The 55,064-nt window shown below is 61.6% G+C and carries 58 protein-coding genes and 3 pseudogenes (1 of these 61 running past the window's edge); 33 read left to right on the top strand and 28 right to left on the bottom strand.

Translation table 11 applies throughout. The features are described 5' to 3' along the window. A protein-coding gene (locus D6860_RS16105; protein ID WP_076624975.1) for a UvrD-helicase domain-containing protein crosses the window boundary here: on the bottom strand, positions 1-1,189 show its 5' portion. The gene continues 473 nt to the left of window position 1, outside the view; the window shows 1,189 of its 1,662 coding nt (coding positions 1-1,189); the start codon lies at positions 1,187-1,189; the stop codon falls past the left edge of the window. Further along, entirely contained in the window at positions 1,186-3,126 is a 1,941-nt protein-coding gene (locus D6860_RS16100; protein ID WP_076624976.1) for an ATP-dependent nuclease, read from the bottom strand. Before D6860_RS16100 ends, D6860_RS16105 begins: the two co-directional genes overlap by 4 nt. Before the next feature lie 546 nt (positions 3,127-3,672). Between D6860_RS16100 and D6860_RS16095 the strand changes: the two genes are divergently transcribed. Continuing rightward, positions 3,673-4,134 (top strand): PaaI family thioesterase, encoded by a 462-nt coding sequence (locus D6860_RS16095; protein ID WP_076624977.1) that lies wholly within the window; start codon positions 3,673-3,675, stop codon positions 4,132-4,134. Here the strand turns inward: D6860_RS16095 and D6860_RS16090 are convergent. After that, positions 4,131-4,379, bottom strand: coding sequence for a hypothetical protein (locus D6860_RS16090; protein ID WP_128549263.1), 249 nt, complete (start codon positions 4,377-4,379; stop codon positions 4,131-4,133). The two genes, D6860_RS16095 and D6860_RS16090, sit on opposite strands and share 4 nt — an antisense overlap. Positions 4,380-4,537: 158 nt before the next feature. On the opposite strand from D6860_RS16090, the gene D6860_RS16085 reads away from it, so the two are divergent. The 6 genes from D6860_RS16085 (at position 4,538) to D6860_RS16060 (ending at position 8,442) form a co-directional block, all read left to right on the top strand. After that, complete coding sequence (locus D6860_RS16085) at positions 4,538-4,915, top strand: nuclear transport factor 2 family protein (RefSeq protein ID WP_076624978.1); 378 nt, start codon at positions 4,538-4,540, stop codon at positions 4,913-4,915. After that, a complete protein-coding gene (locus tag D6860_RS16080) occupies positions 4,912-5,310 on the top strand; it encodes a cupin domain-containing protein (RefSeq protein WP_076624979.1) in 399 nt (132 codons plus the stop codon). The genes D6860_RS16085 and D6860_RS16080 overlap by 4 nt, the downstream gene beginning before the upstream one ends. Before the next feature lie 100 nt (positions 5,311-5,410). Continuing rightward, positions 5,411-5,668 (top strand): hypothetical protein, encoded by a 258-nt coding sequence (locus D6860_RS16075; RefSeq protein ID WP_128549262.1) that lies wholly within the window; start codon positions 5,411-5,413, stop codon positions 5,666-5,668. After that, entirely contained in the window at positions 5,661-6,911 is a 1,251-nt protein-coding gene (locus D6860_RS16070) for an MFS transporter (protein ID WP_076624980.1), read from the top strand. The genes D6860_RS16075 and D6860_RS16070 overlap by 8 nt, the downstream gene beginning before the upstream one ends. A 93-nt stretch (positions 6,912-7,004) precedes the next feature. Beyond that, positions 7,005-7,547: a YbhB/YbcL family Raf kinase inhibitor-like protein gene (locus tag D6860_RS16065; RefSeq protein ID WP_229743350.1), complete on the top strand. Its 543-nt coding sequence runs from the start codon at positions 7,005-7,007 to the stop codon at positions 7,545-7,547. 19 nt (positions 7,548-7,566) lie between these two features. Next, a complete protein-coding gene (locus tag D6860_RS16060; RefSeq protein WP_076624981.1) occupies positions 7,567-8,442 on the top strand; it encodes a PhzF family phenazine biosynthesis protein in 876 nt (291 codons plus the stop codon). Here D6860_RS16060 and D6860_RS16055 read toward each other — a convergent pair whose 3' ends face one another. Then, positions 8,443-8,988, bottom strand: coding sequence for an AAA family ATPase (locus D6860_RS16055; RefSeq protein ID WP_076624982.1), 546 nt, complete (start codon positions 8,986-8,988; stop codon positions 8,443-8,445). A 28-nt stretch (positions 8,989-9,016) separates the two neighbouring features. After that, positions 9,017-9,994 (bottom strand): alpha/beta hydrolase family protein, encoded by a 978-nt coding sequence (locus D6860_RS16050; protein ID WP_076624983.1) that lies wholly within the window; start codon positions 9,992-9,994, stop codon positions 9,017-9,019. Positions 9,995-10,135: 141 nt separating this feature from the next. Here D6860_RS16050 and D6860_RS16045 point away from each other — a divergent pair, with 141 nt between their 5' ends. From D6860_RS16045 to D6860_RS16035, 3 genes are read left to right on the top strand one after another with little or no spacing between them, the layout of a single operon-like run. Continuing rightward, a complete protein-coding gene (locus D6860_RS16045; RefSeq protein WP_076624984.1) occupies positions 10,136-10,654 on the top strand; it encodes a cupin domain-containing protein in 519 nt (172 codons plus the stop codon). Further along, positions 10,651-11,250: a 2-hydroxychromene-2-carboxylate isomerase gene (locus D6860_RS16040; protein WP_076624985.1), complete on the top strand. Its 600-nt coding sequence runs from the start codon at positions 10,651-10,653 to the stop codon at positions 11,248-11,250. The genes D6860_RS16045 and D6860_RS16040 overlap by 4 nt, the downstream gene beginning before the upstream one ends. Further along, positions 11,244-11,717, top strand: a complete 474-nt coding sequence (locus tag D6860_RS16035; protein WP_076624986.1) for a GNAT family N-acetyltransferase — start codon at positions 11,244-11,246, stop codon at positions 11,715-11,717. The genes D6860_RS16040 and D6860_RS16035 overlap by 7 nt, the downstream gene beginning before the upstream one ends. Here D6860_RS16035 and D6860_RS16030 read toward each other — a convergent pair. Both D6860_RS16030 and D6860_RS16025 read right to left on the bottom strand, forming a co-directional pair. Continuing rightward, positions 11,709-12,176 carry a GNAT family N-acetyltransferase gene (locus tag D6860_RS16030; protein ID WP_076624987.1) on the bottom strand — a complete coding sequence of 156 codons (468 nt, stop codon included), beginning with the start codon at positions 12,174-12,176 and terminating at the stop codon, positions 11,709-11,711. The genes D6860_RS16035 and D6860_RS16030 overlap by 9 nt on opposite strands. Beyond that, positions 12,177-13,118, bottom strand: a complete 942-nt coding sequence (locus D6860_RS16025) for a LysR substrate-binding domain-containing protein (protein WP_076624988.1) — start codon at positions 13,116-13,118, stop codon at positions 12,177-12,179. Between the two features lie 141 nt (positions 13,119-13,259). On the opposite strand from D6860_RS16025, the gene D6860_RS16020 reads away from it, so the two are divergent. Then, entirely contained in the window at positions 13,260-14,162 is a 903-nt protein-coding gene (locus D6860_RS16020; RefSeq protein WP_076624989.1) for an aminotransferase class IV, read from the top strand. Here D6860_RS16020 and D6860_RS16015 read toward each other — a convergent pair. After that, entirely contained in the window at positions 14,153-14,893 is a 741-nt protein-coding gene (locus D6860_RS16015) for a sulfite exporter TauE/SafE family protein (protein ID WP_076624990.1), read from the bottom strand. The two genes, D6860_RS16020 and D6860_RS16015, sit on opposite strands and share 10 nt — an antisense overlap. Before the next feature lie 91 nt (positions 14,894-14,984). Here D6860_RS16015 and D6860_RS16010 point away from each other — a divergent pair, with 91 nt between their 5' ends. Continuing rightward, entirely contained in the window at positions 14,985-15,749 is a 765-nt protein-coding gene (locus D6860_RS16010) for an AraC family transcriptional regulator (protein ID WP_076624991.1), read from the top strand. A gap of 2 nt (positions 15,750-15,751) precedes the next feature. Here D6860_RS16010 and D6860_RS16005 read toward each other — a convergent pair whose 3' ends face one another. Both D6860_RS16005 and D6860_RS16000 read right to left on the bottom strand, forming a co-directional pair. Beyond that, positions 15,752-16,384: a LysE family translocator gene (locus D6860_RS16005; protein ID WP_076624992.1), complete on the bottom strand. Its 633-nt coding sequence runs from the start codon at positions 16,382-16,384 to the stop codon at positions 15,752-15,754. 2 nt (positions 16,385-16,386) lie between these two features. Further along, entirely contained in the window at positions 16,387-16,932 is a 546-nt protein-coding gene (locus D6860_RS16000; protein WP_076624993.1) for an RBBP9/YdeN family alpha/beta hydrolase, read from the bottom strand. A 117-nt stretch (positions 16,933-17,049) separates the two neighbouring features. On the opposite strand from D6860_RS16000, the gene D6860_RS15995 reads away from it, so the two are divergent. The 5 genes and pseudogenes from D6860_RS15995 (at position 17,050) to D6860_RS15975 (ending at position 22,202) form a co-directional block, all read left to right on the top strand. Continuing rightward, complete coding sequence (locus D6860_RS15995) at positions 17,050-17,505, top strand: Lrp/AsnC family transcriptional regulator (protein WP_076624994.1); 456 nt, start codon at positions 17,050-17,052, stop codon at positions 17,503-17,505. A gap of 29 nt (positions 17,506-17,534) precedes the next feature. Then, complete coding sequence (locus tag D6860_RS15990) at positions 17,535-18,158, top strand: LysE family translocator (protein ID WP_076624995.1); 624 nt, start codon at positions 17,535-17,537, stop codon at positions 18,156-18,158. Positions 18,159-18,333: 175 nt separating this feature from the next. Beyond that, on the top strand, positions 18,334-19,332 hold the full coding sequence (locus tag D6860_RS15985) for a LysR family transcriptional regulator (protein WP_076624996.1): 999 nt from the start codon (positions 18,334-18,336) through the stop codon (positions 19,330-19,332). Continuing rightward, a pseudogene (locus tag D6860_RS26035) lies at positions 19,325-20,586 on the top strand (tetratricopeptide repeat protein); the annotation flags it as partial. The gene D6860_RS15985 and the pseudogene D6860_RS26035, both read left to right, overlap by 8 nt. A 560-nt stretch (positions 20,587-21,146) precedes the next feature. After that, positions 21,147-22,202, top strand: a complete 1,056-nt coding sequence (locus tag D6860_RS15975) for a site-specific integrase (protein ID WP_076624998.1) — start codon at positions 21,147-21,149, stop codon at positions 22,200-22,202. A gap of 73 nt (positions 22,203-22,275) precedes the next feature. Here D6860_RS15975 and D6860_RS15970 read toward each other — a convergent pair whose 3' ends face one another. Continuing rightward, a complete protein-coding gene (locus D6860_RS15970) occupies positions 22,276-22,581 on the bottom strand; it encodes a hypothetical protein (protein WP_229743348.1) in 306 nt (101 codons plus the stop codon). Positions 22,582-22,862: 281 nt separating this feature from the next. Then, on the bottom strand, positions 22,863-23,867 hold the full coding sequence (locus tag D6860_RS15965; protein WP_076624999.1) for a sensor histidine kinase: 1,005 nt from the start codon (positions 23,865-23,867) through the stop codon (positions 22,863-22,865). A 457-nt stretch (positions 23,868-24,324) separates the two neighbouring features. On the opposite strand from D6860_RS15965, the gene D6860_RS15960 reads away from it, so the two are divergent. From D6860_RS15960 to D6860_RS26030, 8 genes are read left to right on the top strand one after another with little or no spacing between them, the layout of a single operon-like run. After that, on the top strand, positions 24,325-25,773 hold the full coding sequence (locus tag D6860_RS15960; RefSeq protein WP_076625000.1) for a glycosyltransferase family 2 protein: 1,449 nt from the start codon (positions 24,325-24,327) through the stop codon (positions 25,771-25,773). Positions 25,774-25,782: 9 nt separating this feature from the next. After that, the gene (locus tag D6860_RS15955) at positions 25,783-26,697 is read left to right on the top strand and encodes a glycosyltransferase family 2 protein (RefSeq protein WP_076625001.1); all 915 of its coding nucleotides are present in this window, start codon (positions 25,783-25,785) and stop codon (positions 26,695-26,697) included. Next, on the top strand, positions 26,694-27,755 hold the full coding sequence (locus D6860_RS15950) for a glycosyltransferase (RefSeq protein ID WP_164845648.1): 1,062 nt from the start codon (positions 26,694-26,696) through the stop codon (positions 27,753-27,755). The genes D6860_RS15955 and D6860_RS15950 overlap by 4 nt, the downstream gene beginning before the upstream one ends. Then, positions 27,752-29,812: a catalase gene (locus tag D6860_RS15945; RefSeq protein WP_076625003.1), complete on the top strand. Its 2,061-nt coding sequence runs from the start codon at positions 27,752-27,754 to the stop codon at positions 29,810-29,812. Before D6860_RS15950 ends, D6860_RS15945 begins: the two co-directional genes overlap by 4 nt. Then, on the top strand, positions 29,809-30,849 hold the full coding sequence (locus D6860_RS15940; RefSeq protein ID WP_076625004.1) for a glycosyltransferase family 2 protein: 1,041 nt from the start codon (positions 29,809-29,811) through the stop codon (positions 30,847-30,849). Before D6860_RS15945 ends, D6860_RS15940 begins: the two co-directional genes overlap by 4 nt. After that, positions 30,846-31,934 carry an acyl-CoA dehydrogenase family protein gene (locus D6860_RS15935; RefSeq protein ID WP_083697905.1) on the top strand — a complete coding sequence of 363 codons (1,089 nt, stop codon included), beginning with the start codon at positions 30,846-30,848 and terminating at the stop codon, positions 31,932-31,934. Before D6860_RS15940 ends, D6860_RS15935 begins: the two co-directional genes overlap by 4 nt. Beyond that, entirely contained in the window at positions 31,931-32,656 is a 726-nt protein-coding gene (locus D6860_RS15930) for a PIG-L deacetylase family protein (protein WP_083697906.1), read from the top strand. The genes D6860_RS15935 and D6860_RS15930 overlap by 4 nt, the downstream gene beginning before the upstream one ends. Beyond that, the gene (locus tag D6860_RS26030) at positions 32,653-33,255 is read left to right on the top strand and encodes a class I SAM-dependent DNA methyltransferase (protein ID WP_076625006.1); all 603 of its coding nucleotides are present in this window, start codon (positions 32,653-32,655) and stop codon (positions 33,253-33,255) included. The genes D6860_RS15930 and D6860_RS26030 overlap by 4 nt, the downstream gene beginning before the upstream one ends. On the opposite strand, the gene D6860_RS15920 is transcribed toward D6860_RS26030, so the two are convergent. The 4 genes from D6860_RS15920 to D6860_RS15905 all read right to left on the bottom strand — a co-directional run bounded on the left by D6860_RS15920 (position 33,219) and on the right by D6860_RS15905 (position 36,343). Continuing rightward, the gene (locus D6860_RS15920; RefSeq protein ID WP_076625007.1) at positions 33,219-33,959 is read right to left on the bottom strand and encodes a Crp/Fnr family transcriptional regulator; all 741 of its coding nucleotides are present in this window, start codon (positions 33,957-33,959) and stop codon (positions 33,219-33,221) included. The genes D6860_RS26030 and D6860_RS15920 overlap by 37 nt on opposite strands. A 143-nt stretch (positions 33,960-34,102) precedes the next feature. Then, positions 34,103-34,498 (bottom strand): J domain-containing protein, encoded by a 396-nt coding sequence (locus tag D6860_RS26025; protein ID WP_076625008.1) that lies wholly within the window; start codon positions 34,496-34,498, stop codon positions 34,103-34,105. A gap of 130 nt (positions 34,499-34,628) precedes the next feature. Beyond that, positions 34,629-36,008 carry a Do family serine endopeptidase gene (locus D6860_RS15910; protein WP_076625009.1) on the bottom strand — a complete coding sequence of 460 codons (1,380 nt, stop codon included), beginning with the start codon at positions 36,006-36,008 and terminating at the stop codon, positions 34,629-34,631. Then, positions 36,002-36,343, bottom strand: a complete 342-nt coding sequence (locus tag D6860_RS15905; protein ID WP_076625010.1) for an Hsp20/alpha crystallin family protein — start codon at positions 36,341-36,343, stop codon at positions 36,002-36,004. Before D6860_RS15905 ends, D6860_RS15910 begins: the two co-directional genes overlap by 7 nt. Positions 36,344-36,419: 76 nt before the next feature. On the opposite strand from D6860_RS15905, the gene D6860_RS15900 reads away from it, so the two are divergent. Further along, a complete protein-coding gene (locus tag D6860_RS15900) occupies positions 36,420-36,635 on the top strand; it encodes a hypothetical protein (protein ID WP_128549259.1) in 216 nt (71 codons plus the stop codon). A 153-nt stretch (positions 36,636-36,788) separates the two neighbouring features. Here D6860_RS15900 and D6860_RS15890 read toward each other — a convergent pair. Then, positions 36,789-36,929 (bottom strand): annotated as a pseudogene (locus D6860_RS15890) (IS3 family transposase); the annotation flags it as partial. Between the two features lie 180 nt (positions 36,930-37,109). On the opposite strand from D6860_RS15890, the gene D6860_RS15885 reads away from it, so the two are divergent. After that, positions 37,110-37,466, top strand: a complete 357-nt coding sequence (locus D6860_RS15885) for a hypothetical protein (RefSeq protein WP_076625011.1) — start codon at positions 37,110-37,112, stop codon at positions 37,464-37,466. Here the strand turns inward: D6860_RS15885 and D6860_RS15880 are convergent. The 5 genes and pseudogenes from D6860_RS15880 to D6860_RS15860 all read right to left on the bottom strand — a co-directional run bounded on the left by D6860_RS15880 (position 37,453) and on the right by D6860_RS15860 (position 40,879). After that, positions 37,453-38,384 (bottom strand): annotated as a pseudogene (locus tag D6860_RS15880) (IS1595 family transposase). The gene D6860_RS15885 and the pseudogene D6860_RS15880 sit on opposite strands and share 14 nt — an antisense overlap. Positions 38,385-38,940: 556 nt before the next feature. Then, on the bottom strand, positions 38,941-39,303 hold the full coding sequence (locus tag D6860_RS15875; RefSeq protein WP_076625012.1) for an SPW repeat domain-containing protein: 363 nt from the start codon (positions 39,301-39,303) through the stop codon (positions 38,941-38,943). A gap of 30 nt (positions 39,304-39,333) precedes the next feature. After that, positions 39,334-39,573, bottom strand: a complete 240-nt coding sequence (gene rpoZ / locus D6860_RS15870) for a DNA-directed RNA polymerase subunit omega (protein WP_076625013.1) — start codon at positions 39,571-39,573, stop codon at positions 39,334-39,336. Continuing rightward, positions 39,570-40,301: an NADH dehydrogenase ubiquinone Fe-S protein 4 gene (locus D6860_RS15865; RefSeq protein ID WP_128549258.1), complete on the bottom strand. Its 732-nt coding sequence runs from the start codon at positions 40,299-40,301 to the stop codon at positions 39,570-39,572. The genes rpoZ and D6860_RS15865 overlap by 4 nt, the downstream gene beginning before the upstream one ends. A gap of 80 nt (positions 40,302-40,381) precedes the next feature. Further along, a complete protein-coding gene (locus D6860_RS15860) occupies positions 40,382-40,879 on the bottom strand; it encodes an Hsp20 family protein (protein ID WP_028092955.1) in 498 nt (165 codons plus the stop codon). A 211-nt stretch (positions 40,880-41,090) separates the two neighbouring features. Between D6860_RS15860 and D6860_RS15855 the strand changes: the two genes are divergently transcribed. Beyond that, complete coding sequence (locus tag D6860_RS15855) at positions 41,091-41,315, top strand: hypothetical protein (RefSeq protein ID WP_073033773.1); 225 nt, start codon at positions 41,091-41,093, stop codon at positions 41,313-41,315. 42 nt (positions 41,316-41,357) lie between these two features. Here D6860_RS15855 and D6860_RS15850 read toward each other — a convergent pair whose 3' ends face one another. From D6860_RS15850 to ftsH, 6 genes are all read right to left on the bottom strand, one after another. Continuing rightward, positions 41,358-43,562, bottom strand: a complete 2,205-nt coding sequence (locus D6860_RS15850) for an amylo-alpha-1,6-glucosidase (protein ID WP_076625014.1) — start codon at positions 43,560-43,562, stop codon at positions 41,358-41,360. A 17-nt stretch (positions 43,563-43,579) separates the two neighbouring features. After that, positions 43,580-44,680 carry a glycosyltransferase family 4 protein gene (locus D6860_RS15845; RefSeq protein ID WP_076625015.1) on the bottom strand — a complete coding sequence of 367 codons (1,101 nt, stop codon included), beginning with the start codon at positions 44,678-44,680 and terminating at the stop codon, positions 43,580-43,582. A gap of 322 nt (positions 44,681-45,002) precedes the next feature. Next, positions 45,003-46,148, bottom strand: coding sequence for a cation:proton antiporter (locus D6860_RS15840; RefSeq protein WP_076625016.1), 1,146 nt, complete (start codon positions 46,146-46,148; stop codon positions 45,003-45,005). Further along, positions 46,148-46,729, bottom strand: a complete 582-nt coding sequence (locus tag D6860_RS15835; protein WP_179949495.1) for an NADH dehydrogenase ubiquinone Fe-S protein 4 — start codon at positions 46,727-46,729, stop codon at positions 46,148-46,150. The genes D6860_RS15840 and D6860_RS15835 overlap by 1 nt, the downstream gene beginning before the upstream one ends. A 62-nt stretch (positions 46,730-46,791) precedes the next feature. Next, positions 46,792-49,572 (bottom strand): ATP-dependent Clp protease ATP-binding subunit, encoded by a 2,781-nt coding sequence (locus D6860_RS15830; protein WP_076625018.1) that lies wholly within the window; start codon positions 49,570-49,572, stop codon positions 46,792-46,794. 52 nt (positions 49,573-49,624) lie between these two features. Continuing rightward, positions 49,625-51,457 carry an ATP-dependent zinc metalloprotease FtsH gene (ftsH, locus tag D6860_RS15825; RefSeq protein WP_076625019.1) on the bottom strand — a complete coding sequence of 611 codons (1,833 nt, stop codon included), beginning with the start codon at positions 51,455-51,457 and terminating at the stop codon, positions 49,625-49,627. A 187-nt stretch (positions 51,458-51,644) separates the two neighbouring features. On the opposite strand from ftsH, the gene D6860_RS15820 reads away from it, so the two are divergent. The 5 genes from D6860_RS15820 to D6860_RS26020 form a co-directional block, all read left to right on the top strand. After that, positions 51,645-52,580: a zinc metalloprotease HtpX gene (locus D6860_RS15820; protein ID WP_076625020.1), complete on the top strand. Its 936-nt coding sequence runs from the start codon at positions 51,645-51,647 to the stop codon at positions 52,578-52,580. Positions 52,581-52,844: 264 nt separating this feature from the next. Further along, complete coding sequence (locus D6860_RS15815; protein WP_073033766.1) at positions 52,845-53,273, top strand: Hsp20/alpha crystallin family protein; 429 nt, start codon at positions 52,845-52,847, stop codon at positions 53,271-53,273. Positions 53,274-53,288: 15 nt separating this feature from the next. After that, entirely contained in the window at positions 53,289-53,687 is a 399-nt protein-coding gene (locus D6860_RS15810; RefSeq protein WP_076625021.1) for an Hsp20/alpha crystallin family protein, read from the top strand. Between the two features lie 40 nt (positions 53,688-53,727). Then, the gene (locus D6860_RS15805; RefSeq protein WP_028092946.1) at positions 53,728-54,219 is read left to right on the top strand and encodes an Hsp20/alpha crystallin family protein; all 492 of its coding nucleotides are present in this window, start codon (positions 53,728-53,730) and stop codon (positions 54,217-54,219) included. A 266-nt stretch (positions 54,220-54,485) separates the two neighbouring features. Continuing rightward, the coding region (locus D6860_RS26020; protein ID WP_164845647.1) for a LysR family transcriptional regulator at positions 54,486-55,064 on the top strand (579 nt) is incomplete at its 3' end.

The following is a 55,064-nucleotide window of genomic DNA, read 5'->3' as shown; positions in this document are numbered from 1 at the left end:
TCGCCGCCGCTCTTGCCCGTACGTCCGCGACGAACCGGTCCCATCGAGAGCGGGCTCGATATTCCTGTTCTTCATCGAGACCTTCATTGTAGACGATGGCTTCAAGCAGCCGGCGAAAAGCTTCCGGTTGCGCGCCTCCCCAGACCACGAGAAGAAAATCGGTGAGCAGACGAACAACCGGTTCGGAGGCGAAGTCCTGCGTCTGGTCTTCGTCGCGAAACGGAACCTTCCGGTCCCGCAACGCGGCTCGCAACTCCTGACAATAGAAGTTCTGCTGCTTGCTCACCAGCACCGCGATGTCGGAAGGGTCCAGGCCGTCATTCTCGATCCATCCCTTGATCGTGTTGGCTAGATGTGAGGCCTCCTCACTGGCGTTCTTGAAGTGATGGATCTCGATCTCACCATCGTCACCCTGCAGTTCATCGTCATCAAGCGCAGCAGGCGCGTCCATGACCCGCACCATCGCGTTCTGCATTCGGCGAAGTCGCGGCGCAGAGCGGAAGTTCTGATAGAGGTTCAGCGCTTCCGCGTTGAAATCCGCGGCATAGGTCTTGAAGATTCCTTCGAGCGCCCCCGCCCAGCCCATGATCCGCTGCTTGGTGTCGCCGACGGCAACGAGCTGCGCGCCTGTGTCGAGGAAGCAGGCTTTGATCAGCGCGTACTGCTCCTTCGTGCAGTCCTGGAACTCGTCCAGAAATACGTGACTATAGGTCTGTCTTATGGCGTTCCTGGCGATGGCGCTGGTCTCGAGGATGGTAACTGCCAATGGCACCATGTCCTGAAAGGTGATGGACTGTCCCTGGACCCGTGCCGGCCCTACACTGTAGTCCGCATCAAGGGCATCGCGCCCGGTGAGCGCCAGCCGAAAGCGGTCAATGATGCGCTTGCCGAACGCGTGAAAAGTGTGGCTGTCGAGCCGCGCGGCCAGCTCGGGGCCGCAGCGCTTGCGGACGCGTGCCTTCAGATTCTGGCTCGCATCGACCTTGAACGAAATGGCGAGGATGCGCTTGGGGTAGCGGCACGTGCCGGTGCGGAGAAGAAAGTCCGCCCGCTGCGCCAGCATTTCGGTCTTGCCCGCTCCTGGCCCTGCGGTCAGCGTCAGGTTTCTCTCGGTCTCTGTTGCCGCCAGGAGGGCATTCGGCTCGAGCTTGAGGTTGTCCGACGGAACCCAGCGATCAACGCGCATCATTCCGGCAACGCCTTTAGGTCGTCGCGGACACGCGTGAGCAACCGCTCGAGGACTTCGGGCATCTCGTCCTTCAGTTCTTTGTCCGTCAGGCTGGCCATCGCCTGGATGTGCCACACGGGCTTGCTGCCCAGCTTGAACCGCCTGTGATAAGCGTCGAAGTGTTCGAGTTCGTCATCCTCATATTGATTGCCGACAACGTCGTGTTTCTTGCCCAGCACTGCCTTGAGGCCATCCTCATCAGGCGTCTCAAGCTCGTCCGCGTCGAGGTCATATGCGTCCGGGTAAGCGGTGAGCATGAGGAAATCCAGATCGAGGGGCGACGAGTAGAACACACGATGCTCCTCCAGACGGTCGATCCATCCAAGATCATCTACCATCAGGCCGTCGTCGCTATCCCATGCAGGAATGGCATTCGTATCGGCCACCGTGAATCCCGTGTTGGCGACGTCGCCATATGCCAGCAGTTGCTTGGCTGCGTACTTTACCCGCCCCCACCCACCCTGGTGCCGTGCGAGGTCCAGATCGAGCAGCGTGACATGAGGGATGCCGAGGCCGTGCAGGAGGCGCCAAAAGTGATTGACGTGGCGGCCGCCGAGCGGCACCACCGAAATTGATGCGTCGTCAGCGAGTATCCCCTCGGCCGCCAGAAGCCTCGGCAGCACGACTTCCTCACTGTCACCCTCGCCGAGAACGACGAAGCGCGAAAAATAGAGTTCGGGAAAGGCTTGGACCGCCTCGCGAACGAACTTGTGCGCCTCCGCCTCCTCGGGAAGCTCGATGTGCCTCACGACGGTAGTGCGCTTTTCATCGAGCCGCATGTATCTGACGGCTTCCGGAGGAACGCGGCGCATCAGCGACGGGGAGTGCGTAGCGAGCACCGCCTGCGCATCCTGTCCCCCGGCGAATTCTTCGAGGGCTCGGACGACTCGTCCCAGGTAATGCGGCGATAGACTGTTCTCGGGCTCTTCCAAGGCGATCAGGGTGAAGACGGCCGGCCGCAGCTTGTCGATATCAAAGGCATCCGGCAGCTTGCCACTCAGCACATCACTGCCGATCTGGTGCATACCCAGCACGATCGAGAGATAGAGAATCGACTGCTGCCCGTCGCTCAGGCGAGTGAAATCGACCAGTTGCTCGCCGTGGCCTGGGGTGAAGCCGACGCTCAGGTGCCGCAGAAGGTTTTCCAGTTCGCTCCGACCGAATGAAATCGATGGGTCGGCGAAATAACTGCCTTTATGCAGATTTCCCCACTGATCCGACAATGCGTCCGTCATGCCCTCAATGGCCGCATTGCTGGCAAGGGTCGCACTGATCTCCTCGGTCAAATTGGAGATCTTGTCGCGTTCGCCCGCCCAGTCCGCCGAACGCAGTGCGCGGCCCAGCAACGCATTTGCCGAGTAAGAGATATGGTCCGCAGGATCGCGCCGAGCTGGCAAGTAATGCACCTGAATGGCATTTCGATCGTGCTTTGCAACCCGGCCTTGCTCCAGCGGGTTCCCTTCAGCATCGACCTTCATGACATAGGTGAGGTTCTCTTCGATATCCTCATCCTGGTCGAGCGTAGCATCGAGCCGGAACCGGACCTGCGCTGGCCCATCGGCCCCCATCAGTTGCATATGCGCGAAGTTTCCGGGAACCGCAGGTGCCTTTTTTTTGCCCTTGCCTACCAGCTCGGGAAACTCGAAGTCTGCCTCAATCCAGAGCTTGCGCTCCGCCGGCGCTTCGTCAGGCTTCTCATCATGCGGGATGTGAAAGTCGGACTTTCTGATCTTGCGCTGGGCAGGATCGAGACTGAACAGTCTTGCCAGAGCTTGCAGCACCGCCGTCTTGCCGGCGCCGTTCGGGCCGAGCAGAAATGTCAGATCGTCCAAATCCAGTTCTTCGAAATCCTTACAGAACGATCTGAAGTTGCTGAGCCGCAAGCGGACAAGTTTCATGTTCCCCCTCCCGTGAGCACCCGCCGCTTTGCTACTTCGGCACCTATCCTTTGGCAAGCAAACACGCCAACAAGCGGCCGGACCGGAATTAGCGCTCTGGGCAAGTTTCTTAAACTCTATCTTGAAAGCAAACGCGTGTCTGCCGTCCCAAGCTCGCTCCCGAAACCGGGCTCTAGCTGAAGGCCCCAATCCCGCCGTAGTGGGCATGCCCGCAATGTCGGTGTTCGGGAAGCCGTCGGTGAACCTGAAAAGATCGCATTGTGGCCCAGAGGCTGATTGGCAGCTTACCACCGGACCGTCCGAACGCGGCCATTCCAGCCGTTCGCGCCAGGGACCGCGAACGACCGCTCTCCGCCCTTCGTGCCAGAGCCTCTAGCGGTGACGGCAATGGAACTCTTGGCGGCCCTGAATCGCCAATCGTAGGCAGCCCAGGGCAGCACAAAGCTCTGCTCCGGCGCCTAACATTCAGTTGAGACTGAGAATTCCTCACGCGCCGAGACCTATGCCTTATGCATACTTCCCCGGCCAAGATGTGGGGGAATAGCTATGCAGGTCGGCGATCCAATTTCTGAGGAAGTCATCATTAGAGCGCGCGAAAGCTTTGCAAGACAGGGGCTTATGGCGCATCTCGGGGCCGAAATGGCGGATGTGCGCGCGGGGCTTGTCACGCTGCGACTACCGTTCCGTCCAGAACTCACGCAACAGCATAGCTACTTCCATGCCGGCGGGACATCGGCCATCGCCGACAGCGCAGGCGGTTACGCTGGGTTCACCCTCTTCCCCGAAGGCAGTTCAGTCCTGACGGTCGAGTTCAAACTGAACCTGATCAGCCCGGCGCAAGGAGATTATCTCGAGGCTGTCGGCCGCGTGATCAAGAATGGTCGCACACTGACCATCTGTCAGCTCGATGTATGGGGCGTTGATGGAGATCGCCGCAAACATGTCGCGGCGGGGATGCAAACCTTGATCTGCTTGCATGACACGCCAGACCTGCCCACTTCGCGCTAGAACAGGTCTTCTCGGCGAATGGCCTGAACAGGATTGAAGATCGGCAGATTTTGGCGGTCCAATCCCAGATCCATCAATTCCGCGTCGCTCAAGCGGTAAAAGGCCCGAAAACGGCGCGGCAGCCGAGCCGCGCGTGATGCGAGACCATCTTTGTCGCGCTCTCGCGTTGGATTTGCCGTGCATCGCGGGTTCATGGTCACCTCCGGTGTCTTCCCCCAGAGAATGCACCCCGTGCCCAAAGCCATGAATTTCGGATCCTTCAGCGGATATTGAGAATTCCTCTCCGGGATTGTCGCCGCGAAATCCTCAGGACCTCCGGAAAATTCCTCAATTGCGAGCCGCCATGCTGCCGCGTGACAGTCAGTCCCGACCGCCAAAGCGGACGGAGAAGGATACCGGAAGAATGACAAGACTTTCCCGCACTGACCTTGAAACCCATGCCAGGCATTGGATCGCTGCCTGGAACGCACATGACGTGGAGACGGTTCTCGCGCCGTTCGCCGAAGAATCCGTCTTCATCAGCCCTCTCGCCAAGCAGGTGACGGGTGACGCCCAGATCATTGGGAAGGACGCCCTGCGGCAGTACTGGACCGACGCCCTGGCACGCGTGCCCGATCTTCACTTCGAACTGAGCGGAACCGCCGTAGACGCAGAGGCGCAATCCGTGACGGTTTTCTATGTGTCGCGAGCCGGTGGTCGGGTCAGGCATGCCTGCGAACACACGCGGTTTCGCGAGGGCGTCCAGTTTCTGGGCGAAGCCTATTACGGGTCCGAGGAATGACGGGCCCCCTGCGCGCGACCGACGCAAACCATTACCCCTGGGGTAACGGCTGCGACGGCTGGAGACTGGTCGATCGCCCCGAACTTTCGCTGCGCGAAGAGCGCCTGCCGCCCGGCGGTGCCGAAGCACCACATTATCATCGGGTCTCCCGCCAGATCTTCTATGTCCTTGCCGGGGAACTGACGATCAGGGTTCCGGGCCGTATCCTCTTGGCCAAGGCGGGAGAGGCCCTGGAAATCTCCCCGGGCCTGGGACATTTAGTGCAGAACAACGGGCCCGAAGATCTGCGCATCCTGCTCGTGTCCGCCCCTGATACGGCCGTCGACCGGTATCCGGTCGACGACCATGCGGCCGTCCCGACGGATGTAGCGCACCATCCGATGTATTGGCTCTAGTCCGCCCCTGACAAAATCTCCCGCTCGGTTGAGACCTTCTCAATCGGCGTGGAGACGGCTCCCGGCTAGCACTTGAGACAAAGAGCGGATGCCAGAAGCCATGAACATCAATGATCCCAGAAAATCCTTGAGCGCCGCCTCTGGCGGGACACCGACACCCGGCCTGTCGGGTCTTCAACGACTTGCACTTCTTTGGGTCACGGCCATCCTGCTGACATTTCTGTCCTTCCTCTCTTATCCTCACCGATCTGGCGAAACGGACTCCATTCAGGATCGTGCCGAGCAAACCGACGACCTTGGGCGGGTGTACTCCCTGAGGGACGACTGCTGCATCTGGTCCGGCCACACGCATGACTGACCCAGCCCAATTGTCCCCGTTGCGCCGCATCGTCTTCGTCTCTCTGCCATTTACCTTCGCCTACCTGCTCTCCGAACTCTTTCGAAATGTGAACGCTGTTCTGGAGCCTCGTCTCACGGCCGAGTTTCAGCTTGAGCCTGCGACCATGGGCATGATGACCTCCGCCTTCCTTGGCGCACTGGCCGGCTCGCAGCTGTTCGTCGGCCAGGCCCTGGACAGGTTCGGGCCGAAACGCGTGCTGGTGGCTACGCTCTTTCTGGCTGTCGTCGCATCCGCGCTCTTCGCCGGGGCGCAAACAGCCCACATGCTCATCCTGGCGCGTTTCATGATCGGCCTCGGACTTTCCGCTTGCTGGACCGGCGCCTACAAGGCGAACACCCTGTGGTGGCCGAGGGAGCGCCTGCCCTTGGTAAACGCCATCACGATTGCAGCGGCCGGCCTTGGTTCCCTGGCGGCCACCAGCCCGACCGAATGGCTGCTACGCCAAATCGGCTGGCGCGAAATTTTTCTGGGTCTCGCCGGCGTCACTGCCACCATTGCATTGATCATCGCCGCGGTGGTTCCGCCCCAGACGAGGGAACGAGCCGCCCCTGCGGGGCTGGAACCGGCTGTGAAGGGACTGCGTGGTGTCCTCACGCACCCCGCCTTTCTCACCATCGCACCGGCTTCGGCCCTCTGTCAGGGAGCCTGGGTCGCCTATCAGGGGCTCTGGGCCGGGGTCTGGCTGCGCGACGCGATTGATCTCCCTTCGACTGCGGCAGCGGGTATCCTGATGGCACTCTCCCTTGCCGTCATCTTGGGGCAATTCGGCTTCGGCCTGCTCGCCGATCGGATCGCCCGCACCGACCGGCACCTGTTCCACCTGACATTCGCCCTGACGCTTGGCTTTGCTCTGTGTCAGCTCGCGATTGCCGGTGCAGGCGCGTCCCTGCAGACCATCCTTTGGGCTGGCTACGGGCTGTTCACCGCGGGTCCCATCCTTGCCTACGCGCTTCTGGTCCGGCTGCTACCCGACGCAGTGTCGGGCCGCGCTATCGCCATGCTCAATCTCGGCGCTGTCCTCACCGGTTTCTTGATGCAGGGCGGCATCGGCGCAGGCATCGAGGCTTTGGTTCGGCTTGGGTGGAGCATTGCGTCCGCCCATGTGGCGTTCATCGTGCTGATCGCCGGTCTGCAAGCCATCGCTCTGGCGTGGATGGCTCTGCATCAAGGTCGCGCCCTGGGTCTGGACAAGGTTCGGTGATCATTTCTACCAAGCCCCTGAAAGCTTCTCAATCGCCGCATCTAACACATTGGAATACCGTCAAATCATGGAAGTCGAGGAGAGACATTCGTGATGATGAACCTAAGCCGTACTGCCCTGTTCTCAATGGCGCTCGCCGCCGCTCCCGTTGTCGCTCACGCGTTCGATCTGGACAGCCGCGACCTGCGGGAGGGTGAAACGATCCGCATGGAATTGGTGAATTCGACCATGGGGTGCGAGGGGCTCAACCAATCCCCTCACCTGGTCTGGAATGACCCGCCTGCGGGAACGCAGAGCTTCGCGATTACGGTCTTCGACCCGGACGCCCCGACCGGCAGCGGTTGGTGGCACTGGATCGTTCTGGATATTCCGGCGCACACACGGGCGATGCTCGCGGGCGCCTCCGGCTACCTGCCCGCCCCTCTGGTCGAGTCCCTGACGGATTTCGGGCAACCCGGCTACGGCGGCCCCTGCCCGCCTGAGGGCGCAGTCGCTCATCGCTACGAGTTCACCGTCTATGCCATCGACGTGCCGAGCCTGGGGTTAGACGCCAGCGCCATGCCCGCCCTCGCCGGCTACATGATCCACGCGCACAGCCTCGGCAGTGTGACACTGACGGCGCGCTACGGGCGCTGAAAGCAAGGACTTAGCGACCATGAAGAAACGCATGCTTCAGATCGATGCCTTTTCGGACCGCCCCTTGCTGGGCAATCCGGCGGCAGTGGTCTTCGACGCCGACGACTTGTCCACCGAGATCATGCAACGCATCGCGCGCGAGATGAACCTCTCCGAGACCGTATTCCTGCTTCGCCCGACCGGTGATGCGGACTATCGCGCCCGCATTTTTACCCCGGTGCGCGAACTGCCCTTCGCCGGTCATCCGACCATCGCCGCCGCCCATGCGTTTTGCGGCGAGCAAAGCAGGATGCCCCAAAGCCTGACGCAGGAATGCGGCATCGGACTGGTTCCAATCCGCGTCGAAGACGACCTTTACACGATGACGCAGGCGACGCCCCAATTCCGCGATGTGCCGGTCACCAAAGCTGAACTTGCCGAGGCGATCTGCCTTCCGCTCGACATGCTCGCGGACAGCCCGCATCAGATCGTCTCAACGGGGGTTCCATGGCTGCTGCTTGAGCTGCACGACCTCCAGGCACTGGCTGGCCTGCGACCCGACCTCGGCCGGATCGAGCGGATCTGCCATGGGCTCGGCGCGGCAGGGCTCACGGTCTTTGCGGACAGCGGGTCCGAGGCCGCGCCGCGCCTGCGTGTACGCACCTTCGCTCCGGGTGAGGGCGTGGCCGAGGATCCTGTTTGTGGGTCTGGCAATGGTGCCATCGCTGCGTGGATCGCCACGCATCGCGACGCGGTGCCTCGGGCTGGTTACCTGTCGGAGCAAGGGATCGAGAAAGGTCGGCGTGGACTGGTTCACGCGGGCTGGGAAGCGACAGTCGAAGGGCTGCGGATCACCATCGGCGGGGCCGCCTGTATCGTCCTGCGGGGCGAACTGGATCTGGGTGACGCGTCCTGATCAGATGGACTGCTCCAAAACCTCCAAAACAAAATCGACCCGCGCCTCAACCGTGGCCAAAGGCAGCGGCAGCAGGTCATATCCCGCCATGGCATAGGCCTGCTCCATTGCCTCTGCCGTCGCAACCGCCTCGTCGAAATCCTGCCCGCGCTGCGCATCCTGACCGAAGATCTCGGGCCAGGGCGGCGCAAGAAAGACCGTCGGGCGATACCGGTAGAGCTCGGCCGCCGCGTGAACATGTGCGGGCGCCTCTCCCACATAGAGCTGAAGATAACCGATCACATCGGGAATGCCGCGATCGAAGACCACCGGAACGTCGGTCCCCTGCGCCTCGTGCCACGAGCGCATCTCCCAGCCGAGCATGAGCTCTGCAAAAAGCTGCCGGTCCTGACCGTGCCACCCTGTCCCGCCGATCCGGGTCTGATCCTGAATGATCGCGCGACCGGCTTCGGGCATTGTTGTGAGACCATGCCGCGCCAGTGCGGACAGAAGCGTCGTCTTGCCCGATCCCGGGCCGCCGGTAATGACGAAAAGTCGGTCGTTCATGTTGATCCTAGTGGAAAGAAACCTGCATTCAGCCTGTCGGAAAGACGATCCGCCCCGGAACATCCTTGGGCAGTCGACCGAAAAGCAACCATGCGGCGGCAAGCGGCCAGAGCGTCTGTTCGAAACGGGCGTGGAAGAATGCGAAATGCCCGATCTCGGGCACCGCGATATCCGAGGGCGAGATCCGCAGATGGGTTCGATCCGCCCCGGAATAGTAGTCGAGCAATCGCTGCCCCGCAGCTTCGGTGCAGAACGGGTCATCTGTCAACCCGATGGCCAGGAGCCGCGCCCGGGTGGCGCCATGGCGCGCTGCAAGGTCTGCTGGGTCCAAAGCGGAGCAGACACTCGACTCGAACCGCGGCCCCATCCGGCTCCAGTCGCGCACCACGCCGCGCGGCACATCCTCGAGCCATCCAAGCCGTGCCCCGGGAAAATAGCCGAAGAGCCGCGTCACGGCTGGCATGAAGAGATGCCATTTCAGATACATCGCGCGCCGCTGACGGCGATCGTAATCGCGCCAGTAGGCGAATTGCGCGCCAACCGTCACGATCCGGTCCAGGCGATCCGAGCTGCGCGCCAACCCCAAAGCGAAGCCGCCGATTGAATGGCCCACGGCGCAGAGCGCACGATCCGGCCAGCGCCTGCCAGCATAGGCAAGCACCGCCTCGGCATCGAGGACGCCCCAATCGACCCATCCCGCCTGCACATCCTTCACCGGCGTGGAGCGGGACTCACCAATCCCGCGATAGTCGAAGGTCAGAACCGTCGCCCCCTGCCCGGACAACCAGGATGCGAACCGTGCGTAATAGCGCGCCTGCACCGCCGTCGCGGCATGAAGCACGACGACAGGACCGGTGTCTGCGTGCCAGATCCCGCCCTTGATCGGATAGCCGTCTTCGGCCGCCACCTCGAAGCGTTCGGCGGGCATCGCCGAGGCGGGCCTTTCAGGGTTCGGCCGCGATGGCGGAGCGTCAGGTCTCCAGCGGTAGAGCATTGGTGTCCACATTCGTCTCAGGTCCGACAATACGGAACCAGCTTCCTTTGAAACGGAAATCACGCCAAATGAGCTTTGCTACGGCTCACCTGAAGCCAATTCAGTTGCGGAACCGGTCGGATTGGCGCTCTCTTCTCGCAGGAGGGCACCGAAATGACCCAGGATCACACGCCACGCAGCCCCGTCGTCACACTCGACGATCTGGACCTGTCGCCACAGAGCTATGGCACCCGCTTTCATGCCGCCATGGCGGCCATCGCCGCCCCGCTCGGAGCGACGCATCTGGGGGCACGGCTGGTGGAGGTTCCGCCCGGCAAGGCGGCCTGGCCGTTCCATGCCCATCACGCCAATGACGAGATCTTTGTCATTCTCTCGGGCACCGGCGAGCTGCGGTTCGGCCTCGACCGGTACCCGGTCGCAGCCGGCATGGTGGCGGTCTGCCCTGCGGGCGGCGCCGAAACGGCCCATCAGCTGATCGCAACCGGCACTGAACCTCTGCGATATGTCGCGGTCAGCACCATGCGCGAGCCTGATGTGATGGCCTATCCCGACAGCGGCAAGCTGACAGTCTTCGCGGGCGCTGCGCCCGGAGGTGACAAGGCAAAGCGCCGGGTTGCCAGTTCCTTCCGGACCGCGGATGCGGTCGATTACTGGGACGGCGAAGAGCCATGAGGTCCCTCGAGTTCTGGTTCGACTTCTCGTCCGGTTACGCCTTCTTCGCGGCGCAGCGAATTGACGCCATCGCGGTAGGCCTGGGTCGAACCGTGCTCTGGCGACCCTACATGCTGGGCACTGCTTACAAGGTGACGGGGGCACGCGGACTGTCGTCGACGCCGCTGAAACGCGACTATGCGCGGCGCGACTGGGCGCGGATCGCACGGCACCAGGGCCTGACCTTCCAGCTGCCCGCCAACCATCCCCATGTCGCCCTGGCGGCGACGCGCGCCTTCTACTGGGTTGAAACACAGCACCCTGAACTTGCTGCTGCCTTCGCGAAGAGGGTCTTCACCTTGTATTTCAACGACAGTCTCGACACCGCCTCACCCGAAGCTGTCTCGCGGCTCGCCCCAGAGTTCGGTCTCAAGCCCGGAGCCCTTCTGGCCGGCATCGCCGACCCTGCCCTGAAAGAAAAGGTCCGGAGGATCGGCGAAGATGCGGTGGCACGGGGTGTCTTCGGATCTCCCTTCTTCATCGTCGATGAAGAGCCTTTCTGGGGCTGGGACCGAATGGAGATGATGACAGAGTGGGTCAGGACCGGCGGATGGTGATCGTACCGACGATCCGCCGACTGTCAGCCGCGGACGCTCCGCGCCTTGCCGATCTGATGACGGCCTATCGGAGAGCCATGGGCGGACCGGCCAAGGCAATGACGCCGGAACAGGCCACACCTCTGATCGAGCGCTCCGTCGCCGAGCCGGATCTGCTGCTTCTCGGGGCGGATCATGGCGGCGCGCTTGCCGGCTTTGCGCTGGCCTTCGACTTGCCCGAGATCATCTCAGGAAGCCGTGCCGGTCAGCTCGACGACCTCTTTGTCATGCCAGAGGCCCTGGGAAGCGGCCTTGCCCGCGCCCTGATTGGCCAGTTGACCGAGATCGGTACCGCGCGCGGCTGGACCCATCTGCGCTGGCTGGTGCCGCAGGACAATCTGACGGCGCAACGGTTGTATCAGTCGATCGCCGACCCCGCGCCCTGGGACAGCTTCCGGATCGAGCTGAGCCAACGCCGCTCAATCTAGGTCGACCCGGTAGCGCTTGACCGGATCGAGCGTGGCAATCCGGTCATAGAGCCGCTGCGCAATGAGGTTCTCATCGCCGGTTTCCCATTCGATGCGGCGCCAGCCCTGCGCGCGCCCCTCTCGAACCAGTCGCTCGACAAGCCGTTCCGCCAGCCCGTGACGCCGCGCGAAAGGTGCGATCCAGAGATCTTCCAGGATCGCGATCTTGGCCGTGCTAAAGCTGTGCTGGCGAAGGATCACATGCGCCAGCCCGGCGGCCTGCCCCTGAACGAGAACCAGCCAGCCGAGAAGCGGCGCAGCTTGATCCATGAGGCGCTGCCAGATGACGGGCATGTCCGCGCGGGCTCGATCAGGTGCCGCGAAATGGTCCAGGTTCTCTTGCCAGAGGTCTTCCCATGCCACGCGGTCGTTTTCCTCAAGTCGCCGGATTTCGACCACCGCCGCTTCAATACGATTCATTCAATCCGCTCCCGGCTCCGGTTGCCTTTGCGCGAGGGTCCTTTCCCCGGCCGAGGCCTCGACCATCCAGCGGCTCAGGTTGCGCACGCGACGGTCCCTGGCCAGCGCCTCGGGATAGACGAGGAAGTAGCCTCCGCCCGTATGAGCCCAATGTGGAAAGAGCTGCGTCAACCGCCCGGCTCCGACGTCGAAGGCAGCGATCTCCACGCCTGCCAGCGCCACCCCTGCCCCGTCCATGGCCGCGCGCAGTGCCAGTCCGGCGGAATCGACCATCATCACCGCAGCAGGCCGGATCGGCCCGCCCGGCAACGTCGCGTTCCATCGCGCGTAGTTCTCTTTCCGATACTGCGAGAGAAACAGTGTCATGCCCGATATCTGCGCCCGCATTTCATCGGGGTCATCCTTGCCCATGGGCGGCGCACCGAACAGGCTCACGGTTTCTTCGAACAGCAGGTCCGCCTGCAACCCATCCCATTGGCCCTGCCCGTGCCGCACCGCCGCATCGGCCACTCCGGCAGACAGATCCACAGCCTCCTGTGTCGTAGATATCAGCAGATCGAAGCCGTTGCGCTCGAACGGGTAGCGCGTGAGCCGGGGCGAGAACCAATAGGCCGCGAACGTCGGCAGCATCGACAGCCGTAAGGGGCCCGCGTTGCGTTCCTGTCTGAGGCCGCCGACCGCTTCGATGATCCGGGAAAACCCCTCGCTCAGATCGGGCGCGAGTCTTGCTCCGGCTTCGGTCAATTCGAGCGCCGGACCGACCCGCCGCATCAATGTCAGGCCGAGCGCATCTTCAAGCCCGCGCAACTGGTGGCTGACGGCCGATGGCGTGACGCCAAGTTCCAGCGCCGCCTCCTTGATTGAGAGATGGCGCGCCGCGGCCTCGAAGGCTCGCAGGGCGTTCAGGGGCACATTCAGCCGAAAGGGTACTTGTTTATCCATAGATCCTCACAAACCGACTATCGCCGATAACCGGTACCACGCGAACGACGCTTTCTCATCAGCGCCTGAAAACTGCTCACTCGCCTGCGCGGCTCCTGAGCCTGAAGATTGTCCCACCATCCGCGAACTGGGAGATCCCGAATGCTGACCGAAGCCGTGAAGGTCCCGCTCGTCGATACGACGAGCCCCGTCTGGTTCGACGGGACGCTTCTGCCGTCCAGTGAGGCGACGCTGCATGTTCTGACGCATTCTCTGCACAACGGCGGCGCGGTCTTCGAAGGCATCCGCGCCTATGACGGTCGCCTGTTTCTGGGCAAGGAGCATTTCCGGCGCCTGCAGCGCTCGGCCGAACTTCTCGGCTACACGCTGCCATGGCTGGTCGATGATCTTCAGGCTGCCGCCGAGGCCGTGCTTTGGGCTGGCGGACTGAAGGACGCCTATGTTCGGCCGATCGCCTGGCGCGGCAGCGAAAGCGTCACCGTTTCCGCGCAGGGCTGCCGGATCCATACTGCCATCGCGGCCTGGGACTGGCCGGTGGAAACCGCCCTTGGGGACGGGACCGGCGGATTGCGCCTGGTTTTGTCGGATTGGCGGCGCCCCGCGCCCGATACGGCGCCGACGGCGTCGAAATGCTCGGGGCTCTACATGACTGGAACTTTGTCTCGGGCCGCAGCCGCCCGTAGCGGACATGACGATGCCCTCATGCTGGATATGGCAGGCCATGTCGCCGAAACCACGGTGACGAACATCGTCCTCGTCCGGAATGGCAGGCTTCTGTCTCCCCTTCCCACATGCTTTCTCGACAGCCTGACCAAGCGCCATGTCTTCGACCTTGCGCGTGGCCTCGGCCTGTCGGTTCATGAAGGAACCGTCAGCCTCGACGATCTGGATGCAGCGGACGAGGTCTTCGTCACGGGCACGTCGGTCGAGCTTCGTCCCGTGGTCTCGCTCGACCGCCCCGGCAAGCACAGCACATGGCCCGTGGGGCGGATTACCAAGGCCCTGCGCGAGGCGTTCCGCGCCTCGACCCGGGCTCACGCGTAGTGCCAGACCAGCAACAGGCCGAGGCAGACGATCGCGACGCGCAGGAGTTGCGGCTTCACCCGGCGCGCCAGCCGGCCACCGATGACACCACCTGCCGTCGCCCCCAGGAAGACCAGGGCAGCCTGACCCCAGGCGACCGCGCCGCCAAAGGCGAAGATCAGGACGGCGATACTGGTCGCGAGCGTTGCCAGAGCATTCTTGACCACGTTCAGCCGCTTCAGATCGTCGTCCCCCGTCACGGTCAGCAGCGCCAGCAGCAGCACCCCCAGCGCCGCCCCAAAGTAGCCGCCATAGAGGGCCACCACCCCCTCGGCGCACGCGGCGCTGGCTGGCCCGATGGACAGCCCGCGGCGGGCAAGCCAGCGGTTGAGGATGGGCCCTGCCGCAAACAGCAGCGTAGCGAAGAGCAGCAGCCAGGGGACCAACTGTCGGAACAGCGCATCTCCCGACAGCAGCAACAGCCCGGCCCCCGCCGCCGACGCCAGCGCAAACACCGCGACGCGCCCGGGCCGCGCCATCAGTTCCTGCCGCAGCACTGCGCCTTCGCCAATCAGGCTGGCTGCATGGCCGGGCCAAATCGCCACTGCACTGGTCGCGCCCGCCGTCACCGGCGGCAGCCCTACGGCCAGCAGCGCCGGGAAGGTAAAAAACGTGCCTCCGCCCGCGATCGCATTGCACAGCCCGCCGAGCAGCCCCGCGCCCGTGGGCAGCGCCATTGTCGTCATATCCATCCGGTCCTCCGCTCCGCCTCCGCGCGATCCTGAAGGAGGGGCTGGAAAAATGTGTCGCCCCGGTGCCAGATGATACCCCGGAGGTGCCAACATGCAGCGCGATGAGATCGGAGGATTTGCCGAGGATGGAAGTCCGGTGATCGGCAGGATCACGAGCTTCACACCCGGCTCCATGCCGGAGGCGCATGCGCATTGGCGCGGGCAGCTCGCCTGGTGCCCGGACCGGCCGGTGACGGTCGAGACAGGATGCAGGCTGCATCTTCTCTCTCCCGGCATGGCGATCTGGCTTCCACCGACGCACCGCCACCGCATCCGGGCCGAGGGCGCGCGGAAATCGGTCAACCTCTATACCCGGCCCGCCGCGGCACCGCTGCCCAAGGACCCCACGCCTTTCCCTCTCGAGGCGCTGGAAGCCGAACTTCTCCTCGCCCTGGCAGGATCCAGCCGCGCCGACCGGCAAGAGCCCGCCTTCGCCCGGCTGACGGCCGTGCTGTGGGACCGGCTTGCGCGCCCCGCCCCTGCGCCCACACTGCCCCTGCCTGCCGACCCGCGCCTGCGTCGTATCGCGCTGGCACATCTCGATGGGGTCGGCCATTCGCTCGACCACTGGGCCGCGGCACTGGCGCTGTCGCGGCGCAGCCTGCAACGGCTCGTCCGTCGCGACACCGGGCAGAGCTGGGCCACCTGGATGCGAGACCTTCGATTGGCACGCGCCATTGCCCCTTTGATGGCCGGCAAAAGCGTGCAGCATGCGGCCCACACCGCCGGCTACGCCACCGCGAGCGGCTTCGTGGCCGCTTTTCATGCCGCCCATGGGATCACGCCCGGTCAGTTGCAGCGTCGGATGGAGATCTGAGATCATCCCACGCGCCGATCCGTCAGCAGTCGCAGGGCGAACCCGATCAAGACACTGCCGGTAACCCCGTCGAGGAGGCGAGGCAGCCGGGGGCCGTTCAGGGCATTCTGAAACGGCACTGTCGCGGCAGTCAGCGCTGCAAAGAAAATCAGCCCCATCGACGCATGTATCCCCGCGAGCAGGACGCTGAACGGCACTACCGAAACGCCCACGGGCAGAAACTGAGGCAGGAAGCTGATATAGAAGACACCGACCTTGGGGTTAAGAAGGTTGGTCATCACCCCGCGCAGGAACCAATTCGGTGCGGAAGGCGCCATGACCCTCGGCAACCCCGGCTCTCGCGGTCGGAACGCTCCCCGCAACATCCCGATACCCAGCCAGATCAGGTAGGCCGCGCCGGCAAACTGCAGGCAACGGTAAGCCAGTTCCGACACGGCCAGCACAGCACCGAGCCCCAAAGCCGCAATCAATCCCCATGCCAGCACCCCGGTCACCACCCCTGCCCCCGCCAGCATCGCCCGGCGCGGCCCCTCGACCGCCGCCGTCCGCAGGACGAGGGCTGTATCGAGCCCCGGTGTGATCGTCAGCAAAGCCGCAGCAATGGAAAAGCTCAGCAATGCAGTTGCAACGTCCATGGCTACTCTCCGATCTCGTCCAGGAAATCTGCCAGAAACTCTTGGCCTTCTGGCCAGGCGCCGAGGTTCGACGCCTCATTCAAATGGCCCCTTGGGCCAAGACGGCGCGGCCAGGCGCCTTGCCTGGCAGCCCAGGCTATCCCACTCGCCGTCGGATCATAGGGATCGTTCTCACTTGCGACGGCCAACACCGGCCGCTCACCAAACCCCGTTGCAGGTAACGCTCCGAATGCCTTTGCCTGCGCCGGGAAAGCCGGCCCACTCGGGTCCGGCACGGCGACAAGAAATGCCGCGGCGATCGCCCGGGACGACGCCGCACGCCAATGGGCAAAGAGCAGGCACCCGAGCGAATGGCATACCAGCACCGGCGGATAAGGTGCCGAGGCGACCGCCCGGTCCAGGGCGGCGAACCAGTCCACGAGGTCGGGTTCATCCCAGGAATTTGGCTCTATCCGGAGGGTGTTCGGATAGAGAGTTTCCCAATGGCTCTGCCAATGCTCAGGGCCGGATCCCCCGATGCCCGGCACCATAACGAAACGACGCCCCATGCTAATCTCCTGATGTTTACCTTTCTGGAATGTCCCTTGCCGAACGCATAACGGGAATGGCAATTCATCGGAAAATGTGACAAACTTCCGATGAATTAACGGAATCTGCGGTGAAACATGCCGACCAGTGAGCTCGACCGCCTTGACATCGCAATCCTCGAAGCGCTTCAGGAAAACGCCCGCACCCCGCTATCGGAGGTCGGCCGACGTGTCGGGCTTTCGCAGCCGGCGACATCGGAGCGAGTGAAGCGCCTTGAGGATCGCGGAATACTCGCCGGCTATACAGCGCGTCTGGACGCCGCCGCGCTCGGTCTCGGGATGATGGCCATCATTCGGCTCAAAACCACGCATGAGCACATCAAGCCCGCTTTGAAAGCCTTTGCTGAGATGCCGCATGTCATCGAGGTCCACCGTTTGACCGGCGAAGACTGCTTCCTGCTCAAAGTCCTCGTCCCGACCCCCGGCCAACTTGAGACCATCGTCGACACCATCGCCCGGTTCGGCGCGGTCACGACCTCTCTGGTGCTGCGTTCGGAACCCGTAAAACCACTTGGAAAGGCGCTACTCGGCTGACAATTCCACGCGCGATACCGGAGCAAACCATGCCTATCGATATCTGGCTCATCTACATCGCAACCGTGCTCGCTCTGATGAGTACGCCTGGCCCCAGCCAGATGCTGATGCTGTCAAACAGCGCCATCAATGGCTTGCCGCGGGCCTGGTTCACCGCTGCAGGAGATTTGACAGCGAACCTGTTTCAGATGCTTGCCGCCGGCCTGGGGCTGGCGACCGTTATCGCTACCTCCGCCGAGGCGCTGACCGTCGTAAAATGGGCCGGCACCCTCTATCTCCTGTGGATCGGCCTGCGTACGCTTCGGCGATCCATGAAGCCCATATCGCACTCCGCTTCTCGACGGGCCTCTCTTCGGACCCTTTGGCTGCAAGGCTTCGTGACTTCGACGGCCAACCCCAAGGCCGTAGTCTTCTTCGCCGCGCTGTTTCCCCAGTTCATTGATCCGGCGCTGCCGTTCTGGCCGCAGTTTCTGGTTCTGTCGGCCACCTACATCGCAATGGACGGAGCGTTCCTGACCGGATACGGGGCTGGCGCGCATTGGCTCTCCCAACGGCTGAAGGGTGAGGCCCGTCGTTGGCTGGACCGGATCGGAGGCAGCTGCATGATCCTGGCAGCGGTTCTCCTGGGGATGAAGAACGCCGCCAGCCGGTAAGGTCGCCGCTCCTCTCGGACGGAAATTCAACGCCGGGTGAGACATTCTCACTACGCATGATGCGAGAGGTTTTTCATGATGATCAGGCGTTGCATGAGAAGGCGCTGAAGCAAGCAAGCAGCCAGCCCCCCCGCTTCCGAACGCAGGTTTCGGCTGCAGGTTCGGAGGTGGCTTCATGATTGAACTGCGTCAACTACACCAATTGATCGCTATCGCCGAGTTTCGGAGCCTGCGCGCCGCCGCCGAAGCTCTGGATGTACAACAATCGACGCTAAGCCGCACCGTCCGCGCCATCGAGGATGAGCTCGGCGCGATACTTCTGGACAGGCGCCATAGCGGCGTCGAGCTCACTGAGGCCGGCCAGGCTTTCCTTCGCGAAGCCAAATCGGCGATCGAACTGCTCGAACGTGCGCAGCGACATGCCAGGCTTGCAGGTCGAGGAAAAACTGGAAGTCTGACGATCGGAATTCAGACCTCGTTGGGCACCGGCTTCCTCAAGGAACTACTCAGGCGATACGCGACCGCCCATCCCCAGGTTCTGCTCAGCGCAGTCGACGGCGCAACGAGAGAACATGTCAGGCTCGTCGCGGCGGGCTCTCTGGACATCGCCTTCGTGACCGATTGCGAGATCCCGGCGAACTGTGATCACGCACAGCTGTGGCAGGAAGAAGTCTTCGTTGTCACCTCGAAGACCCATGCACTGTCTGGCATGCCCGCTGTCAGTTGGTCCTCGATGCGGCACGAACGGGTCCTAGTAACCGTCGCCGCGCCAGGTCCCGAGGTCGAAACCTTTATTCGCAGCGTTCTGGCGGTCGAAGATGATTGCGGCTTCAAGGTCGATCGGATCGATGCGACCCAGGAGATGCTTCTGGATCTGGTCGCCCTGAACCAGGGCATTACGGTCGCCGTCTCCTCCTGGCAGCGACCGGATGATCGGGAACTTTCCTATCTTCCCGTGAACGAGCCCAAAAACAGCGTGGCTTTCAATGCAATCTGGAATCGAGCGAACGGCAATCCGGCGCTCCGGCGGCTCATAACTGCCGCACATATCTGCGCCGGACGGCACCGCCGCGGCACGTCCGACTGGCTGTCAGCGCAACACTCCATCGGTCAGGACGGCATGTCGGGCCAACGAGTTGCCATGCCCTCCAAAGGGATCTCGCGCGATGGATAGTATCAAGCGTTACCTTACCGCCGAAGCTCTGAACGCCTATGCCGCCGGACGCTACTCAGCGGCGGAAACCGTCTGCGTGCGCACTCTCATGGATTACCCTAACGACCCGGACCTGCTCCACCTGCTTGGGCTCGCGCGACTTGCTCATGGTAGCATCACTGCGGCGATCGAGGCCCTTGAGGCCGCCTGCGTACATGCACCGGTACCCTCGCCGGAAGCTTACAACAATCTCGGCATAGCTCTGCGCAAGGGGCAGCGGCCTGAAGACGCAATTGCGGCCTTCAGGAAGGCCATCGAAACACGGTCCGGATATGCGGAAGCGATGTACAATTTGGCTGTCACCTCAATGGATCTGGCCGATTTTGCTACTGCAGCCGACCTTCTCGCCGAAGTCACCGCTGCCAGTCCTGAAGATGCGCGGGCGCATTTCGCTTTGGCAGACGCTTTAATCGCCCTGAACGATCTTGACGCGGCAGCTCTGTCATTGCGTCGCTACCTGCGTCTCGCCCCCGGAGACGAGCAAGGCGCTGAACTGCTTCTTGCATTCATTGGCAAGGGGGCAGTTCCAGCTAGCGCATCCCCCGCCTTTCTGCGCGACCTCTACCGACGAAAGGCGAAGAATTGGGACCTGGTCCCAGGCTATTTCGCGCATCGTCACGTCCTGGATGCCGTTCTCCGCCACGCTTCCCCGCCCTTCCTCTCGGCCCTCGATGTTGGATGTGGCACAGGTCTCTCCGGCGCCGGGGTCCGCGCGATGACCCAGCACATGGCGGGTGTCGACGTCTCACCGGACATGCTTGAGGGCGCCCGCGCGAAGGGCATCTATGACGTCCTGCACGAGGATGATCTGCTTTCTTTCCTGACCCGGCATCCAGACCGCTTTGACCTGATCGTCTCGACGGCGGCACTCATCCATTTCGGAGACCTGAACGCCGTCCTCGAAGCAGTGTGGCTGGCCCTTCGGCGGGAAGGAACATTCGCTTTCACCACGTATTCATATGACGGTTCCGACCCAACAGCCTTTGGTGCATCGAGCTATCGGGAACTCGCAAAGGCGGGATGTTTTGCGCATGGCAGCGCCTACCTGGCCGACTTATCCAAAACCTGCGGTTTCGAGATCTGCGAAGTCAGCGAGATCATCCATGAGCAAAGCTCCACGCAGAAAATCCCGGGTTTCGTCGCAGTGCTGCGCAAGAGAACCGCAACACCGTGCACACTCGAGCCAGGTACGACCCTGAGACGGCATACTTCTCANCCGCAACACCGTGCACACTCGAGCCAGGTACGACCCTGAGACGGCATACTTCTCAGCCAAATGAAGGATCGGCGTTTCCCAAACCTCTTCGAAGAGCTGTTCCCGAGAAACTTCAAAGCGGCCATCTGGTCTGCTCAACGGGGGTGGCTTGCTGGTCATTCTAGTTCGCTTCCGATCAGGGGGCCCCACGCGATGTCGGTATGCCGGTCGAAAAAATGATCGTATCAGATGAAGCAATCTGCATCCCGATTTTGCCACCGCGCTGCGAGTAGCCGATTACCGGCTCAGAGCAGATTTCCTCGTCCTTGCTCCGCCGTCGTTCTCAAGTCCCCCAGACTGAAACGAAAGAACAACTGCAACAATCAACCCAAGGGCCCCAATCACATAGAAATTCATCCATCCAATCATAGGCGCAATGGTAAGTCTATGTGCTTGATATTTCGTCATTTTTCTAGTAGTATCAACTCATTGCGCGGCGGCGTGTGCACTCTAATTTACGACCCAATACGCCCCTTTTCGCCACGTTTCGACCGCGCACTGCACACATAGAGCACACGAAATGGCGACCATATCAAAGCTTCCTTCGGGCTCCTGGCGAGTCCAGGTCAGACGCAAAGGGCACTACATCAGTGAATCCTTCCTGCGCCGCGGTGACGCGGAGCTTTGGGCGCGGACCATTGAGGGCAAGATCGATCGGGGGGAACCTATACACACTCGCGTTGCCACGGCCAAGACATTCGGAGACCTCATCGATCTTCACAGAGCGGATCTGGCGGAAGTCGGGAGAACGCTCGGCAGGTCGAAAGCCGCGAGCCTGGATTTTCTTGCGCTACGCCTCGGGGCGTTGAAACCCGCCGAGCTCGGCCGGGAAAAGCTCGTCGAGTTCGGTCGTCAGCGCGCCAAAGAAGGGGCCGGCCCGGTAACGGTTGGCATCGACCTCGGATACATCAAGACGATCCTTTCGCATGCTGCCGCCGTTCACGGCATCATCGCACCAACCGAAGGAGTCGATCTCGCTCGGATTGCGCTCACCCGGCTCGGACTGGTGGGCAAAGGCAACGAACGGGATCGTCGGCCGAGCGAAGAGGAGATCGACGCGATCCTGAAGGCGCTTGAAAGCAACCCACGACAGTTCATCCCCATAGCGCGCGTCGTTCGTTTCGCCATCGCGACGGCCATGCGACAAGATGAAATCTCTCGGGCGCGATGGGAAGACTACAACCCTCGAACCAAAATGCTGCTCATCCGGGACCGCAAAGACCCTCGCCGCAAGACGGGCAACGACCAACGCATCCCTCTGCTTTCGGTTTCCGGTTACGACCCCTGTGCGTTGATCGAAGAACAACGTGCACTGGTGGGCAGTCGCGGCAGAATCTTCCCTTACAACGGACGCTCAATCGGCACGGCATTCCGCCGGGTCTGCCGCACCCTGGGCATCGAGGATTTGCATTTTCATGATCTGCGCCACGAAGCGACCGGTCGACTGTTCGAGGCAGGCTTCACCATTGAACAGGTTGCCCTTGTCACCGGGCACAAGGACTGGAAAATGCTGCGCCGCTACACCCACATCCGCCCGGAGGGTCTCCATGCGCTCGCGGCAAGTAGGGTCGCCTAGCCTTAGCACATCTGGAAATGACCTCTGGTGGCTCCCATTGCCCCAATCTCGGCATACATAGTGCCCCCACCGATCATTCCCCCGTCGCGCCGTGCCAGGGGAACGGCACCGTATGGCCGCTTTCTTCGAAACGACGCTCGAAATCCTGGGCGACCTCCTCCACCGTGATCGCAGCGAATTGGGCCAGCAGCCGTGCCTCGGCCTCCGCCAGCGTCGCGTCGAGCCGCGCGTTGACCGCCTGCTCGACCAGACAGGGCGACGGATCCGCCTGCGGTCCAATGTTAAACAGCGGCGGGTGGCCGCCCCCTTCGTAGACTGTGAACAGGCATGGAACCAGCATCATGTTGGCGGCCACCGCGCCGACCACGGACCGAAGCATGCACCCGGGTCGATCGCAAAAGAAGGCCGCCGAACAGGGAAACCGATCAACGCCTATAAGGACAAAACCGCGGTTAGGCGGGGCATTCGACCTGCGCGAAAACTCTTGACTGGAACGCCCCCATTTCCAAAGTCCTGACTCTACAACACCGCTCGACCGCATAACGCTTTTGGATATAGCGCTCTTGGATATCGGACACCGGCACCGGAGACCTTCATCCGCATAGATCGGAGGCCGACCATGCATTAGCATTTAACCCGGAACCACTCGATGGGGTCAACTCACGATCGGTTCGTTAATCTGACCAAGCGTCCCTCGTTGGTCACCTCCAGTTCATATCTGCCACACGCTTGGACAGCAAAAGCCTTCATGAGTTTCGTTCCGATCCCGGTGGAAGCAACGGGGATAGTTTCAGCGCTACCTACCCCGTCATCAGCTATCTCCAGAAGCCAGCCATGCCCGTTTCCTTCAAAGCGAACGGTAACCGTTCCGGCACGACCCTCCGGAAACGCGTATTTCGCGCAATTCGTGAGGGCTTCATTCGCAAAGAGCCCGATTGCGACCGCGACCTCACGGGGCAATTCGTATTCCTCCGTTTCAACAACGACGCTGATATTGTCGCCAAACAGAGCTTGTCCGCTCTTCGACACGATGTCGTTGAGGTAAGGCTGCATGGCAACGACCGCGCCCTCGCCCTGGGTTTCCGCGAGATTAGCATAGGCTTGCGCGAAGGAGTGTAGACGGCCGATCGCTTGGTCGAGGGATTGTCGGTGAGATTCATGTCCCTCCCCTCGTTTCTGCTGCTGGAGGAGGCTCACTGCGAGGGCGAAGTTGTTTTTCGTCCGGTGGTCTAATTCCTGAAGTAGAACATTTCGCCTCTCGATCTCCTTGTCACGTTCACCGATCGCAGACTGGACGGCGCGTCGAAATGTATCTGCGAAAACGAGGACAATGAGCGCCGCGCTCGCGTTGATCGCGACCCGTGCCGGATCGGTCGAGACCTCAAAATAGAACGAATGCGCCGTCGGCAATACGAAGAACCACGCCCATAAGAAGCTCAGCCCGAACGCTGCGATCCCCGCTTGCCAATGGCCGTAAAGCGTTGCGAGGAGAACGGTCGGATAGACCAATGCGAACGGACCGGCGGTCGGAACAACCACGTCCAAAGCACTGCGCAATCCAATCATGCCCACTGCAAAGGCGGCTCCGAACAGAAGTTGTGCGCCCAGCCTTGATGGACCTGGCTGGAACTCAGACACGAAGTCGTATTTGGCCAGACGTTTCACGCCCGTTCGTTCCCGAATGATGCGATGTGAATCTGCATAAGATGTCGCAAGTGGCCCCACTTCTTAACTCAAAACTCGCTGCTTGCCCGCGGTGACGCGACAGTATTCCAGTTCTGCCAACGGAGCCAAGCTGTTCACCACAGCGCTTGGTGGGTGGTCTCTACCAATCGCTGGGGTAGAGCGGTTCGTCACCCAAACGGCAAGTCGGTGAGGCGTCTGCCCTCACAGTAACCATAGGACGACACCGAGCATCAATGATCCTGCGCCGAAAAGGCCGGTTAGGCGCTGGGCCAGTGGCTTAGCGTTTCGGAAGGGTCAACGTTTGAAAACCGATAGTGCAGAGTCTCGCAAGGCCGCACCGACGACCCAACAAATGTTGGGGAAACAGTCAGTAGGCGAGCGGCCGCAAGCAGCTATGTTTCTCTTGCCACAGATGTCCCCATCAGGAGCACTAAGGATGGTCAGGCTGGACAGCCGAGCATTGTTTTTTGTTATCGTGACGCTGAGCCTAGTCTCGCCGGCGGTTGTTTTTTTACTTGTTGGTCTTGCGCTCTGTGGCCAGATCGGCTTGGTCCTTCTCTCTGTTTTGGCAAGCGCTACGACCTCAGGTCAGCCTAGCGACGGTCGCCCTTCGCATGCTCGAGGTCCTGCGCGCTTTTCGGTGCACATTGCGACCTATTGCGAGCCGGCACCTCTCGTCACACGCACACTCTTGGCATTGTCGGAGCAGACGGACGCGCCAGAATTCGAAGTCATCGTGCTAGACAACAATACGGCGGACCCGGCGCAATGGCGTCCTGTACAGGAACTCTGCCAGCGTCTGGGACGCCGTTTTCGGTTCTTCCATGAGGACAACGTGGCGGGTGCGAAAGCGGGTGCGCTGAACATCGCTCTCGCCCGAACGGATCCAGAGGCGACGCATGTCGTGGTTCTGGATGCCGATTATGAGGCCTCGCCAGGTTTCCTCGCCCTGGCGGCCGAGGAGATCGCGCGAAGCGATGACGATTTCATCCAATTTCCGCAGGCATATCGGAACACGGCCGAGCCGGCACGGGGGATCTCTCTGGAACTCGCGGACTATTTTCTACGCCATGCCCGCCAGGCCGACGGCGCCGGCGCCATGCTGCTCACCGGAACGCTCAGCGTCATCCGGCGGGACGCTCTCGTGGAAGCCGGCGGCTGGAACGACAAGACCCTGACCGAGGACGCCGAACTGGGACTGAGGCTCAGACGGCGGGGCTATAGGGGGCGATTTGTCGATCGGGTCGTTGGTCGCGGCATCATGCCGCTCGACATGAGCGGCCTCGCCTCGCAGCGCTATCGCTGGGCGAGTGGGAACGTCCGCACCGCGATGAAAGGTTTTTCCGGCTTGAGTCTTCGGTCCGCGCTCCACGTCCTTTCCCAGCTGACCGCTTGGGCCAATTTCGGTTTGCCCCTGTCGGCAGGGCTTATCGGTGGTGGACTTGCGCTATCGCTCGGATTTCAGGGCGATTCCGTGCGGCCTATGATCTCCTTTTCCGGGGTGGGCATCCTGCTTGTTTATCTCTCTTCCACCCTTCCCCTGTTCGTCTCCACTGCACGACGAGAGGGTGCGAACAGGCCGACAATTCTTGCCGCTTTGGCGGCAAGAGTGTCCTTGCTGGCTCCTTCGGCGCTCGGCACGATCGATGCTCTGCTGGGGTTGCAGCGTGGCTTCCGCCGCACACCGAAAGACGGCTGTGAAGCCTCCAAAGGTATGGGTGCGGTTCTGCCTGCCATGGCCGTCGGTGGCGTCCTGCTGCTGTTGGTACCCGGACTGCCAATTTCGGGATTAGTCGGCGGAGCGCTGCTGGCCCTGCCCTACCCGCTTTCACTCAGCACTCAAGCACGGCTTGCGGCCTACCGCGCGTCGCTTCGAGCATCCTAGGAGACCGTCATGCTTCCCCACGTCACCATTGTCATTCCGACTTACAATCGCGCGCACAATCTGTCTTTGGCGATCGAAGCGGGGCTCGGGCAGTCACATCCGGCGACGACCGTCATGGTCGTCGATGATGGCTCGACCGACGCGACAGAGGAGGTGATCGCACGCTTCGCGGACCATCCCCGGTTCGTGGGTGTGAGACTCGCATCCAACGTCGGCACGGCCCAAGCCAAGAATGTCGCTATCGTCCTGTCGCAAGGCGATGCCGTGACGTTCCATGATTCCGATGACGTTCCGCACAGGGACAAGGTGATGCGTCAGGCGCGTGTCATCGGGAATGAGAGCATCGGGGCCCATCCATGCCTGAACTGGCGATTGGCCGGGCGCGAGACGGAAACACAGATACAGGTCGGCGCGGTCTTCACCCATCACGAACTGATCCTTCCGAACGGCGAACGGGTCGAAATTCGCCGCACTTTGTCAATTGTCGACGACTTCTTTCCGAATTTGCAGATGGCTGCCGGCGTTCCCGGCGACTGGACACACGTCAATTCGGGGCTCTTCCATCGTTCCGTGTTCGATCAGCTCGGCGGGTTTTCCGATTGCATCGAAGAAGACCGGGAGTTCCGCAACCGGCTCATCATGGCGGGCGAGGTCATCTGGGTGATCCCGGAAATTCTGCTGACCAAGATCGAAACCCCGGACAGCCTCACACAGCAGGGCGCCACCGACTATGACAGTCACCGCCGACTGGCGGACAGAAAACGTGTGTGGGATGTAGTCGAGCGATGGTTTGCTACACGCGAGATAGCGCCGGTGCCGATCGACCTCTCGGGTGTCCAGATAGGCTCTTGCACCAACCCCGATCTTTGCAATCCTGAATGGTTGGAGCGCCTTCAGCTTCGGCGGGTGGAGGAGGTTGCGTGAGCGGTGGTGTAGCCTTCGTAGATCCGCTTGCGCCTCATCCCTATAGCGGCGTACCGGGCGCTCTAACGGGCCTGGGCGGCACCGAAATGGCCTTGGTGAAGGTCTGCGAACGCCTTGCGCAAACCCGCCAAATCGTCGTGCATCAGCGGGTCCGCCAAAGTCTCGACGAGGTGGTAGCTGGCGTGCGCTATGCCGGGTTCGACGTCAAACGCCCTTTGGCGAATGAGCCCGCGACAATCGTCGTGATCAATTCCTGGAAGGTGGCGCTTAAACTTGCGCGGTCGCATCCTGAAGCGCGCGTTCTTTGCTGGTTGCATGTGTTTCCGGGCCGCCACAATCGGTCTTTCGCGGCGGAACTCAAAGCCGCCGACATTCAGATCGTCTGCGTTTCCAAGACCCATGCGGACTGGTTGAGACAATTCCTTGGCGCCGAAGCGCCATCAATCCGCTTCATCTATAACCCGATAGCCGACCATTTGGCGCCTGACGACACCCCTCGCGATCCGGACCTGCTGCTCTTCGCCAGTTCGCCGCACAAGGGCCTGGGACAGGTTTTCCGACGCTTCGAGGCGCTTCGAGAGCGATTTCCGCACCTTAAGCTCGCCGTCGCGGATCCAGGCTATCTGGCCTGGCCCACCGGCCGGGTTCCGGCGGGCATCCGGCCTCTGGGACGGCTCGAGCATAGTGATCTCATCCGCTGGATGCGGCGCGCACTCTGCCTCTTCGCGCCCCAGGACGAGTTTGCCGAAACCTTCGGACTTGTGATCGCGGAAGCCAACGCCGTCGGTTGCCCCGGCCTGCTGCAGCGCGGCTTGGGGGCGAACGACGAGGTCGCCTCGGATTCAGGCCAGTGCATCGACACCAGTGATCCGGAGATGATCGCAGAACGCATTGCAAATTGGCGGACCGCCGAACCCGCATCTCCCAGCGCCCAGGCGCGTCCTGATTTTCGCCTCTCATCGGTGACCGCCCAGTGGTCGGCGCTGCTCGGAGGCAGACCCCTTCAACCAGTTCGTCCCGAACCATCGCGGACACACCCTGAAAGGATTGCCTCATGACAAAGCGCAAGAACAAGAACCTGACCGGCAATGGCGGAGAAACACATCAGACGGCGGGCGACGACCTTGAAGTCATGACGACACAGGTCGGCATGCCGATCTCGGACGACCAGAATACATTGAAGATTGCCACGCGTGGGCCGCACCTGCTGGAAGACCAGGTCTTTCGCGAAAAGCTTTTTCATTTTGACCATGAACGCATTCCCGAGCGCGTCGTCCATGCCCGGGGCTATGGCGCGCACGGCACCTTCGAACTGACAGAGTCCCTGTCCGACCTCAGCCGCGCGGATATTTTCCAGCGGGTCGGCGAGAAGACAGACGTTTTCGTCCGGTTTTCGACCGTGGCGGGTAACAAGGGTTCGCCGGATCTGGCACGAGACGTCCGCGGCTTTGCCGTCAAGTTCTACACCAAGGAAGGAAACTGGGATCTGGTCGGCAACAACATCCCGGTGTTCTTCATCCAGGACGCAATCAAGTTTCCCGACCTGATTCATGCCGCCAAACAGGAACCCGATCGCGGCTTCCCGCAGGCACAAACCGCCCACGATAATTTTTGGGACTTCATCTCGCTAATGCCCGAAGCGATGCACATGGTGATGTGGATCATGTCGGATCGCACGATCCCGCGGTCATTCCGCTTCATGGAAGGGTTCGGGGTCCACACATTTCGGCTGGTCAATGCCAAGGGCAAATCGAGCTTCGTAAAGTTCCACTGGAAACCGAAACAGGGCATGCAGTCGGTGCTGTGGGACGAGGCCGTCAAGATCAATGGCGCCGATCCCGATTTCCATCGCCGCGACCTGTGGGATGCAATCCAGATGGGCAACTATCCCCAATGGGATTTGGGCGTCCAAGTGTTCGACGAGGATTTTGCCGACGCTTTTCCGTTCGATGTTTTGGATGCGACGAAACTCATTCCTGAAGAAGCCGTGCCGGTCAGAATTGTCGGCACGATGACCTTGAACAGGATGGTCGACAATTTCTTCGCCGAGACGGAACAGGTCGCGTTCCAGACCGGCAACATCGTGCCCGGCATCGATCATTCGAACGATCCTCTCCTTCAGGGCCGCAACTTTTCCTACCTCGACACGCAGTTGAAGCGGCTGGGAAGTCCGAACTTCAACCACATTCCGATCAATGCAGCAAAATGTCCGTTCGCGCATCTGCAGCAGGACGGCCATATGGCGATGTACAACCCGGTCGGACGTGCCAACTACGAACCCAACAGTCATGGTTTGGGTCCGCGCGAAGACCCCGAGCGCGGCTTCCGTTCCTATGAGACTGAGGAAGCGGGTCCGAAGCAACGTGTACGGTCGGAAAGTTTCGCCGATCACTACAGCCAGGCGCGGCAATTCTATTTGAGCCAGACCGATATCGAACAGAGCCACATCGTCGATGCGCTTGTCTTCGAGCTGTCGAAGGTCGACGCGGAGGCCATTCGGGCGCGGGTGGTGTCGCATCTTCGAAATATCGACGCGGATTTGGCCGAAGCGGTCGCGGACGATCTTGGGATGGAGAAGCTCCCCGAACCCGCGACCCCGGCGAAGAGCCCTATCGACACCGATCCGTCGCCCGCTCTCAGTATTCTCGCCAACGCGCCTGAGAGCTTTGCGGGTCGAAAGCTGGGTGTGCTATTGACCGATGGGATCGATGCCAAGCTGTTCGACGCTCTGAAGGAAGCCGCCGAAGCGGCAGGCGCCATCGTCGAGGTGGTCGCCGAAAAAGTCGGTGGGGTTACATCCAATCGGCGGCGGAAAATCCCGGCGGACCAGAAACTCGATGGCGCACCATCGGTACTCTACGATGCCGTGGCGATCATAGCCTCCAAAGAAGGCGCTGAGAAGCTGTCGGGAATGCATGTCGCCAAGACGTTCCTTGCGGATGCCCATGCGCACATGAAATTCATCGCGCTGTCGGCCGCGGCGCAGGAAGAATTCTGGAACGCGGCGGTGTATGCCGAACCCGATGAGGGTGTGCATATGATTGAAGGCGCCGACGATGCAGGGAGTTTTCTTTCGGCCTGCGGCAAGCTGCGGTTCTGGGAGCGCGATGCATGAGGCAGCAGAACAGCGATTTGCCGCGCCAAGAGTTTGGGACTGCTTCGGCGTGGGCCGTTGCTGTAACCATTCCCGCGCGCAACGAGGCAAAGCGGATCGTGCCTTGCCTCGAGGCCGCGGCCACAAGCCTCAAGGGACGTGGTGGGATCGTCCTGGCGGTGAACAAATCGGCAGACGAGACGGTCGCGCGCGCTCGAGCATGGTTCGAAGCCTCCGGTGCGACCGGAATGATATTGAATGAACAATCTCCACCGCCAGGCAGAGGCGTTGGGAGAGCTAGACGGCAGGCTGTCGCTGCCTGCGCGCACCGGCTTGTGCCGGGCGCCGTCATCATGACCACTGACGCGGACAGCCGGGTCGCGGGAGACTGGGTCGATGCCAACCTCGCCGAGTTGACGCGCGCTGACCTTGTTTGCGGGGCCGTTCTGCCGGACGCGGAAGAATTCGCCAAGTTGCCAGCGACCATCGGGAGACGCGGAGTCCTCGAAGGGGAATATATGGCGTTGACACTGGCCGTTCGGCAGCGTCTCGATCCGGTGCCCCACGACCCAGAGCCGACCCATTTGAATGCGGCGGGCGCGAGCCTGGCCTTCACGACAGACGTCTATCGCGACATCGGCGGCATTTCGGATTTCGAGACGGGTGAGGACAGAGCGTTTGTCTTGGCTGCCGAGAGACGGGGATGGCGCATCAGACATTCCGCCCGCGCGCACGTGATTACGACCTGCCGGCTCAACGGTCGGACATCTGGCGGTATGGCTGGCGCCTTGCGCGCGCGTATCACCGAGGCCGACCCCTTCGTCGACGAACTGCTGGAGCCGGCTGTCCAGACCATCCTCAGGGCACGGATGCAGGGCTCCATACGTCGGCGGTGCAATGACGGTCTGGAGTTCGGCGAAGCCCTCGCTCAAATGGAGGAAAGCACCGCGGAATTGGCGCGCAGTCGCCTGCGACTGTCTGACTTGCATAGGGAATTGCCGCTCCTTGCAGCCGCATTCGCTGAACTGGAGCCGGTGGCCGAAAGGAAATCGGCGTGAATGGCGTTGCCGCAACTCCGACGTCAGAGATTGCGGAATCGGAGGCGCTGGCGCGGATCGCCGATCATGGCGCTGAAGCAGATGCAGGCGCTCGCGGACTCGCCGCCGATATCGAATTGCTCGCTTTGTCGGGTCTGCTGTCACGCTTGTCCGATCCGGACGTGCATCCGCGTGATCTCGTCACGCTTCTGCGACGAATAGGGCGCGCGAGCCTTTCGGTGGGCCGGTTGGCGGAAGGGCACATGAACGCCCTGCGTCTGATCTCTCTTTACGGCACCACGGATCAGCAGCAGCGGCATTGCTCATTGTCCAATAGCGGCGAGTTCTACGGTGTTTGGGGTGCTAACGCATCGCCGCCCGTGCGCCTGATTGACGAGAGGGGCGCCAGATGTCAGCTCTCGGGGACAAAACGCTTCGCCTCAGGTCTTGGCACCGTAAGCTACGCGGTCGTGACAGCAGAAACGCCGGATGGAACGGTGATGACCGTGGCAAGGGTGCTCCACGACGGTCGCGCCGACAACAGCGGCTGGAACGTAACCGGAATGCGCGCAACGGCCTCCGGCACCTACGATTTTGAAGGCGTCGAGGCAGAAATTCTCGGCAAACCGGGAGATTATGAGCGCGAACCGCATTTCGAGGGTGGCGTCTGGCGATACGCGGCGCTGCATGTGGGCGGGTTGGAGGCATTGGCGGAAGCGGTCCGCAAATCGGTCGCGGGGTTCGGCGACAGCGCCACTCAGGCGCAGATGCACCGCGTAGCGCACATCGCGGGCCTTGCGCACAGCGCGCGCCTATTCGTCGAAGATGCGGCCATCCAGGTCGAAAAACCGGAAGCCCGCGATTTGGAAGTGGCGCTCAGCCTGGCTGCACGCGAATTTGTCGAGGGGGCTTGCCTCTCGGGCATTGCCATTACCGACCGCGCCCTAGGCACCCACTCATTTTCCACCGGCCAGACGGTGGAGCGTGTGAGGCGCGACCTCTCGTTTTTCCTTCGCCAGGCGGACCTCGACGGCAAGCTGCAGCGGGCCGGTCAATCACTCTGCCAGTCGGACTCGCCCGTCGGCGAAATTTGGCATAGTCGATGATCACGCTCACCAAAATCGCGAAGGAGGCTGAGATGGCTCCTGAGGCAACACTGCCCGAACTTGCGGGCTCCGGCGAAATCCTGGTGCTGGCACCACATCCGGATGACGAGTCGCTCGCCATGGGCGCTGCGTTATGCAAGGCCTCGGATGCAGGCCGGCGCGTGCATGTCGTCGTGGTTACTGACGGGACACGCTCGCATCCGAACTCGATCAGCCATCCATCTCGCGTGCTGTCCGCGCTACGGCGCGACGAGGTCAGAGCCGCTGTCTCCATCCTTACGCGCGGAAGAACGGAACCGATCTGGCTCGGCTATCCGGACATGGCGGCGCCGGAAAGCGAAGACGAATTCTGTGAAATTGCTCGACGCCTAGAACCGCAACTGGAAAATGTGTCGGCGATTTGGACGACATGGGATGGCGACCCGCACCCGGATCACCAACGGGTATGGCGCCTGGCAAGATATCTGGCGACCGGAAAAGAGGGGGTGCACATGTTCGGCTGCCCGCTCTGGGGTCGCGTACAGGAGCCGGTGCCGCATGCTGGTTCTGACGGACTGCGACGCTTGCAGGTGAAAGGATACCACACGAGGAAATCGCAGGCTGTCGCCGCCCACAAATCGCAGATGACAAAGCTCATTGGCGATGACCCCGAGGGATTTACGATGCCACCAGAACTGGCCGCCTATTTCGTGTCGTCCGATGAGCTGTTTATCCCGGCATGACTCGCGACGCTGCCTCATTCGAGCAACTCTATCGCGACCTGGTCGATCCCTGGGATTATGAGACGAGCGCATACGAGGCCGACAAATATCAGCGGTCTCTCCAATTGCTGCCCCGGTCTCGCTATGGCCGCGGCTTGGAGGTTGGATGCTCGATCGGCGTAATGAGCACTAGCATCGCACGGAGGTGCGATTGCCTGCTCGGGATTGATTTCGCACCCACGGCAATTAACCGCGCCAAGGCACGGGAGGTTGAGAACGCGCGGTTTGAAGTCGCTTCTGTGCCGGAAGGTTGGCCTCCCGGTTCTTGGGACCTGATCGTTCTATCGGAGGTCCTCTACTATCTCGAACCGGACGCACTGAACCGGACGATCGAGTGTGTCGGTCGAGGATTGGCTCCGGATGGAGACTGCCTCATTGTCAGTTACACCGGACCGACAGAGACGTTACTGACCTCGGAGGAAGCCGGCGACCGTCTCCTCGAGACCGTCAAGCGTGACCGTGAACACCACGAAATCTTCAGCACGTCTGGGCCCTCATGGGTCGCGACGGTCTTCTCCTCGCGTCATAGCAAGTCGTCCGAAGTCGTGGGGGGTATATAAAGATAGCCGCGATGGTAGCCGGAGATGCGCCGCAATCCCGCCCTGTCGTGAATTTCTGCGTAGCCTTCACGGATCGTGCAGAGTTTGGCATCACGAAGTTCCTTAATGACACGGCTGACATGCATGGTGGACAGACCAGTGACTTCCGCGAGATCCGTCTGAACCACACCGATCGGCACTCTGCCATCTTCGACCCTTCCGCACATCTGCATCCGAAGGTCCATCTCACAGACAAAATCCGCCACCGCCGCCAGCGCCCGAAGCAAACCGGTGCGATAGGTCCAATGCCTGTGAATGGCAGCATCGACCATCGTCAGCCGCCACAGCGACCGAGCGTGATCGGGACTCCCTGCGATAATTTCCTTGAGCGCGTCATGGGGGAAAAGTGCCAGCCGAGTCGCTGTCAGGCTGCGTACGTCGTGGTCGAGGCGCTGAAGCGGAAATGCGTGCAGATCGACGAAATCGCCTGGCACCTGGAGAGCAACCACGAGCCTTTTGTCGGTAGCGATCTTGTTCCCGGCGATATAGCGCACCATGAGTCCATCGAGAAGCAAAGCGCTGTGCGTGATGAGCTCACCTGCTCTTGAAAGAACTTCGCGAGGCCCGAGAATCTTGATTTCACTACAGGCAGCTTCAAGCTTCAACCACAGTTCCTCCGACAGCTGCTGCCCGACCATCCCCGTATGTGCGGTCTCGTCGATCATCCTGGCCTGTTTTTCAGTCATCTTGTTCTAAAGTTTCATAGTTTGGAGAGCCTCGTCACTCCGAGAGGGCCAACTGCCGTCAATTAAAGAATTATTGGGCGCGCTCGCGGATCGACCGGAAACCCCGTTTACAAGTTTACTTCTCAAGCTTCGAGAGGCAACGCGAACGATCGCTGCCGAGTTGCATCACCGCGTGCATGGACCACTCGGTTGAACCCACCCTGGCGTGGACCGCCGGTACGGTCGCCGAAGCCGGGGCCGGGGTCGTAGCGGCGGCCAGCATCCTGTCCGGCATAGTGATGGTAGTACTGACGTGCAGGGCGTTCCTGGCCGCTGGCGTCAATCTCTCCTACATCGAAGCGACGGCGCTTGTCGCGATTGCCAAGCAGATCGTAAGCCGCCGAGACGGCCATGAAGCGCTCCTGCTTCACAGCGTCATCGGGATGCAACTCCTTCGCGAGTTTACGATAAGCCTTCTTGATCTCGGCCTGGGGTGCGCTCTTTGGCACACCTAGGACTATGTATGGGTCGATACTCATTTTGTTTCGCTTTCAATCACCTGGCCATGTCGCAACACAAGCTAGGCGGGTGATTGCCAAAAGGCCTGTGGCATCGCCAGAGAGCCAAGTTCAGCGACCCGGGCGCGCCAAGGAAATCCAGATCGACGGGTCATGATCTGAGCACAATCAACAGGGTCCGACCATCACGCCAGACGGTCAGCGCCACCGCGTTTGGCGCGTCCGCGAGTACGCGGTCGATGTCGCGAATAGACCCAACCGTTTGACGATTGACCGCCGTGATGACGTCCCCTGCTTCCAGACCGGCCTGCGCGGCACGGCTTCCCGGCGCAATCTCCGAGACGACAACGCCGTCTGCGTCGCCCCAGGCCGGATGGTGACGATCGAGCGGCGCGAGGTGAACTCCCGCCAACGCATCAGACGTGCCACGATCGCGCTCTGCCAAGCGGGGGCCTCCACCATCTGCGAGTGCCACCTGCGTCACCAGGCGGTCGCCATCTCGAACATAGGTGATTTCGACCTCATCGCCGGGTCGGTGCAAGCCGATCCTCTGGCGCAAATCAGCGGATCCGTCGACACCCTCGCCGTCAACCGCGACGATGACGTCTCCGGGGATAAGACCTGCGTCGTCCGCAGGTGTCCCCGGCTCGACCGAGCTAACGATGGCGCCTGCCTCGGCGTCGGCACCAAGCGCTTCAGCCAGATCAGGCGTTAGGTCTTGGATCATCACGCCAAGCCGACCGCGCTGGACTTCGCCGAACTCGACCAGCTGATCCATGACGGCCAGTGCCATATTGATGGGCACTGCAAAGCCGATCCCGACATTGCCTCCGCCATTAGGCGCGATAATGGCCGTGTTGATACCAACGAGATTTCCATCGAGGGTGATCAGCGCTCCGCCGGAGTTTCCCGGGTTGATCGAGGCGTCGGTCTGGATGAAGTCTTCATAGCCTTCGGGATTGATCCCCGACCGTCCAAGCGCAGAGACGATGCCGCTTGTCACGGTCTGGCCAAGACCGAAAGGATTACCGATCGCCACAACGAAATCCCCCACGAGAAGGGTTTCGGAATCGCCGAGTGGGACTTCTGTCAAGTTATTCGCGTCGATCCTTAATACAGCGATATCTGTGGCCGGATCACGGCCGATCAACTCGGCTTCGATGGTCCGGTTATCGCGCAGTGTGACGCGGATCTCATCTCCGTTTTCGACGACGTGGTTGTTCGTCAGGATGTATCCCTCACCTGCATCGACGATCACGCCGGAGCCGGCGCTCATTTGCCGCTGCGGTGGCAGTTGCTCGAGCGGCGGCAGGAAGGGCTGGAAGTACGGATCGCGAAAAAGCGGCGTCATCTGGGCGGGTCGCTCAGAGACAACCGCGATGTTGACGACGGCGTCGTCCACGGCGTCTATCAGCGGCGCGATGGTCGGGATGCCGCGTTCATCAGGCTCAACCGCTGCGATTTGCGCAACCGCCGGCCGCGCGACAACACAAATCGAAAGGACGAAAAGAAAAGTCAGACGGCTCAGCATGGTTCATCTCCTTTGCAACAGGGCAGCCGGATCCCGCAGGTGAATTTCCCAAAACGGCGTTCATTGCGATGCCAGCGCGCGGTGTCCGGCACCTCCGGCCCCTCGCGCTCGCCCGAGATCGTTAGAACGTTGTCCTTGACCGAAATATCGATGTCGGACGGGTCGATACCTGGGAGTGCCGCCGTTACAGCAACGGCATCGTCGCCTTGACAGACATTCACCCCTGGAAAGACGGATTGATCAGAGTTCGTCGGGATAAACCGGTTCACGTCGCGCAGCATAGAACGCATCATCCCAAAGGGATCGCTGCGACGTGTGTAGGTGGGGTAGTACATTTCTCGCCTCCACATTTCGCCAATTCAAACGTGCGACAAACTTAGCATGTATTTGAGGCGCCCGAGGAGGTCGGACATGTCTAAAGGTTCGCCGATCAAGCGGCGTTCGATGTCATTCGGGTTTCCGTTCCGCTCCCAAAATGCGGAGTGGACGGTGGCCTGCTGTCAGAGCCGAACCTTTATGCGTATCCTTGAAACCCCATCTGGGCGTCTCACTGCTGATGATGAGAGGTCAACCCTGTTTTTCAAGAATGCATTTGTACATTTTTTTATCGACGTGAAACCCATCTAGCAGGACTCATAGCCAGTAGATGACCGTAGCTGCTAGAGCGATGGCCGATAGGAAGACCTTGGGGCACCGGTCGTAGCGCGCGGCGAATAACGACCTGCTGCTGAAATCGATGGGTAATCCCCCATTTTCACGGGGGCTGGGTCGTAGAATTTGCGCGGCCATTCTCAGTTTCTGGGCAGGTGTCATCCCGCCGTTGCCAATGTTCGGGCGATCATTGTTGTAGGACCAGAGCCATTCGGTGGCAATCTGCTGCACCTCGTCGATGGTTTCGAAGATATGGAGGTCCAGCAATTCGGTCTTAGGTAGCAGATGCACCAAGTTGCCGGATGGACCGGAACGGCGGCGTAGAGTGCAATCGGGGACATGAGTGACCCCCTGATCGTCCAGACACTGAAGTAGAAGCGCGCGGAGATCCTTGGGCAAATCAAGGCGTATGAGGCGCAGATAGCGCATGCCAAGCACGACCTCGCCCATGTGAACGCGACCATTGAGCTGTTCGCGGCCCCAGAGCGCCAGCGAGCGCGCTACATCGTGAGCCACGGGTTCTTCAAGAAGGGCGAGATCGCCGAGATCTGCGTGCATCACCTCGGCGATGGCGTGGAAATGACGACGCGGGAGCTGGCCGAACGGGTGATGATCGAGCGCGATCTCGAGATCACGGACACGGCGCTGCGGAACTCCGTGGTGTTCAAGGTTGTCCAGGCGCTGCGCCATGCCAAGCGCCGCAAGCTTGTGCGCATGGTGGAGAAGCGACAAGGCTTGTGCGTCTGGGCAGCTGGCGACGCTGTCACGCTGCGCGTCGTTGCCAGTAGCCCTTTCAGGCTCGACTGACCGGCGCGGCCAGCGCTCCTCTGATCAGGCGATCCGCCAGGGTTCCGTTGCTTTCGACCGGTGGTCCTCAAGCCAGGCGGCGTGGGCGGCATAGGCATCGAGATAACGTCCCTCGACCTGGAGATGTTGGCCGCCAATCATGCGCCTGAGCCGCGAGAAGAAGCTCTAGGCCAGATTGGTGTGCGCGCCATCGCGGCTGTAGGCCTCGGAATGGTTGATCCGGCGCATGTCAAAGTCGGGATCGAGCAGGTCCCAGTGGGCAACCTCGTCGGCGGAGACGACGCTTCCGGGCGCGATCCTCTCTCGGGCGAAGTCCACGCCCTCGGGCTCCCGAAGGAAGGTCCGCCTCAGTGTCCGGCCGCCGCGTTGGCGCAAGACGACCACCACGCGGCGCTTGCCGCAGCGATTGGCCAGACGCCGCCGGTCGATCCGCTGCTCGCGCAGGTTGGCTGGTCGGACGTGGCCTCCGAACACTGCCCCATCGACTTCGACCTCGCCTTCGAGACAGGTCTCCCGCGTCTCCGCTGTCATGGCCTCGCGAAGCTTGTGCATGAGCACAAACGCTGTCTTGTGCTGCACATCCAGATCCCGCGAGAGCTGCACCGCTGACAGGCCCTTCGAGGCGTTCACGAACAGGCATATCGCGCCGAGCAGGTCGACGAACGCCAGTTTGCGCGAGGCGAAGATGGTGCCGGACGTCACGCTGAACTGGCGGTGGCATGCCGCGCATTTGAAGCGTCGGCGGGTCTTCAGGTCATAGATGTCGAGGCATCCGCAGACCGGGCACACGGGTGCGCCCTTCGTCTCCGGCCAACGCAGGCGGCAGAACCGTCGATATGCAGCCTCTTCACCTTCGGATTAGATCGCCTTCAGCGAGAGAGTCCGTGCAGCCGCCGAGAGCAGGAAATGCTGAGCCATGATCGCCTCGCCACATAGCGCTTGTTCACATTATGTTCTCATGCGCCGACTGCGGCAAGCGTTTTGGTGCATCTGCTACCTAAGACCGCAGCCATTCATGCCGGACCGTGCGGTTGTAGCGCTCGATGTAGGCGTGCTGCTGCGGCTTTGGCAGCCGCAATCTTTTGCGTGTGATGCTGACGAAGGGTCATATACTCCTCGCGTTGTCGGTCGGTGATGAAACGGCCGGGCATCCGATCCTCTTCTTGGTCGTCGAAGACCGGACCACCCTGACCGCCGTCGCCGCCAACCGCACGGGGTAAACCCGCGCGAGATTTTGGGGGAAAATACACCCGAGCTACGCCCGGCTTCCGCTTCCCCCAAAATCACCACCTGCAATGTCGCGCTGTTTCACCAGCGGTATCGCTGCACACTATCGCGGGTTATTTGTAGATTATCAGAAACTTGAATAAACGCTAATGGCAGCGAATTTCATCACCTTTTCAGAAAGTTCCTGAGACTTTGTCTGTGGCAGATTCAAGATATTGCCGGCCCAGTCTCGGGGCCGGCAATCTTACTAGGCGGTCAGCGCTGAACTTCCACCGTCGTCCTTCCATCGGCGCCAAGCTGGGAATGCAAGTGCGATCAGGCCGAGCGCCAGGTGGGCGAGCGAGACTGCTAAGGTGAAACCGTCAATAAGCACCCATGGACTAATGGCCGCCCAAATACCTGTTACCACTCGCGCCCAGTCAAGCCCTTCATGCGGTCGCCAAAGTGCAATCGCGGAAAGCACTACGATCAGTCCGCCCGTCAGTAGGGCGCTCCAGAAGGCAATATCGGTCAACGTGACGACGAAGGGCAACCCAGCGAGGGCGAGGCCCGCGAGAAGGCTGATGCCGTCGCCAAGCTTGTCATAGTTCGTGGTCCAAGTCTTGTTCATGGTGTGACCTCCTTTCTGTCAACCAAGGTTTCAATGCGGCCGAGCCAGTCGCCTGCACGCCGGCGCAGGCAAGAAAGGACGTAATTCCTCCTGCGAAATCGCGCCGGTCGCGATTTCTTCCAAGGCAACCTCTTCGGTAGCTTGCCGTTGAGGTTCGACCCGCGGTTCCGCCCCGGCCTTCAGCGCCCGGCTGCGGGCGCTCGCGGCGAGGACCAGAGCGAAACGATCGGGCACCGCCTGCTGGGCATCAATTGCAACGAAGGGATTCATGCCGCCCTCCCTTTCTCAACGGACGTATACATGCCGTCGGCGGCCACCGCCGCTTCAAGCGCCAACAGCGCTCGTTCAACCTCGGCAAGCTGCGATTCACGTTGGTTTTCCGGCATGCCTTCGGTGCTGGCGACATCCTGAAGATACTCTGTGTAGGCCCAGTTCATCAGGATAGAACGGCGAGCCTCCAACGACAGGCTGGCGTCCGAAGCAACCTCAATGGGAGGACGCCCATCATCGCCGCCTTTCGGATCGCCCCGCCGTTTGGCGCCGGCCATCGCGTCGCGATAGGTTTGCCGCATCTCCGACAGGCCGAGCCGAGAAAGCGTGGCATCGGACCACAGCCCGGACTGCCTGTCCCGTGCCCGGGCGGCACCGCGCGCGGCTTCGCCTGCCGGCAGATGCACCTCGTAAGCCACCCCCAGACGCTTTGCATGGCGAATAGCAGCTTCCAGCGTCGGAAAGCTCAGGTCTATCTGCTGGATCGTGTCGTCCCCACCCGTCCAGCCCATCAAAGGCTCGAGCCAAGGACCGGTCCGGCGCGGAAAGCTCATCTTCCAGCCCTGCGTGCCCGCGCGCCCCGAGGTCATCGCCGATTTCGACGGCTTCCAGATCCGGGCGACCGCATCGTCTGGCAGAGAAGAGTCCCAGTCGGGTCGCGAACCGGCCAGGCTCGGAATGGGTGAGGCATGTGATTGTGCTGTGAAATCTCCACTGATCAAGTTCACTACTTACCCTCCAGATTTCGGGAACGGCGTCCGACCGCCAAGAAAGCGGCCGGAGCATTCCATCCTGGGCCCGAGGTGCTTCAGGCCGCGACAGGTTCCGGCTCACGAGCCGTCTCGAGCTGCCTGGTCTCGAGACCTTCGGTCGCCTCAGGAGACGCGATCTCGATCCGACGCGGCTTGAGTTCCTCGGGGACCTCGCGCTTCAGCTGGACAGTCAGCAGGCCGTTCGACAAGGTGGCCTCTTCGACCCGGACGTGATCAGCCAGTTCGAACCGACGTTCAAACGACCGACCGGCGATGCCGCGATAGAGATAGCTGGCACCGTCGTCACCATCGGGAGTCTCCTTGTGGCCCGACACGATCAGCATGTTCTTGTCCTGGGTCAGGGTCAGATCGTCTTCGGCAAAGCCCGCCACCGCCATGTCGATGCGATAGTCGTCCTCGCCGGTCTTGACGATGTCGTAGGGCGGCCAGTTGTCGAGCGTTTCCACCCGACGGGCAGCCTCAAGTGCGTCGAGCATACGGTCGAAACCGATACTCGAACGGAACAGAGGTGCAAAATCAAGTCTCGTTGCCATAGCCATATCCTCCTTTGAGCAACATGGGTACAGACGTCGGAAGCACCGCAGGAACGGCGTCCCGCCTTGTCACCGATCCCCATCTGGGCGATCAGCATAAATTGATTTGGAACAGCACCTTACGGTTTCAAGAGGGTGCTCAAAACTTTTTTCTGCGAACAGAAATCCTATATTTCACGCACTTCCTTGTAGCATTCGAAAGGAGGAGATCATGACCGAGAACGACGTGAAGAGCATCTTGGGTCCCGGCACGGATCCTACACTTCTGTCTGATATTCTGCGCACCGGCGCTGACGCCTCCGAGCTTGCCCGTGCCAAGGCCTGGGTCGAGGCGGATGAAGCGCAGGTCGATGCCCATAGCCCCTTCCCATCGGGCCGGGTCGCCCGGTTGGTAGAATTGCTCGAAGCCGATCAGGAAGAAGACGATCTGCTGTAACAGAAATTGGGCTGGCGCAGAAGATGGCGCCAGCCCGTCCCTTCAGGTGGTCACGATCACCCGAACCGGTCCGTCGCGACGCAGAACATCGGCAACCACGTGGGTGCCCGACCTGCGTAGAGCCACATCGACGGATCCACCATCAAGGCGCAGATTGCGCAGGACGACCTCTCCCAGAAACTCCGGAAGGATCGGTTGCTCGAAGATCACCTGACGCGCCTCAGCATCGAAGCGTAGCCCGAGACAGGCTTGAAGCAGCAACAACGGCGCTCCCGCCGCCCAGGCCTGCGGCGTACAGGCCACCGGGTAGAAGGTCGGCCCTTGCGTCTCGCGGCGCGGAAAACCGCAGAACAGCTCCGGCAACCGTCTCAGATCGATATAGGTGGCGGCGGAGAAGATGCCCTCGAATATACGCGCGGCCTGTTCACGGAACCCGTAGCGCGCCAGCCCCGCCCCGATCAGCGCATTGTCATGGGGCCAGACCGAGCCGTTGTGATAGCTCATCGGATTGTACCGTGCCTGACCCGCGGCAATGGTCCGCACTCCCCATCCGCAGAAAGACGTCGGCCCCATCAGGGTATGAATGACCGTTACGGCGCGCTCTTCCGGGACGATTCCCGTCCAGAGCAGATGGCCCGCGTTCGAACTGCGTACTCGGCAGGGCCGTTTGTCACCATCGAGGGCGAGCACATAGGTCCCAAGCTCATCGTCCCAGAACGCCGCGTCGAAACGGGACTTGAGTTCCGAGGCCTTACGCGCCTGCTCTTGCGCGATCCCGTCATGACCGAGTTCCCGTGCGATCTCGGCCGCGGCCAGCCGGGCGGCATAGACGTAGCCCTGCACTTCGCAAAGCGCGATCGGCCCCTTGGCCAGCGTCCCATCGGCGTGAAACACCGCGTCATGACTGTCCTTCCACCCCTGGTTGGCGAGCCCCTTGTCGCTGCGCCTCCCGTATTCCACGAAACCGTCGCCGTCCCGATCGCCATAGGTCTCGATCCAATCGAGCGCCGCACGGACATGCGGCCAGAGTGTTTCCAGCACCTCCCGATTGCCGGTGCGCTCGAAATACGCCCCGGCGAGCATCACGAACAGCGGTGTCGAATCCACGCTGCCGTAATAGCGCCGGAACGGAACTTCGCCGGTTTCCGCCATTTCGCCATAACGCACTTCATGAAGGATCTTGCCTGGCTCGGCATCAGTATGCGGATCGAATTCCGTCGCCTGGTTGGCAGCAAGATGCAGCAAAACGCCCCGCGCGACCGCCGGGTCGAGCCAGAGCATTTCCCGGGCGGTGATCAGAGCATCGCGACCGAACACGGTGCTGAACCAGGGCACGCCCGCATAGGGATAGGGCCCCTCCTCCGTATCGGTCATGAGCATGTAGAGGTCCGAGACCGAACGGCGCATGGTCTCATTGAAAATCTCGTTGGAGCTTTGCACCGTGGCTGCGCGGGAAGAGGAACGTCTGAGTGCGCGGCGCGCGTCCCGCAAGGAGCGGAAAAACAGGCGCGACGGAGGATCCTCGGCCCCATTCGCGTCGCAGCCGATCTCGATAAAGAGCGAACGCGTTTCGCTGGGGGCGAGGCTCAGACGATAGACGGCTTTCCCCGGCTCAAGCTGCGCAGGCGCAGGATCGAAACGCAGAGCGGTGCTACGTGGATTGTGGTCGAGCCCCCGGTACGACAAGAGTACGTGCGAGCCATCCACCTCCGGCAAGAGCGACGTTCCCCGGCGGGCCCGTACCCGGCCACGGACCTCAAAAATATCCGCAAAATCGGCCTCAAAGGCGATTTCCAAGGTAACTTCATGTGCGACCTCGTCAAAATTGCGTACCGCCAGCCGCTCATAACAGGTGCCTTGCCAGAGAAACCGCGTCCGGCGCATGTGGATGCGATCATGCGCAATCAGACAGCGACCGGTTTCGTCATTAAGATCGGGATTCGTCAGATCGCAGGTCAGCGTGGCGTTATCGTCGCGCAATGTGGACGAGAGCAGCATGGGCCGCTCTCCCCCGATGGTCAGATAGTAATGCGAGAGATACCTGGTGTCGCGATGGAACAGGCCCTCGGGGCTGCCCGGCCCCGAGAGCACATCGCCATTGTGATCGAACACGGCGAAGGTATCGCCGTGCTTCAGGGTTCGTGGCCGCCGTTCCTGCAAGGAGGCTGCCGCCGGGATGAAGAATTGCGCCGGCGGCGCGACCAGTTGCGACGCACGTAAGCCCGTTTGTTGCAGCGCCTCGGTCATCTTATTCTCCTTCGCTCTCATTCCGCTGCATGCAGGACCTGAGCCCCTTGGCCCCCGAGCATATGCGGGAGCGGCATCGTAACAGCGTCGACGCCCGGCAACCCACGATAGATTTCGACATAGTCGCGCGCCATGCGGTCCGCAGTGAAGCGTTCTTCGAACGTCTCGCGCACGATTCGTCTGCTGATTCGGTTCAGTTTCCCCACAGCTGCGACGGCATCTTCCAGAGAACTCACTACATAGCCAGTCAGCCCAGGCTCTACGATCTCCGGCACGGAGCCATTCGCCCATGCGATCACCGGCGTGCCGCAAGCCATAGCTTCGATCATCACGAGACCGAAAGGTTCAGGCCAGTCGACAGGGAACAACAGCGCCCGCGCGTTCCCGAGAAACTCGGCTTTTTGTTCTTCGTTAATTTCCCCAATGAACTCGACATTGTCATGGGCATCGACCATCGGTGCTATGATCTCGTCCCAATACTTGCGATCCGCCTCGCCGATCTTAGCAGCAATTTTCAATGGCATCCCCGCTCGCACCGCTATCTCGATGGCGCGGTCCGGCCGTTTCTCCGGCGAAATCCGTCCGAGAAAAGCAAGATAGTCGCCGTTCGGGCGTTCGGTGAAGGGCAGCAGAGTCTTGGGAAGTCCGTGATAGACGGTCCCTGCCCAGTTCACGAAGGGCAGCGGACGGCGCTGGTCGTCCGAGATCGAAACGAGCGGATAGTTCGGGAAGGTCGCATAGAAGGGACGAAGATCAGGCCCGTCGAGCCGGCCGTGCATGGTCGTCACCATGCGATCGGCGAATGCGCGCGCCATGGGATAATGCAGGAAGTCGATGTGAAAATGCAGCACGTCGAATTCATCGGCCCGCAAGCGGACTTCCTCCAGCATGGCGACATGCCACGGCAGCGAGTTCTTCACGTTCGGATCGAGCCGGAGCGCTTCCTTGCTGCACGGGACCAGGTGGGCCTTGGTCCGGCTGTCGCCGCTGGCGAACAGCGTGACTTCATGGCCCTGCCTGACCAGTTCCTCGGTGAGATAGGAGACGATCCTTTCTGTTCCCCCATAGAGACGCGGCGGGCAACTTTCTTCCAGCGGTGCGATCTGTGCGATCTTCATCGGCAAAACCTCCTCTTCTGAGCGAAGCCTCAACAATGGACGCGAGAAGGTCGTCTACGATCACCCCGCCTGGGCATGACCGCCGGATGTGGCATCTCGAATTCGGACAGTCGTGATACAAGATCACTGCCATCCGCCGGACCATCGTGCCGGAACGCGAGATGGCCTTGCCCGGCAAAACCTCCTGCGCAAAACAGCGATGTCAGATAGCAGGGAACCCCTGCAAAAAGTTCAGTTAGAAATCGGCTTTGGAGTTTCAACCCCTACGATGCCCGAAAATATTATGCGAAGCAGGCAACTGCTGAGTGTGCGTCGGTCGCATTTACGCTGCGCGACGAACCACAACCGCTCCAATCAGCATACTCAGCCCCAACGCGAGGAACAGAGGCTCGGCGACCTTGGCTTGCAACAGGCCGGAGGCAGTCGTGACAGAGATGAGCATCAAGCTGAATTCGCCGCCATGGGCCAGGATGGCGCCCGCGCGAAGCGCAGTCTCGAGCTGTTCTCCGAACATGCGGGTCAGGGCAACAACAAGCGCGAGTTTCACCACCATGAGCACAAAAAGCCATGCCAACACCGTTGGCCATGTCGACCAAACCGCACCTATATGGAGTTGAGTTCCGATACCGATGAAGAACGCCCCGACGAACAAATCCCGGAACGGCCTGATTTCCCGTTCGACAAATTGGCGAGCGTCGCACTCGGCGATCATCATGCCGGCAGTGAATGCACCGAGCGCCGGCGAAAGACCCGCACCCTGCGCAATAATGGCCGCGAGCAAGGCTACGGTCAGGGCTAGAAGCTGTGCGAGTTCAGCCTCGCCCTGGGTTGCGACCCATCCGGCAAGCCGCTGAAGCATTGACCGGGCGATGAAGAGCGCCCCGACGAGCACGCCCATGCCCCCAACCATCTTCAGGACGTCGTGCGCGCTTCCCACGGCTCCGGCTGCGGCGATGACATCGTGAAACGCCAGAAAGCCGACGGCCGCCAGATCCTGAAACAGCAGAACAGCGATCGCGACCCGTCCCTGAGGCGTTCCGAGCGCATCGCCGCCCGCCAGGACCTTGAGGCAAAGCGCGGTCGACGACATCGCGACCGCGCCAGCGATCAGAACCGCCGCCGCCGGCGCGATCTCGGTAAAGACGAGGAGCCCTACGGTGACTAACCCTCCGACTACGAGCACCTGTGCCAGACCGAGCCCGAAGATCAGTCGCCGGAGCGACACGAGCTTGTCGAGGGAGAATTCCAGACCAAGCGCAAAGAGAAGCAGGATCACCCCGACCTCACCGATAAGCGTCAGTGTTGCACCCTCCGCGATGAGCCCCAGACCCGACGGCCCGATCACAATGCCGGACAGCAGGAAACCGACCAGTGCGGGGATGCCAAGCCGTGCGCAGATTGCGACATGGCAAAAAGCCATCATGGCGAGCAACGCGGCGGCCTCCAACAGCCCCTGGTCGGCGTGCATCAACGTCGCCCGCTTCCATAGACAGTCGCCCCGATCCACGCCGGTGGGTCGGACGCGGGGAAGGACTCAGCACTCGCTTCACTGACCGGGTCTGCAGCCGTCGCGAGTTCCGCTGAGAGATCACGAACGCTGGCCGCGTCGATGCCTCGGTGAAGCCGGTGCCCGGAACTCGGTCGGTGGCCTGTCTCGATGCGATGGGCGCCAGGAGCATCGGCTCCCTTGCTGGTTGGCACGGTTTCCCACCAGAAGCGGCGCGGTGGCACGGATCGACGTTTGTCCGGCTCGTGGCGCACGATATACTGCCAGTCGTTTCGTTCCGCGAAGGCGATGGCGCTGTCGAGATCAGGGAATGTCAGGCGGATCGGACGATAGGGATCTTCGGTTGCAGTCCAGCCCATAAGAGGCTCGATGACCGGCGCCCGGGCCGGCTCAAACTCGAGTATCCAATGCTGCCGCCTGATTGGAGCGGAGGTGTGGGACGAGCGAGCTGGCCTGTAGATCAACGCTGTCGGCACGTCTGGAGATGTCAGGTCAGTTCCGGGGATCTTCGGCCGAAATGGGGGGCGGTTATGTCCTTTCATCATGATTTACCTCTCTTCGGATTGCGGCACCGGCGGCGTTACCGTCGCCGGTGCACGGGCCGTCATTCGGCGGCAGGCTCGGTCTCTTCGCTATCGCTATTGCCCGGCTCGCCGAGGGCCTCGGTTTCTCCTGCGCTCTCCAGCTTTTGGAACGTGATCTTCTGATCATCCGCGGTCCAGGCGACGCGCACCTTGTCCCCGTCCTCGATCCGGCCCGAAAGCATCTCGCGGGCGAGCTCGGTCTCCAGCTCCGACCGGATTAGCCGTCGCAACTCGCGGGCGCCGAACTCTGGCCGGAAACCCACCGCTCCGAAATGCTCCGCAACGCTTCCGTCATAGTCGAGCTCGACGCCCTGGGTCATCGCCGTGCGGGCGACGCGGGCCAGCTGCAGCTCGACGATCTGCCGGATTTCCGACTGGTTCAGAGAATGGAAGACGATGATTTCGTCGATCCGGTTGATGAACTCGGGCCGGAAATGAACGCGCAGAACGTCCATCAGTTCGGCCTTCTGCCCGGCCTCGTCGAACTCCTTGGTTCCGCGCTTGCGAAGGTTGCGCTGGATGATGTCGGAACCGAGGTTCGACGTGGCGATGATGATAGTGTTGGTGAAATCCACCACGCGGCCCTTGCCATCGGTCAGGCGGCCATCGTCGAAGACCTGCAGCAGGATGTTATAGACATCCGCATGCGCCTTCTCGATCTCGTCGAGCAGCACGACAGAATAGGGCCGGCGCCGGACCCGTTCCGTCAACTGGCCGCCCTCGTCGTAACCGACATAGCCCGGCGGGGCGCCAACCAGCCGCGCGACCGCGTGACGTTCGCCATATTCGGACATGTCGATGCGGATCATCGCATCCTGATCACCGAAGATCGTCTCCGCCAGAGTCTTGGCCAGCTCGGTCTTGCCAACGCCGGTCGGGCCGAGGAACAGGAAGGTCGCGGTCGGGCCGGAGCCCTCGCGCAGCCCGGCGCGCGCCAGTCGCACGGCGTCGGCAACGGCATGGATGGCCTCTTCCTGGCCGATTACCCGCTCATGCAACTTGTCCTCGAGTTTCAGCAGCTTTTCGCGCTCTTCTGTCGTCAGTTCGCTCACCGGCACGCCGGTCAGTTTCGAGACGATCTGCGCCACGTGATCGGCGCGCACTTCAGCCGTCGCAGAGGCCCGGTCGCGCTTCCAGGTTTCCATCAACTCGTCAAGCTCGACCTGTTTCGTTTCAAGCTCTTTCTTGAGTTCAGCAGCACGGTCGAACTGCTTCCTCCCCGCGGCGTAGTCCTGCTCGCGCCGGATCTGGGCGACCTCAGCCTCGAGCTCCTGGACATCGACGGGACGCGCGGTAGCGCTGATCTTCACGCGCGCGGCAGCCTGGTCGATCAGGTCGATGGCCTTATCGGGCATGAAGCGGCCGGTGACGTAGCGGTCGGAAAGCTCGGCCGCCGCGACGATGGCCTCGTCGGTGATCGTCACCTTGTGGTGGCTTTCCAGCGTGTCGCGCAGGCCCCGCAGGATCATGATCGTCTGCGCCACCGTCGGCTCATCGACATAGACCGGCTGGAAGCGGCGCTCCAGCGCGGCGTCCTTCTCGATGTATTTCTGGTACTCGTTCAGGGTGGTCGCGCCGATCAGGTTCAGCTCGCCGCGGGCCAGCGCCGGCTTGAACGTATTGGCGATGTCGAGCCCGCCTTCGCCGCCGCCCTGTCCGGCTCCGACGATGGTGTGGATCTCGTCGATGAACAGGATCATGTCGGCCTTGTTGGCCTCGATCTCCTTGAGGATCTTCTGGACCCGCTCCTCGAACTCACCGCGATATTTCGATCCGGCCACCATCGAGTTGATGTTGAGTTCGACCAGCCGTTTGTCGCGCAGCGCCTCGGGCACCTCGCCCGCGACGATGCGCTGCGCCAGCCCCTCGATGATCGCGGTCTTGCCGACACCCGGTTCGCCGATCAGCACCGGGTTGTTCTTCTTGCGCCGCGCCAGAACCTCGATCGTCGTTTCGATTTCACGCGCCCGGCCGATCACCGGGTCGAGCCTGCCCTCGCGCGCCAGCTTGGTCAAATCGCGGCTATATTCATCCAGATCAGGCGTGCTCGACGGGGTTTCGACACGGCCTTCCTCGGCCCCCTGACCGACGACCTTCGTCACCTGCTGGCGTAGCGCCTGCGGCGTCAGGCCCAGCCGGTTCAAGATGCTCGACGCCACGCCCTCCCCCTCTTCGGCGAGACCGATCAGAAGGTGTTCGGGGCCGACATAGGAATGGCCCAGCTCGTTCGAGGCAATGAAGGCGCGGTTCAGCGCATCCTTCACCCGCGGGCTGACGCCGATCTCACGGTCCTCCCCCGTTGCGTCGCCCTTCTTCGCTTCGCTCTCGATCTGGCGGCGCAGATCGTCGGCGTCGATCTTGACCTGCCCCAGCACCGTGCGGACAACATCCGAGCCGGTCAGCGCCAGCAGAAGGTGTTCCGTATCAACCTCGGTCCGGCCGAATTCATGCGCCTTCTGGCCCGCCTCCTGCAAAAGCCGGTTGGCCTGTTCGCTCAGGCGGTCAGCGATATTGATGCCGCCGCGCCGCGCGGTGCGCCCCGCCTGTCGGATCGGGACGGGTTGCCCCTGATCTTCGCCAAACCGATCGAAAAGGCCACCGGCATCGCCAAAGAATTCATCGAAGAGCGAGCGCCCTCCGAAAAGCGATTCCAGTGGCGATGCGCTACGCCCCTGCCGTCGGGCGATCCTGCGGTAGTCCTCGTCGCAAAGCTCCATCACCTTGCGTTCACCGTTGACAGAGACCTGCGCACGAAAGCTGGCAGGTCGGGATTTGCAGATATCACAGATGCCGTTTGCCATTTTTCACCTCCGTCATGCTCCCAGCCGGAACGTCCGGACTGGGTCTCTATATTCAGGCCGCCTCGACCTCCTGAGTGCGGACCTTTTCTGCGATGGCCCGAAGGTCGGGCTCGTCCAGCGTCTCGCGGTCGAGCAGATCGCGGGACGTTTCCTCCAGCAGCGCCCGGTTCGCGTCGAGAAGCGCGACCGTACGTGCGAAGATGTCGTCGATGATCGCCTTGACAGCGGTATCCATCCGCTCGGCCGTTGCCTCGCTGTGGCGGCGGTTGAGCCAGGCGGATTGATCCCCCGTGCCAAGGAAGCCGGGCCGCTCGGTGTCATAGCTGACATGGCCCAGATCGGGGTCCATGCCGTAGCGCGCGACCATGCCCCTGGCGATGTCGGTTGCCTTCACCAGGTCGTCGGCGGCACCGGTCGAAAGGTGATCGTATATGACCTTCTCGGCCGCACGCCCGCCCAGAAGAACGGCGATCTTGTTCTCCAGTTCCTCGCGGGTCATCAGGAAGCGGTCTTCGGTCGGGCGCTGGATCGTATAGCCGAGCGCACCGATCCCGCGCGGGATGATCGAGACCTTGTGCACCGGATCGACCGCCGGCAGCGCCATCGCGACCAGCGCGTGCCCCATTTCGTGATGCGCCACGATTTCCCGCTCGCGCGCGTTCAGAACACGATTGCGCTTTTCCAGCCCGGCGACGATACGCTCTACCGCGTTGTTGAAGTCTTCCATGGTCACCGCATCGGCCTTTCGGCGGGTTGCCAATAGCGCCGCCTCATTGACCAGATTTGCCAGGTCCGCTCCGGAAAAGCCCGGGGTCAGCGCGGCGACCTTCTCGGCATCCACATCCGGTGCTAGCGTCACCTTCTTCATGTGTACCCCGAGGATCTGGATGCGGCCCTTCTTGTCGGGCTTGTCCACCAGCACCTGCCGGTCGAAGCGCCCGGCCCTGAGCAGCGCCGGGTCCAGGATTTCCGGCCGGTTGGTGGCCGCCAGCAGCACGATCCCCGACGACGGGTCGAACCCGTCCAGCTCAGTGAGAAGCTGGTTCAGCGTCTGCTCACGCTCGTCATGCCCGCCGGCCATCTGACCGGAGGCGCGGGCGCGACCAAGCGCGTCGAGCTCGTCAATGAAGATGATCGCGGGTGCGTTCTTGCGGGCCTGCTCGAACAGATCGCGCACCCTTGCGGCGCCGACGCCCACGAACATCTCGACGAATTCAGAGCCGGAGATCGAGAAGAAGGTCACGCCCGCCTCGCCCGCCACGGCCCGCGCCAGAAGCGTCTTGCCGGTACCCGGCGGGCCGACCAGCAGGATACCTTTCGGGATCCGCGCGCCGAGCTTGCCGTATTCCTCGGGCGTCTTCAGGAAATCGACCACTTCCTCCAGCTCGGCCTTGGCCTCGTCGACCCCGGCCACATCGGCAAAACTGACGCCGGTTTCCTTCTCCATGTAGACCTTGGCCTTGCTCTTGCCGACCTGCAGGAAGCCGCCAAAACCCTGACGCTCGGCGAACTTGCGAAAGACGAACATCCAGAGACCGAAGAAGACCACTGCCGGCACCACCCAGGAGAGAAGCGCCCCGATCCAGGTGTTTTGCGGAATGCCGGTGATCTCGACATCCGCGTCGTCCAGCCGTTCAAGAATGGCGGGATCGACGATCGTGGTGACGAAGCCCGAGCGCCCGTCGATGGGAGCTCCGAAAGTACCGGTGATCGTATCGGACCCGACCGCAACCGAAGCGATGTCGCCGTCGGCTAGATACTGTTCGAATTGGCTATAGCTGATCGGCGCGGTGCTGCGGTAGCTGGCGATCAGATCCTGAATAAAGATCACCGCAAAAAATGCGACGATCCAGTACCAGATATTAAATTCGGTTCTCTTTTCCATCCCCTTATCTCCTCGGCGCCAACCCGTAGAGATGTTGCTGGTTTATCACACCCGGCCAGATTGGTATTGCTTGAGCCGAGTTCAAGAGGGATCCGACATGAAGATCGAAGCTGGCAACGATGCCCAAAATTCTTACATCCCGTGGTGTGCCACTTCCCGTTAGCTGCAAGTGAAGTTTATTGCGATCATGACTGCAACGCCGCGCCACCAATTCCTGAACCTGCTTCAATCCATCCTGCTTTTGGCGGGTATGGCGGTTATCGCCTGGTTCATCGTTTCGGCGATTGCGGGACAGGGCTTGGCGATTCCGATCGTCATCGGATCCTTGCTGGGATTGCTGCTGTCACCCGGCATCCCGAAACGCCTGTTGCTGAACGCCTACGGCGCACGCAGGCTCAGCGGGCGGGAATTTCCAGAGGGCATGGCGATACTGGCCGAACTCGCACGCCGCGCCGGGCTGCCGCGTGTACCGGAACTCTACTATGTACCGAGCCAGATACCGAACGCCTTCGCTATGGGCTCTCCGGATGAAAGCGCCGTCTGCGTCAGCGATGGTCTTCTGCGATTGATGAACCAGCGCGAACTGGCCGGGGTCCTGGCGCACGAGGTCGCTCACATCGCCAACCGCGATCTCTGGATCATGGGTCTGGCCGACGCGATGTCGCGCGCGGTGTCGCTCGCGTCCTGGGTTGGGCAACTCATCCTGCTGCTGAACCTGCCGCTAATCCTGGCCGGCGCGGCTTATGTGCCCTGGCAGGTACCACTTGTCCTGATCTTTTCACCCACGATCATGGCCCTTCTTCAGCTCGCGCTGTCGCGGGCCCGGGAATACGATGCCGACAGGGGCGGCGCCGAGCTGACCGGCGATCCCGATGGCCTCGCTTCGGCCCTCCTCAAGCTGGAACGCCGCATCGGGCGGGTCTGGGAAGAGATGTTCCTGCCCGGCCGCCGCATCCCCGAACCCTCGATCCTGCGCACGCACCCGCCCACCGCCGATCGAGTCCGGCGACTGCGTGCACTTTCCGGACCCCGCCGACCGGTCCCACCGTCCGTTCCCCTGAACGCACCGCGGGCTGTGCGCGTCTCCACGCCGCGTTACGGGCCCTGGGGCGTCTATCGATGAGTACTTTTTTGCGCTGAGGCCTTGAAGTTGCAAACAAGCAACACTTTATCCGCAGCGGAACGCCCAGTTGGGGTTTCACGGATACGCGACAGGTTCGGCTGATTCAGCGGACCGCCTGACGTTCGCCTGAGAGGAACGCATGGCAGACGCAAACGCACCAGACCGCCGCCGAAATGGCGAACCTTGAAGCATGTCCATTCTCCGCGGGCGTTCAGTGGCGTGGTGACAAATCCACGCCGTCAACTGAAACGACGGAGGCGAAACATGCTCTATCCCACCTACACACGTCGCAGCGATCCGTTTGCGCTGATGCGCTCGATGCTGCGCGATTTTGACAGGACCTCTCCTGGCCGCGTGACCCAGCCCGTTTTCCCCGCCGTGAACGTCTGGCAGGGCGACGAGGCAGTCGCGATCACGGCAGAACTCCCTGGCGTTGACCCGGCCGACATCGACATTTCCGTGAAGGAAAATGTCCTGACGCTCTCTGGCGAGCGCAAGGCGCCCGAAATTCCGGAAGGCGGCCGCTGGCACCGCAACGAACGCGGCTTTGGCAAGTTCGCTCGTTCGGTTCGGCTGCCGTTCGTGGCCGCAGAGGACAAGGTCGAGGCGCGGATGACCAACGGTGTGCTGCGCATCGTGATCGGCCGTCCCGAAGAGGACAAGCCGCGGAAAATCGAGATCAAGGCTGCGTAAGAGGAGGACCGATCCATGACCAACGATGTGACACATACTGCCGACAAGACCGCGGCCGAGACACCGGAAACCACCACCGGCCGTCGTATCTACAGGCCGCTGACCGACATCGTCGAAACGACTGACGGGGTGACGCTGATGCTCGAGATGCCGGGCGTCGCCGCCGAAGACGTGGATATCACGCTCGAAAAGCGCGTGTTGACGATCCGAGGTAAGGTCCATGCCACGCAGCCCGAGAAGCTGCAATTGGCCTATGCCGAATACGGCGAGGGCGATTTCGAGCGAGCCTTCACCATGTCCGACGACTTCGACCCCGACAAGATCGGCGCGCAGGTCTCGAACGGTGTGTTGACCCTGACGCTGCCGCGCGCAGCGGAAGCCCAACCCAAAAAGATCACGGTAACGGCTTCGTAAACCCGACATGTCGCACCCAAAAGAAGAAAGGAGAACTCACATGCAGATCAAGGACCTGATCCCTTGGGCGCGGAAGGATCATGCGCCCGACCCGAAAAGTGATGACCAGAACCCCATCGCCACCCTTCAACGCGACATGAACCGTGTGTTTGAAGGCTTCTGGAACCGCGTCGGCGATTTCGACTGGCCCTGGGGAGGCGGCGAGGCGAAATCCGACGTGGTCGAGACCGAAGATCACGTGGAGGTATCGATCGAACTGCCCGGGATGGAAATGAAGGACATCGAGGTCACCGTGACCGACGACATGCTGACCATCAAGGGCGAGAAGAAGATCGAGCGGCAGGAGGAGAAGAAGGGCTATTATCTCTCCGAACGCAGCTATGGCGCGATCTATCGCACGATCCCGCTACCGCCGGGAGTCGACGGTGAGAAGGCCGATGCCAGCTTCAAGAACGGCGTGCTGACGATCAAGCTGCCGCAGACCCCGGAGGCGCAGGCCAAGGTCAAGCGCATCGAGGTGAAAAACGCCTGATGCCAAGTGGCGTGCCGGCGGCACCGTGCTGTCGGCACGACGACCTACACTTCTCCAGTCTTGGACGGCTAAATCCAATCGGGAGAGAGCGATGCAGGTCCGGTTGGAACTTCAGGCAGTTGCCCGGGACTGGTCTTCCGCAAAAGTACTTCCTAGCAGTTCACATAGCTAAAATGGACGAACGATCTCGTAAAAAGCACGGCACCAGAACCCTGCACGATCGAGTGCGAGACCCACCTATGGGGGCATCGAGCGGATGACACACGATGAAAAGGAGAGCACGTGACATTGAGTTTCGGCACCTGCGGTGCTTCGTTAATGCAGCCGATCATGGCAGTTTCCGAAAGGCTGGAAGCACGATGGGTGTCCAGCAGTCATCAATCAGTCGATGCATCTGCGATCTCGAAGATCGCCTCGGGACATCCTTGTTCCACCGTCATCGAAGCGGTGTGACCCTAAACCGCGCCGGGCAACAATTTCTACCTCGCGCACGTCAGATAATTCGCGGGCTAGATGAGAGCTTGCACGCGATGGCGGCACTTGGCAGATCGGAAAACGGCCGTATAAGAGTCGGCATTTATTCATCGATTGCCTCGGGCTTTCTGGCCGAATTGCTGCGCTCCTTCGGGGAGCAGCACAACCATGTTCAGATCGAATTGATCGATGGAAACCCGGAAGAACACGTCGCTGCAATTCGCGGGCTCAAACTCGACGTCGCTTTCCTAACCGGAACCCGAACCTGGCAAGATTGCGACAGCGCATTGATGTGGTCGGAAGGTGTTTTCGTTGTCCTGCCTGAACGCCATGAGTTAGCCATCCGGACAGCAGTCGACTGGCGCGAGCTT

The sequence above is a fragment of the Salipiger sp. D13 genome (assembly GCF_003703915.1).
Classification (GTDB): domain Bacteria; phylum Pseudomonadota; class Alphaproteobacteria; order Rhodobacterales; family Rhodobacteraceae; genus Salipiger; species Salipiger profundus.
Note: the sequence above shows the minus strand (reverse complement) of the source record. Positions and strands in the feature narration are given on the sequence as shown.

Excerpts from the sequence above, each read along its gene's own strand:
- D6860_RS16100 (WP_076624976.1), bottom strand. The coding sequence starts at position 3,126 with ATGAAACTTGTCCGCTTGCGGCTCAGCAACTTCAGATCGTTCTGTAAG.
- D6860_RS16095 (WP_076624977.1), top strand. The coding sequence starts at position 3,673 with ATGCAGGTCGGCGATCCAATTTCTGAGGAAGTCATCATTAGAGCGCGC.
- D6860_RS16090 (WP_128549263.1), bottom strand. The coding sequence starts at position 4,379 with ATGGCTTTGGGCACGGGGTGCATTCTCTGGGGGAAGACACCGGAGGTG.
- D6860_RS16085 (WP_076624978.1), top strand. The coding sequence starts at position 4,538 with ATGACAAGACTTTCCCGCACTGACCTTGAAACCCATGCCAGGCATTGG.
- D6860_RS16080 (WP_076624979.1), top strand. The coding sequence starts at position 4,912 with ATGACGGGCCCCCTGCGCGCGACCGACGCAAACCATTACCCCTGGGGT.
- D6860_RS16075 (WP_128549262.1), top strand. The coding sequence starts at position 5,411 with ATGAACATCAATGATCCCAGAAAATCCTTGAGCGCCGCCTCTGGCGGG.
- D6860_RS16070 (WP_076624980.1), top strand. The coding sequence starts at position 5,661 with ATGACTGACCCAGCCCAATTGTCCCCGTTGCGCCGCATCGTCTTCGTC.
- D6860_RS16065 (WP_229743350.1), top strand. The coding sequence starts at position 7,005 with ATGATGAACCTAAGCCGTACTGCCCTGTTCTCAATGGCGCTCGCCGCC.
- D6860_RS16060 (WP_076624981.1), top strand. The coding sequence starts at position 7,567 with ATGAAGAAACGCATGCTTCAGATCGATGCCTTTTCGGACCGCCCCTTG.
- D6860_RS16055 (WP_076624982.1), bottom strand. The coding sequence starts at position 8,988 with ATGAACGACCGACTTTTCGTCATTACCGGCGGCCCGGGATCGGGCAAG.
- D6860_RS16050 (WP_076624983.1), bottom strand. The coding sequence starts at position 9,994 with ATGTGGACACCAATGCTCTACCGCTGGAGACCTGACGCTCCGCCATCG.
- D6860_RS16045 (WP_076624984.1), top strand. The coding sequence starts at position 10,136 with ATGACCCAGGATCACACGCCACGCAGCCCCGTCGTCACACTCGACGAT.
- D6860_RS16040 (WP_076624985.1), top strand. The coding sequence starts at position 10,651 with ATGAGGTCCCTCGAGTTCTGGTTCGACTTCTCGTCCGGTTACGCCTTC.
- D6860_RS16035 (WP_076624986.1), top strand. The coding sequence starts at position 11,244 with ATGGTGATCGTACCGACGATCCGCCGACTGTCAGCCGCGGACGCTCCG.
- D6860_RS16030 (WP_076624987.1), bottom strand. The coding sequence starts at position 12,176 with ATGAATCGTATTGAAGCGGCGGTGGTCGAAATCCGGCGACTTGAGGAA.
- D6860_RS16025 (WP_076624988.1), bottom strand. The coding sequence starts at position 13,118 with ATGGATAAACAAGTACCCTTTCGGCTGAATGTGCCCCTGAACGCCCTG.
- D6860_RS16020 (WP_076624989.1), top strand. The coding sequence starts at position 13,260 with ATGCTGACCGAAGCCGTGAAGGTCCCGCTCGTCGATACGACGAGCCCC.
- D6860_RS16015 (WP_076624990.1), bottom strand. The coding sequence starts at position 14,893 with ATGGATATGACGACAATGGCGCTGCCCACGGGCGCGGGGCTGCTCGGC.
- D6860_RS16010 (WP_076624991.1), top strand. The coding sequence starts at position 14,985 with ATGCAGCGCGATGAGATCGGAGGATTTGCCGAGGATGGAAGTCCGGTG.
- D6860_RS16005 (WP_076624992.1), bottom strand. The coding sequence starts at position 16,384 with ATGGACGTTGCAACTGCATTGCTGAGCTTTTCCATTGCTGCGGCTTTG.
- D6860_RS16000 (WP_076624993.1), bottom strand. The coding sequence starts at position 16,932 with ATGGGGCGTCGTTTCGTTATGGTGCCGGGCATCGGGGGATCCGGCCCT.
- D6860_RS15995 (WP_076624994.1), top strand. The coding sequence starts at position 17,050 with ATGCCGACCAGTGAGCTCGACCGCCTTGACATCGCAATCCTCGAAGCG.
- D6860_RS15990 (WP_076624995.1), top strand. The coding sequence starts at position 17,535 with ATGCCTATCGATATCTGGCTCATCTACATCGCAACCGTGCTCGCTCTG.
- D6860_RS15985 (WP_076624996.1), top strand. The coding sequence starts at position 18,334 with ATGATTGAACTGCGTCAACTACACCAATTGATCGCTATCGCCGAGTTT.
- D6860_RS15975 (WP_076624998.1), top strand. The coding sequence starts at position 21,147 with ATGGCGACCATATCAAAGCTTCCTTCGGGCTCCTGGCGAGTCCAGGTC.
- D6860_RS15970 (WP_229743348.1), bottom strand. The coding sequence starts at position 22,581 with ATGCTTCGGTCCGTGGTCGGCGCGGTGGCCGCCAACATGATGCTGGTT.
- D6860_RS15960 (WP_076625000.1), top strand. The coding sequence starts at position 24,325 with ATGGTCAGGCTGGACAGCCGAGCATTGTTTTTTGTTATCGTGACGCTG.
- D6860_RS15955 (WP_076625001.1), top strand. The coding sequence starts at position 25,783 with ATGCTTCCCCACGTCACCATTGTCATTCCGACTTACAATCGCGCGCAC.
- D6860_RS15945 (WP_076625003.1), top strand. The coding sequence starts at position 27,752 with ATGACAAAGCGCAAGAACAAGAACCTGACCGGCAATGGCGGAGAAACA.
- D6860_RS15940 (WP_076625004.1), top strand. The coding sequence starts at position 29,809 with ATGAGGCAGCAGAACAGCGATTTGCCGCGCCAAGAGTTTGGGACTGCT.
- D6860_RS15930 (WP_083697906.1), top strand. The coding sequence starts at position 31,931 with ATGATCACGCTCACCAAAATCGCGAAGGAGGCTGAGATGGCTCCTGAG.
- D6860_RS26030 (WP_076625006.1), top strand. The coding sequence starts at position 32,653 with ATGACTCGCGACGCTGCCTCATTCGAGCAACTCTATCGCGACCTGGTC.
- D6860_RS15920 (WP_076625007.1), bottom strand. The coding sequence starts at position 33,959 with ATGATCGACGAGACCGCACATACGGGGATGGTCGGGCAGCAGCTGTCG.
- D6860_RS26025 (WP_076625008.1), bottom strand. The coding sequence starts at position 34,498 with ATGAGTATCGACCCATACATAGTCCTAGGTGTGCCAAAGAGCGCACCC.
- D6860_RS15910 (WP_076625009.1), bottom strand. The coding sequence starts at position 36,008 with ATGCTGAGCCGTCTGACTTTTCTTTTCGTCCTTTCGATTTGTGTTGTC.
- D6860_RS15905 (WP_076625010.1), bottom strand. The coding sequence starts at position 36,343 with ATGTACTACCCCACCTACACACGTCGCAGCGATCCCTTTGGGATGATG.
- D6860_RS15900 (WP_128549259.1), top strand. The coding sequence starts at position 36,420 with ATGTCTAAAGGTTCGCCGATCAAGCGGCGTTCGATGTCATTCGGGTTT.
- D6860_RS15875 (WP_076625012.1), bottom strand. The coding sequence starts at position 39,303 with ATGAACAAGACTTGGACCACGAACTATGACAAGCTTGGCGACGGCATC.
- rpoZ (WP_076625013.1), bottom strand. The coding sequence starts at position 39,573 with ATGAATCCCTTCGTTGCAATTGATGCCCAGCAGGCGGTGCCCGATCGT.
- D6860_RS15860 (WP_028092955.1), bottom strand. The coding sequence starts at position 40,879 with ATGGCAACGAGACTTGATTTTGCACCTCTGTTCCGTTCGAGTATCGGT.
- D6860_RS15855 (WP_073033773.1), top strand. The coding sequence starts at position 41,091 with ATGACCGAGAACGACGTGAAGAGCATCTTGGGTCCCGGCACGGATCCT.
- D6860_RS15850 (WP_076625014.1), bottom strand. The coding sequence starts at position 43,562 with ATGACCGAGGCGCTGCAACAAACGGGCTTACGTGCGTCGCAACTGGTC.
- D6860_RS15845 (WP_076625015.1), bottom strand. The coding sequence starts at position 44,680 with ATGAAGATCGCACAGATCGCACCGCTGGAAGAAAGTTGCCCGCCGCGT.
- D6860_RS15840 (WP_076625016.1), bottom strand. The coding sequence starts at position 46,148 with ATGCACGCCGACCAGGGGCTGTTGGAGGCCGCCGCGTTGCTCGCCATG.
- D6860_RS15835 (WP_179949495.1), bottom strand. The coding sequence starts at position 46,729 with ATGAAAGGACATAACCGCCCCCCATTTCGGCCGAAGATCCCCGGAACT.
- D6860_RS15830 (WP_076625018.1), bottom strand. The coding sequence starts at position 49,572 with ATGGCAAACGGCATCTGTGATATCTGCAAATCCCGACCTGCCAGCTTT.
- ftsH (WP_076625019.1), bottom strand. The coding sequence starts at position 51,457 with ATGGAAAAGAGAACCGAATTTAATATCTGGTACTGGATCGTCGCATTT.
- D6860_RS15820 (WP_076625020.1), top strand. The coding sequence starts at position 51,645 with ATGACTGCAACGCCGCGCCACCAATTCCTGAACCTGCTTCAATCCATC.
- D6860_RS15815 (WP_073033766.1), top strand. The coding sequence starts at position 52,845 with ATGCTCTATCCCACCTACACACGTCGCAGCGATCCGTTTGCGCTGATG.
- D6860_RS15810 (WP_076625021.1), top strand. The coding sequence starts at position 53,289 with ATGACCAACGATGTGACACATACTGCCGACAAGACCGCGGCCGAGACA.
- D6860_RS15805 (WP_028092946.1), top strand. The coding sequence starts at position 53,728 with ATGCAGATCAAGGACCTGATCCCTTGGGCGCGGAAGGATCATGCGCCC.